The sequence below is a fragment of the Corynebacterium sp. HMSC08A12 genome (genome assembly GCF_001807485.1).
GTDB classification, from domain to species: Bacteria; Actinomycetota; Actinomycetes; order Mycobacteriales; family Mycobacteriaceae; genus Corynebacterium; species Corynebacterium evansiae.
Window position 1 is genome coordinate 1 of sequence record NZ_KV789188.1, and the last position, 56482, is coordinate 56482.

At 62.8% G+C, this 56482-nt stretch carries 50 protein-coding genes and 1 tRNA gene (1 of these 51 cut by a window edge); 25 read left to right on the forward strand and 26 right to left on the reverse strand.

Annotation, left to right across the window (positions count from 1 at the left end; all coding sequences use genetic code 11):
* Positions 1–441: 441 nt before the first annotated feature.
* Genes HMPREF3166_RS07425 through HMPREF3166_RS07435 form a run of 3 tightly spaced genes read right to left on the reverse strand, consistent with a single transcriptional unit; the run spans position 442 to position 3046 of the window.
* The gene (locus HMPREF3166_RS07425) at positions 442–1740 is read right to left on the reverse strand and encodes an ABC transporter permease (RefSeq protein ID WP_246816961.1); all 1299 of its coding nucleotides are present in this window, start codon (positions 1738–1740) and stop codon (positions 442–444) included.
* Positions 1741–1742: 2 nt separating this feature from the next.
* Entirely contained in the window at positions 1743–2675 is a 933-nt protein-coding gene (locus HMPREF3166_RS07430) for an ATP-binding cassette domain-containing protein (RefSeq protein ID WP_070488495.1), read from the reverse strand.
* Positions 2672–3046 (reverse strand): GntR family transcriptional regulator, encoded by a 375-nt coding sequence (locus HMPREF3166_RS07435; protein WP_035004555.1) that lies wholly within the window; start codon positions 3044–3046, stop codon positions 2672–2674. Before HMPREF3166_RS07435 ends, HMPREF3166_RS07430 begins: the two co-directional genes overlap by 4 nt.
* Positions 3047–3233: 187 nt before the next feature.
* On the opposite strand from HMPREF3166_RS07435, the gene HMPREF3166_RS07440 reads away from it, so the two are divergent.
* The 3 genes from HMPREF3166_RS07440 to HMPREF3166_RS07450 all read left to right on the forward strand — a co-directional run bounded on the left by HMPREF3166_RS07440 (position 3234) and on the right by HMPREF3166_RS07450 (position 10475).
* Complete coding sequence (locus HMPREF3166_RS07440) at positions 3234–4604, forward strand: NYN domain-containing protein (RefSeq protein WP_070488497.1); 1371 nt, start codon at positions 3234–3236, stop codon at positions 4602–4604.
* An 82-nt stretch (positions 4605–4686) separates the two neighbouring features.
* Complete coding sequence (locus HMPREF3166_RS07445) at positions 4687–6816, forward strand: galactan 5-O-arabinofuranosyltransferase (RefSeq protein ID WP_049050640.1); 2130 nt, start codon at positions 4687–4689, stop codon at positions 6814–6816.
* A gap of 185 nt (positions 6817–7001) precedes the next feature.
* Entirely contained in the window at positions 7002–10475 is a 3474-nt protein-coding gene (locus HMPREF3166_RS07450) for an arabinosyltransferase domain-containing protein (RefSeq protein ID WP_070488499.1), read from the forward strand.
* Positions 10476–11014: 539 nt separating this feature from the next.
* Here HMPREF3166_RS07450 and HMPREF3166_RS07455 read toward each other — a convergent pair.
* From HMPREF3166_RS07455 to HMPREF3166_RS07465, 3 genes are all read right to left on the reverse strand, one after another.
* The gene (locus HMPREF3166_RS07455) at positions 11015–12460 is read right to left on the reverse strand and encodes a glycoside hydrolase family 25 protein (protein ID WP_070488501.1); all 1446 of its coding nucleotides are present in this window, start codon (positions 12458–12460) and stop codon (positions 11015–11017) included.
* Between the two features lie 123 nt (positions 12461–12583).
* A complete protein-coding gene (locus HMPREF3166_RS07460; RefSeq protein ID WP_035004565.1) occupies positions 12584–13552 on the reverse strand; it encodes a PrsW family intramembrane metalloprotease in 969 nt (322 codons plus the stop codon).
* The gene (locus tag HMPREF3166_RS07465; RefSeq protein WP_070488627.1) at positions 13545–14207 is read right to left on the reverse strand and encodes a hypothetical protein; all 663 of its coding nucleotides are present in this window, start codon (positions 14205–14207) and stop codon (positions 13545–13547) included. The genes HMPREF3166_RS07460 and HMPREF3166_RS07465 overlap by 8 nt, the downstream gene beginning before the upstream one ends.
* 307 nt (positions 14208–14514) lie before the next feature.
* Here HMPREF3166_RS07465 and HMPREF3166_RS07470 point away from each other — a divergent pair, with 307 nt between their 5' ends.
* Complete coding sequence (locus HMPREF3166_RS07470; protein WP_070488629.1) at positions 14515–16632, forward strand: M13 family metallopeptidase; 2118 nt, start codon at positions 14515–14517, stop codon at positions 16630–16632.
* Between the two features lie 22 nt (positions 16633–16654).
* Here the strand turns inward: HMPREF3166_RS07470 and HMPREF3166_RS07475 are convergent, their stop codons facing one another.
* The 5 genes from HMPREF3166_RS07475 to gltB all read right to left on the reverse strand — a co-directional run bounded on the left by HMPREF3166_RS07475 (position 16655) and on the right by gltB (position 24849).
* Positions 16655–17488: a VOC family protein gene (locus HMPREF3166_RS07475; RefSeq protein WP_049050643.1), complete on the reverse strand. Its 834-nt coding sequence runs from the start codon at positions 17486–17488 to the stop codon at positions 16655–16657.
* Positions 17489–17597: 109 nt separating this feature from the next.
* Entirely contained in the window at positions 17598–17990 is a 393-nt protein-coding gene (locus HMPREF3166_RS07480) for an RNA-binding S4 domain-containing protein (RefSeq protein WP_049050644.1), read from the reverse strand.
* A 20-nt stretch (positions 17991–18010) separates the two neighbouring features.
* A complete protein-coding gene (locus tag HMPREF3166_RS07485; protein ID WP_070488503.1) occupies positions 18011–18706 on the reverse strand; it encodes a LysE family translocator in 696 nt (231 codons plus the stop codon).
* Positions 18703–20241, reverse strand: a complete 1539-nt coding sequence (locus tag HMPREF3166_RS07490; protein WP_070488505.1) for a glutamate synthase subunit beta — start codon at positions 20239–20241, stop codon at positions 18703–18705. The genes HMPREF3166_RS07485 and HMPREF3166_RS07490 overlap by 4 nt, the downstream gene beginning before the upstream one ends.
* Positions 20242–24849, reverse strand: coding sequence for a glutamate synthase large subunit (gene gltB / locus HMPREF3166_RS07495; RefSeq protein WP_070488506.1), 4608 nt, complete (start codon positions 24847–24849; stop codon positions 20242–20244).
* A 353-nt stretch (positions 24850–25202) separates the two neighbouring features.
* Between gltB and HMPREF3166_RS07500 the strand changes: the two genes are divergently transcribed.
* Positions 25203–27536 (forward strand): NADPH-dependent 2,4-dienoyl-CoA reductase, encoded by a 2334-nt coding sequence (locus HMPREF3166_RS07500; protein ID WP_246816962.1) that lies wholly within the window; start codon positions 25203–25205, stop codon positions 27534–27536.
* On the opposite strand, the gene HMPREF3166_RS07505 is transcribed toward HMPREF3166_RS07500, so the two are convergent.
* Positions 27533–28195: a DNA-3-methyladenine glycosylase I gene (locus tag HMPREF3166_RS07505; protein WP_049050647.1), complete on the reverse strand. Its 663-nt coding sequence runs from the start codon at positions 28193–28195 to the stop codon at positions 27533–27535. The two genes, HMPREF3166_RS07500 and HMPREF3166_RS07505, sit on opposite strands and share 4 nt — an antisense overlap.
* A 462-nt stretch (positions 28196–28657) precedes the next feature.
* On the opposite strand from HMPREF3166_RS07505, the gene HMPREF3166_RS07510 reads away from it, so the two are divergent.
* Positions 28658–28963 (forward strand): hypothetical protein, encoded by a 306-nt coding sequence (locus HMPREF3166_RS07510; RefSeq protein WP_049050648.1) that lies wholly within the window; start codon positions 28658–28660, stop codon positions 28961–28963.
* A gap of 43 nt (positions 28964–29006) precedes the next feature.
* Here HMPREF3166_RS07510 and HMPREF3166_RS07515 read toward each other — a convergent pair whose 3' ends face one another.
* Positions 29007–29324, reverse strand: coding sequence for a GlsB/YeaQ/YmgE family stress response membrane protein (locus tag HMPREF3166_RS07515; protein ID WP_080971974.1), 318 nt, complete (start codon positions 29322–29324; stop codon positions 29007–29009).
* Between the two features lie 123 nt (positions 29325–29447).
* On the opposite strand from HMPREF3166_RS07515, the gene HMPREF3166_RS07520 reads away from it, so the two are divergent.
* A complete protein-coding gene (locus HMPREF3166_RS07520; protein ID WP_141741150.1) occupies positions 29448–30518 on the forward strand; it encodes a CE1 family esterase in 1071 nt (356 codons plus the stop codon).
* A 25-nt stretch (positions 30519–30543) separates the two neighbouring features.
* Here the strand turns inward: HMPREF3166_RS07520 and HMPREF3166_RS07525 are convergent, their stop codons facing one another.
* Both HMPREF3166_RS07525 and HMPREF3166_RS07530 read right to left on the reverse strand, forming a co-directional pair.
* Positions 30544–30927: a DUF488 domain-containing protein gene (locus HMPREF3166_RS07525; RefSeq protein WP_070488508.1), complete on the reverse strand. Its 384-nt coding sequence runs from the start codon at positions 30925–30927 to the stop codon at positions 30544–30546.
* Between the two features lie 12 nt (positions 30928–30939).
* Positions 30940–31911, reverse strand: a complete 972-nt coding sequence (locus tag HMPREF3166_RS07530; RefSeq protein ID WP_049050650.1) for an NAD(P)H-dependent flavin oxidoreductase — start codon at positions 31909–31911, stop codon at positions 30940–30942.
* Between the two features lie 120 nt (positions 31912–32031).
* On the opposite strand from HMPREF3166_RS07530, the gene HMPREF3166_RS07535 reads away from it, so the two are divergent.
* On the forward strand, positions 32032–32385 hold the full coding sequence (locus HMPREF3166_RS07535) for a hypothetical protein (RefSeq protein ID WP_035003382.1): 354 nt from the start codon (positions 32032–32034) through the stop codon (positions 32383–32385).
* A 22-nt stretch (positions 32386–32407) separates the two neighbouring features.
* Here the strand turns inward: HMPREF3166_RS07535 and HMPREF3166_RS07540 are convergent, their stop codons facing one another.
* Positions 32408–32965 carry a flavodoxin family protein gene (locus HMPREF3166_RS07540; protein ID WP_035003379.1) on the reverse strand — a complete coding sequence of 186 codons (558 nt, stop codon included), beginning with the start codon at positions 32963–32965 and terminating at the stop codon, positions 32408–32410.
* A gap of 89 nt (positions 32966–33054) precedes the next feature.
* Here HMPREF3166_RS07540 and HMPREF3166_RS07545 point away from each other — a divergent pair, with 89 nt between their 5' ends.
* Complete coding sequence (locus HMPREF3166_RS07545; RefSeq protein ID WP_049050652.1) at positions 33055–33612, forward strand: gamma carbonic anhydrase family protein; 558 nt, start codon at positions 33055–33057, stop codon at positions 33610–33612.
* 98 nt (positions 33613–33710) lie between these two features.
* Positions 33711–36074: an acyltransferase family protein gene (locus HMPREF3166_RS07550; RefSeq protein ID WP_246816963.1), complete on the forward strand. Its 2364-nt coding sequence runs from the start codon at positions 33711–33713 to the stop codon at positions 36072–36074.
* Positions 36075–36119: 45 nt separating this feature from the next.
* Here HMPREF3166_RS07550 and HMPREF3166_RS07555 read toward each other — a convergent pair whose 3' ends face one another.
* Positions 36120–36938: an NAD-dependent deacylase gene (locus HMPREF3166_RS07555; protein WP_035003373.1), complete on the reverse strand. Its 819-nt coding sequence runs from the start codon at positions 36936–36938 to the stop codon at positions 36120–36122.
* A 139-nt stretch (positions 36939–37077) separates the two neighbouring features.
* Here HMPREF3166_RS07555 and HMPREF3166_RS07560 point away from each other — a divergent pair, with 139 nt between their 5' ends.
* Complete coding sequence (locus HMPREF3166_RS07560; protein WP_049050656.1) at positions 37078–37395, forward strand: YbjQ family protein; 318 nt, start codon at positions 37078–37080, stop codon at positions 37393–37395.
* Between the two features lie 61 nt (positions 37396–37456).
* Here HMPREF3166_RS07560 and HMPREF3166_RS07565 read toward each other — a convergent pair whose 3' ends face one another.
* The gene (locus HMPREF3166_RS07565) at positions 37457–38248 is read right to left on the reverse strand and encodes an SDR family oxidoreductase (RefSeq protein ID WP_035003369.1); all 792 of its coding nucleotides are present in this window, start codon (positions 38246–38248) and stop codon (positions 37457–37459) included.
* A gap of 145 nt (positions 38249–38393) precedes the next feature.
* Here HMPREF3166_RS07565 and HMPREF3166_RS07570 point away from each other — a divergent pair, with 145 nt between their 5' ends.
* Positions 38394–39410 (forward strand): hypothetical protein, encoded by a 1017-nt coding sequence (locus HMPREF3166_RS07570; protein ID WP_070488510.1) that lies wholly within the window; start codon positions 38394–38396, stop codon positions 39408–39410.
* A gap of 208 nt (positions 39411–39618) precedes the next feature.
* Positions 39619–40659, forward strand: coding sequence for a hypothetical protein (locus tag HMPREF3166_RS07575; protein ID WP_049050659.1), 1041 nt, complete (start codon positions 39619–39621; stop codon positions 40657–40659).
* A 31-nt stretch (positions 40660–40690) separates the two neighbouring features.
* Here the strand turns inward: HMPREF3166_RS07575 and HMPREF3166_RS07580 are convergent, their stop codons facing one another.
* Together HMPREF3166_RS07580 and HMPREF3166_RS07585 are read right to left on the reverse strand one after the other, a co-directional pair.
* Positions 40691–41107, reverse strand: a complete 417-nt coding sequence (locus HMPREF3166_RS07580) for a hypothetical protein (protein ID WP_049050660.1) — start codon at positions 41105–41107, stop codon at positions 40691–40693.
* 12 nt (positions 41108–41119) lie between these two features.
* Positions 41120–42283 (reverse strand): cystathionine gamma-synthase, encoded by a 1164-nt coding sequence (locus HMPREF3166_RS07585; RefSeq protein ID WP_070488511.1) that lies wholly within the window; start codon positions 42281–42283, stop codon positions 41120–41122.
* 158 nt (positions 42284–42441) lie between these two features.
* On the opposite strand from HMPREF3166_RS07585, the gene HMPREF3166_RS07590 reads away from it, so the two are divergent.
* Positions 42442–43083, forward strand: a complete 642-nt coding sequence (locus HMPREF3166_RS07590) for a DNA-3-methyladenine glycosylase (protein WP_070488513.1) — start codon at positions 42442–42444, stop codon at positions 43081–43083.
* Between the two features lie 7 nt (positions 43084–43090).
* On the opposite strand, the gene HMPREF3166_RS07595 is transcribed toward HMPREF3166_RS07590, so the two are convergent.
* The gene (locus tag HMPREF3166_RS07595; protein ID WP_070488514.1) at positions 43091–43891 is read right to left on the reverse strand and encodes an HNH endonuclease family protein; all 801 of its coding nucleotides are present in this window, start codon (positions 43889–43891) and stop codon (positions 43091–43093) included.
* A gap of 159 nt (positions 43892–44050) precedes the next feature.
* On the opposite strand from HMPREF3166_RS07595, the gene HMPREF3166_RS07600 reads away from it, so the two are divergent.
* Positions 44051–44818: a PaaI family thioesterase gene (locus tag HMPREF3166_RS07600; protein ID WP_034986284.1), complete on the forward strand. Its 768-nt coding sequence runs from the start codon at positions 44051–44053 to the stop codon at positions 44816–44818.
* A gap of 1 nt (position 44819) precedes the next feature.
* Here HMPREF3166_RS07600 and HMPREF3166_RS07605 read toward each other — a convergent pair whose 3' ends face one another.
* Positions 44820–45170: a transglycosylase family protein gene (locus tag HMPREF3166_RS07605; RefSeq protein ID WP_070488516.1), complete on the reverse strand. Its 351-nt coding sequence runs from the start codon at positions 45168–45170 to the stop codon at positions 44820–44822.
* A gap of 359 nt (positions 45171–45529) precedes the next feature.
* On the opposite strand from HMPREF3166_RS07605, the gene HMPREF3166_RS07610 reads away from it, so the two are divergent.
* The gene (locus tag HMPREF3166_RS07610; protein ID WP_035003409.1) at positions 45530–45769 is read left to right on the forward strand and encodes a hypothetical protein; all 240 of its coding nucleotides are present in this window, start codon (positions 45530–45532) and stop codon (positions 45767–45769) included.
* The gene (locus HMPREF3166_RS07615) at positions 45756–46190 is read left to right on the forward strand and encodes a TA system VapC family ribonuclease toxin (RefSeq protein WP_070488517.1); all 435 of its coding nucleotides are present in this window, start codon (positions 45756–45758) and stop codon (positions 46188–46190) included. Before HMPREF3166_RS07610 ends, HMPREF3166_RS07615 begins: the two co-directional genes overlap by 14 nt.
* 53 nt (positions 46191–46243) lie before the next feature.
* On the opposite strand, the gene HMPREF3166_RS07620 is transcribed toward HMPREF3166_RS07615, so the two are convergent.
* The 3 genes from HMPREF3166_RS07620 to HMPREF3166_RS07630 form a co-directional block, all read right to left on the reverse strand.
* Positions 46244–46825, reverse strand: a complete 582-nt coding sequence (locus HMPREF3166_RS07620) for a hypothetical protein (RefSeq protein WP_034986287.1) — start codon at positions 46823–46825, stop codon at positions 46244–46246.
* Between the two features lie 78 nt (positions 46826–46903).
* Positions 46904–47194, reverse strand: coding sequence for a hypothetical protein (locus HMPREF3166_RS07625; protein ID WP_070488519.1), 291 nt, complete (start codon positions 47192–47194; stop codon positions 46904–46906).
* 159 nt (positions 47195–47353) lie between these two features.
* Positions 47354–47857, reverse strand: a complete 504-nt coding sequence (locus HMPREF3166_RS07630; protein ID WP_070488521.1) for an FBP domain-containing protein — start codon at positions 47855–47857, stop codon at positions 47354–47356.
* 84 nt (positions 47858–47941) lie between these two features.
* Between HMPREF3166_RS07630 and HMPREF3166_RS07635 the strand changes: the two genes are divergently transcribed.
* Together HMPREF3166_RS07635 and HMPREF3166_RS07640 are read left to right on the forward strand one after the other, a co-directional pair.
* On the forward strand, positions 47942–48706 hold the full coding sequence (locus HMPREF3166_RS07635; RefSeq protein WP_070488523.1) for an NAD(P)/FAD-dependent oxidoreductase: 765 nt from the start codon (positions 47942–47944) through the stop codon (positions 48704–48706).
* The gene (locus tag HMPREF3166_RS07640) at positions 48699–49301 is read left to right on the forward strand and encodes a DJ-1/PfpI family protein (protein ID WP_034986290.1); all 603 of its coding nucleotides are present in this window, start codon (positions 48699–48701) and stop codon (positions 49299–49301) included. Before HMPREF3166_RS07635 ends, HMPREF3166_RS07640 begins: the two co-directional genes overlap by 8 nt.
* A gap of 102 nt (positions 49302–49403) precedes the next feature.
* Here HMPREF3166_RS07640 and HMPREF3166_RS07645 read toward each other — a convergent pair.
* Positions 49404–49486: transfer RNA gene (locus HMPREF3166_RS07645), tRNA-Leu, on the reverse strand.
* A gap of 357 nt (positions 49487–49843) precedes the next feature.
* Here HMPREF3166_RS07645 and HMPREF3166_RS07650 point away from each other — a divergent pair.
* The 6 genes from HMPREF3166_RS07650 to HMPREF3166_RS07675 all read left to right on the forward strand — a co-directional run.
* Entirely contained in the window at positions 49844–51130 is a 1287-nt protein-coding gene (locus tag HMPREF3166_RS07650) for a DUF3662 and FHA domain-containing protein (protein ID WP_070488525.1), read from the forward strand.
* A 165-nt stretch (positions 51131–51295) separates the two neighbouring features.
* Positions 51296–51793 carry an FHA domain-containing protein FhaB/FipA gene (locus HMPREF3166_RS07655; protein WP_034986315.1) on the forward strand — a complete coding sequence of 166 codons (498 nt, stop codon included), beginning with the start codon at positions 51296–51298 and terminating at the stop codon, positions 51791–51793.
* Entirely contained in the window at positions 51790–53376 is a 1587-nt protein-coding gene (locus HMPREF3166_RS07660; RefSeq protein ID WP_070488527.1) for a protein phosphatase 2C domain-containing protein, read from the forward strand. Before HMPREF3166_RS07655 ends, HMPREF3166_RS07660 begins: the two co-directional genes overlap by 4 nt.
* 3 nt (positions 53377–53379) lie before the next feature.
* Positions 53380–54687: an FtsW/RodA/SpoVE family cell cycle protein gene (locus tag HMPREF3166_RS07665; RefSeq protein ID WP_070488528.1), complete on the forward strand. Its 1308-nt coding sequence runs from the start codon at positions 53380–53382 to the stop codon at positions 54685–54687.
* A complete protein-coding gene (locus tag HMPREF3166_RS07670; protein WP_035003338.1) occupies positions 54684–56132 on the forward strand; it encodes a peptidoglycan D,D-transpeptidase FtsI family protein in 1449 nt (482 codons plus the stop codon). The genes HMPREF3166_RS07665 and HMPREF3166_RS07670 overlap by 4 nt, the downstream gene beginning before the upstream one ends.
* 3 nt (positions 56133–56135) lie before the next feature.
* Positions 56136–56482, forward strand: partial view of a serine/threonine-protein kinase gene (locus tag HMPREF3166_RS07675; RefSeq protein ID WP_070488530.1) — the beginning only. It continues 1315 nt past the right edge of the window; the window shows 347 of its 1662 coding nt (coding positions 1–347); its start codon is at positions 56136–56138; its stop codon lies off the right edge, out of view.

Consider the following 56482-nt stretch of genomic DNA (forward strand, 5'->3'; position numbering starts at 1 on the left):
GCGTAACCACCACCAACCCACAATCCATGCGAGCTGATGGAGCACTGAAACAAGTCACAAAAGTAAATAAGACATACAATGCATCAGAATCAACACAAAGGTTGGTCAACAAAGTATCTAAACTTGGTTCATCACGCTATTGAGTTCTCAAACAACCTACGCACACAACAAACACACCACACAATCGGTGGCAGCCACGTTGCGACGGATCACGAGTGTAAAGCAACCGTGAAAATAAAGCAAATTCCCGGTAAACAACCCGCTGCACTCGCACACACGAACTGTTTTTACAGCTTTAAAGTGATTGGCCAAACGCTTATGACTTCCAGCGTTCCGAGAGTCTGTAACTCGCGGCGCCGTGTCGCGCTGACTTGGATTAATGTACACACACCCCACGACAAACACAAACCCGCAGGCCACAGGCCGTTTCTAAGAGGTGTTCTAGGCCTCCGAATCCAGGCCCAGATTTTCCTGAATTGACTCATGGGCCGTATCGAAGCGCCCGATGCCCCATCGCAGCGCTGCGAATACGATCACTGTCACCACACCTACGGCTCCAAAGATGGTAGCGACGGGGCCCGGCAGGCCGGTACCAGCCTCATCAATCTCTTGAACCGAGACGATAATCACCGCCATCGCGGCCGACATCGGCATGATGGCTAGAACGCTCGCCACCCACCTCATCCACCCGCTGAAGCGGTTGCTCACCCAGAAGCTCACGATTGCCATCAGGCCAAAGACCATTGCCACTGTCAGAGCAATAAGCAGGGTCATCAGTAGACCCTTTCCGCTTACGTGCAGTTCTAGATCGCCGATCCCCGGGAACAGCGCACTAAATAGCGTGAACTCCGCCGTCCCGATCAGAACTAATAAAGCCACACCCGGCAGCCACAAAACTAGCCGACCCATAGCCTTGGCGTACCAGCGGCGTCGGTCACCCGAAAGCACGAGCCAAGTGCGCAAGCTCGAGTTCAGCGTCTCACCCAGGTAGCAGGCAGCTACCGGCAGAATCATCGCTGCTGGGTACAGCCACATCGCGCCACTAGGCGTTAGCCCCGATGCGAACCAGCCGATCACACCGATGACTATCGCGATGAATCCAGCCAGGTGCATCCAAGCCATGAACCCATCGATCCGCCAGGAGGCAATGTAGTTGAGCGCCGTGGGGTTTTCGCCCTTCTTTTCTTGTTGACGCCACCTCGTCTCCGCGTTAAACAATTCAGCCCACTTGGCTTTATCCGCTTGGGTGGTCTCGTCTTCCTCGGTATCGCTCGTGGAACCCTTGACGACCTCACTATTATCCCCGACACGTGTCAGAGCCCCGATGATGCTGGCCACATGCACGAGGAAGACGAATCCTAGGACAACCCAGAATGCCGGGATGTGCCAATTGAAAATTAGCGAAAGAACGTAGCCTAAAAGCATCGCTCCGCAGACGGCTGCCGATGCAACTGGCATTACTATCAGGAGGTTTCGGCGGATATCCGCCACACTCATTCCCAGAGCGCGAAGCTGAGCCTTGTCCCACACTGCGGTGATCGGCTGCAGACCCAGCGAAAAGCCAAATAGTAGGTATACCCCCAGCTTGAACCCGTTGATTTCCTCTCCGCCCATTAAGAAGAACAGGAGCAAAAGAATGAACACGGCGCCAAAGCCAAGGTTCCCGGATTTAGCCAGCAGCTGGCGCATGGCCAGTTTCCAGTGCGTTCCCCAGGGCAGGGGTCGGTGGGTGGTCTCCAAGGCTAGAACTCCCTTCCGGTCAGCGCTAGCACCGCCTGCTCTAGGTCCGCGCTGCTCACACGCACTCCACTGCCCTCAATGCGTGCGGCGAGGTCCTGCACGCTATCGGTTTCCAGCCCGTGAGTATCTAGGACTACCCGGCGTAGGCCGGAGGACGTGGCGTCATTAAGAACAGAACCAGTGGCCCCAACCTCGCCGAGCGTGGCTTCGACTGCCGCGGCGGAACCAGAGAGGATCGCGATGCGTTCGGTGATGGCGTCGAGGGTGCCGACTCCCGTAATGCGGCCCTTGTCGAGGAGGACGACGGAATCGAGGATGCGAGCAGCGTCGTCGACGTGGTGGGTGGAGAGGATGAATGTGCGCGGGTTGCGCTCGACATCCTGCAGCAAGAGTTTGTAGAACAACTCGCGATTCTGGACGTCAAGGCCCAGGTAGGGCTCATCGAGGAGAGTGACGGGGCACTGCGCAGCCAGTCCAATAACGATCGAGACCAGGGATTTTTGTCCGCGCGAGAGCTTAGACAGGGGTTTGCGCGTATCGACCTCGAAATCCTCGCAGAGCTGGTCCGCATAGCGCTGGTCCCAGGTCTCCCAGCGGGCGGCGACCACACTGAGTAACTGCTTGACCTTAATATCCGAAGGCCACGGCACATCGGGGCCAGACAGAATCAAGCTGTTCAGTACTTCCGTGTTGTCGTAGACCGGCTGGCCGCCAATGAGAACCTCGCCCTTGGCCCGCAGCTGGCCGGCAATCGTGCGCAGCAGAGTGGTCTTACCAGCGCCGTTGCGGCCGATAAGGCCATAGACGCGACCCCCTGGCAGGTGCGCCGTCACGCCATCAAGGGCGTGAGTGAAGCCGAGCCTGCGCCTGACATCACGCAGCTCGATATCGGGGGCGACGCCAGAGGCTGCGTCGGGATACGTAGTGGCAATCATTCGTAGAGTCCTCGACTTTCTGCGACTTTGTCCATGAGGGTTTTCAGCTGTGTGCGATTCATGCCCAACTTGGCGGCCTCGTCGACGAGAGGAACCAAATAACTGGCAGCGAAAGCCTCCTTACGCAAGGTCAGGATTCGCTCGCGGGCGCCGTGTTCAACGAACATCCCCACGCCGCGCCTCTTGGCCAACACGCCCTGATCGACAAGTAGCGCCAACCCTTTTCTGGCGGTTGCGGGGTTGATGCTGTGAAATTCTGCGAGTTCGTTAGTCGATGGCGCGCGTTCGCCCTCAGGAAGTGACCCATCCACGATCGCGTCCGCGATGAGGTCTGCGACCTGCTGAAAAAGCGGAGTCGACGATTCATTCATGAGGCACCTCCTTCGGTCTGCGACTTAACAAGCTCCCAGTGCGTTCTGCGCTTCAGCGCATTCTCAACACACTTAGTTAGTTGGTTGGTTACTTGCGTAACTAACCATACAACAAAGTTTTCAGGCATGCTAGAGGGAAAGAACACGCAAGAACTAGTTACGAACGAAACGAAAAGAGCAATGAACAATGTTGGAACGCACACAGGTCTATGTCGACACGTCTTACCTGCTAGCAAGCTTTTATAACTCCTGGGACACCGGGGCGCGCGCCCAGTTAGAGATCGACCTTCCGGAGGTCGTAGCAGTCCTCGGCCAGATGATCCAGGACCAGCTGAAGCAGCCCGTTCACCGGCAGTTTTGGTACGACGGCATCCCCGATTCCGGCCCCCACCGCTACCAGCGCTCCCTGCGCAGCGAGCCAGGCGTGCAGCTGCGCGCCGGTCAGCTGATCGAATGGGGCGACCGCCGCACCCAAAAGGCAGTGGATACGCGCCTGGTCGCGGACATCGTTATCGCCGCGATGAAGCGCCAGGTATCCGACATCGTGCTCGTTTCTGGTGACGCCGACATGCTACCCGGTGTTGAAGAAGCCGTCGCCGCAGGCATCCGTGTGCATCTATACGGCTTCGGCTGGGATTCCATGTCCTCCGCCCTGCGCTTCGCCTGCGATACAACCACGATCCTGGACCCGCGCGAGGACTTCCGCGACACCATGCGCCTGCAAGTGCTGGAAGGCCCCCTGCCAGCCGGCGAGCAGCCCGAACAGCCCGAGGACAAGCCCCTGGGCGATGCGGAAGAGCCGGCGGATTCGAGTCCGTGCGTGCTCACCGCCGCCGATGCTCCCGGGGATGGGCCTGCCGATGAAAACTCAGCCAAGGAGGGCGCCGTCGGCAATGCGGACGCGACCGGACCCGCGGACTCGGCCAAACCACAGACTCCGGGTACTCCCCAGATTCCAGAACCAGTGCGCAGTGGCCCAGCCGCTACCTCCCGGGGCGCCACCCATCCGAGCGTGAACCAGGAGGCCACCCCACCCCCGGCAACCCAACCCGCCACGGAAACTGCAGCTGAGGCGGTGGATGCGGCCGAAGCTGCACAAAATGCAGACAGCGTACGACCCGCAGCGACGGAGCCCAGTACGTCGGCTGAGGCGGCGGCCGAGCCGGGCACGGCGGCGTCACAAAATAAGACGGCAGAAGCACAAGAAACAGAAACACCCAAGCCGAAGCCGCGTCCGAACCCCGGCATGATGGCGCGCCACCGCAAGCTGCGCAGCCGCTACGTGCCGCTGCCGAACGAGGTGTGGGCGACCGCGGGCGAGCAGAGCCCGTCTGACATTGGCCAGCAATACGCGGTGTGGTGGTACGACAACGTGGCGAACGAGGAACAGCGCGACAACGCCCACCTGCTGTCGGGCGGCGGGCTGCCCCCGGAGATCGACCGGCCACTGCTGCAGTTTGCTTGCGAGACTCTGCACGAGTACACGCTCTCCGAAACACAGCGCGTGGGCCTGCGCGACGGATTCCACTCCGGAATTAGGGCAATCATGCTGCGCTGACTGAGCGGGGCGTGACGGACGCGACCCGCGCACACGGCTTCGGACAGCTGGGGTTGTCCGGGGCGTGTGCAAGAATGAAGCAATGAGCTCAAGTTCCGCCACGCAGGCTGATCGGACGGTCCCCTTCACCAAGGACGCGCTGTCCATCCGCCAAACCCTCGTGCGCCTCGTTGTGACCGGTGCGCTTGCATTCGCCGGAACCACCCTGGGGTGGTACCTGATGGCGCACACGAACTTCCCCGCTTTTAACAATAGCTTCGTGCTGCGCGGACTAACTACCGCGGCCATCACCATCCTGGTCGTGCTCACCGGATTGGCCTGCTACTGGTGGGTCTACCCGGCGAAGTGGATGCTCAGTGGGCAGGCTACTGGTTCGCAGGGCAAGGGCGCGCGGAGCAAAGGTACGCAGGGCAAGGGCGCGCGGAGCAAAGATGCGCGAGGTAAGGGCTTAGGTGCACGGGGATCGCAACGGCCAGCTCTGCGCGGGTGGGTCTCCGTCCTACTGCAGCTGATCATGCACCTTGCACCGGCCGTGCTGGTGCTGGCAGCGCTGGGTATCCCGCTGGCAGCAACCCAGCTTTACCTCGGCGGAATCAGCGTAGACCAGGCGTTTCGCACGCAGTTCCTCACCCGCATGACCAACCAGCTGGGCTGGGAGGACATGGCATACATCGACCAGCCTTCCTTCTACCCTGGCCTGTGGTTCTTCAGCGGCGGATTGTTCGCCCGCACCTTTGGCCTGGCCGGCTGGGTGGCAATGCAGCCCTGGGCGCTCATCACGATGGCGATGGCCGCCAGCATGCTGGTGCCGGTGTGGCAGCGCATCTGCGGTTCACTACCTATCGCCAGCGCACTGGCACTAGTGACCGTGACGGTTACCCTGACGGTCGGCGGCGATGAACCCTACGCGGCGATTGTGGCAATGGGCATGGCACCGGCGTTTGTCCTCGCCCGGCGCGCGCTGCACGGAGGGCGCGCCGCGCTCGTCGGATCCATCATCTATCTGGGGCTTTCGGCCAACCTTTATACGCTGTACACAGCCGCATCCGCCCTGACGGTAGTGGTACTCGCAGTAGTCGGCGCAGTTATGGTACGCGGCATCAAACCGCTGATCCGCCTGGTGGCAATCGGCGCCGGCTCCATCGCCATCGCCCTGCTGGGCTGGGCACCATACCTATGGAGCCTGGTCACCCAGACTCATGGATCCACCAGCACCGCGCAGCACTACCTGCCGGAAGTTGCCACACAGGTGCCCACCCCATTCTTCGAGTCTGCGGCCATTGGCATCCTCTCCATCATCGCGCTGATCTGGATGGTTTTCCGCCGTAAAGACGGCGACGTTCGCGCCCTGACGCTCGGCCTGCTCGTCTGCTACGCATGGGTGATCCTGTCGCTGCTGATGACGGTCTTCGGCACCACGCTGCTGGGCTTCCGCATGGCCGTACCAATCAGCATTATCCTCGCCGTTTCGGGCGTGCTGGCCATCGCAGATTGGCGACTGGTGTATGTTCCGCAGCTCACGGCTGCGGCGGGCCGCATGCCTAGGAACGGCGTACTGATTAGCCGCGTAATGGCTATCGTGATGGCCGTATGTGGCATTCACTATGCGACGCAGATCCCCTTCGAGCACGAGAACCACATCGACACCGCCTACACCGATACCGACGGCGATGGGAAACGTGCGGACAAGCTTCCGGGCGATTCCGCCGTGTACTACTCGCAGGTAGACGAGGTGCTCTCCGAGGAGCTCGGCGGCCGATCCGGCAAGGTGCTGCTCACGGACGAGAAGAGCTTCATGGCCTACTATCCGTACCACGCCTACCAGGCCTTTACCTCACACTATGCCAACCCGTTGGGCGACTTCGCTCGCCGTAACGAGGAGATCGAGGGCTGGAGCAAGATCACGGATCCCAAGGACCTGCTGGCTGCGATGGACAACGCAGAGAAAGCAAATGGGTGGAAGGCACCCGATGCGCTACTCATGCGCGGGCAGTTGGATTCCCCCGATAGCAGCGGTGACGGCGTCGACGACACCGACGGCGCTGACAGCACCACCGCCGACGGCACATTTACCTACCTGGTGGCAGATGACATCTACCCCAGCCAGCCGAATGTACGGTTCCGCGCGATCCACTTCGATGCCTCTGCGTTCTCCGAAGGCTGGGATCTGCACCAGGTCGGGCCGTTTGTCATCGCGGTGCGCCAGCGCTGAGTCACCCAGCGCTGAGCAATCCAACGCTAGGTAGCGGAGCTGCGCACACCAGCAGGTCCCTGGCGTCGCGCACACTGTAGGTGGCGCCACAAAAAGCTCCCTGAGTAACAGGAATTAACAAGAATCCCGGCGAATAGGCTAATTGAGTTCTGTGTTAGCCCGGCCGTGGCCTACAATTACCTGTTGTGTCTAAAGTTCAGCAGCCAACAGGGAAACTAAAGTTAGCGTCCATCGTCTCCGGCCTCATCGGCATGGTGATGTTCGTATCTTTGCCTTTCCTGCCTGTAAACCAGGTACAGTCCTCGTTCAACTGGCCTCAGGACGATGAACTCACTTCCGTCCAGGCGCCCCTGATCTCCTACGTCCCCCAAGACGTAGACATCACGGTTCCGATCCAGGAAGTGCGCAACCTGGATGAAGGTGCGACAAATGTCCTGTCCACCCTCCCGCCAGAATCCACTGAGGCCACCCTCCGCGGCTTGTTCGTCCGCTCCACCGACGACAACCTCGACGTGGTCGTGCGCAACGTCGTTCCGCTGTCCATCAACAAGGACGCCCTGCAGAAGCTGCCGGACGACGCGCAGCTGCGCATCACCTCCAACTACGAATCCACCCGCGCCTGGGTCCCGGACGCAGACAAGCACCTGCACTACGCGCTGGATTCCACCATCGATGCCGACGTTCGCCCCGCCCTCACCGGCATCTACACGGACATCAAGAACACGGAGAAGAACGCCAACAACACGATCGACGCGGGCTTCCAGGCACACGTCACCGTCGATTCGCGCTTTACCTCTTCCCCGTCGGCTATCAAGTACCTGGCCATCTTCGTAGGCATCATCGCCACCGCGATCGCCCTGTACTGCCTGTACCGCATCGATATCCTCGACAAGCGGACCACGTCCCGCCGCTTGTTCCACCGCAACTGGTGGAAGCCCCGACCGCTCGACGGCGTGGTCGGCTTCATCCTGCTGGCCTGGTACTTCGTCGGCGCCAACACCTCCGATGACGGTTACCTGCTGACCATGGCCAAGGTCTCCCACGAGTCCGGCTACATGGCCAACTACTACCGGTGGTTCGGCGTACCGGAATCCCCCTTCGGCTCGCCGTTCTACGACCTGCTGGCGCTGATGACGCAGATCTCTTCCGCATCCATCTGGATGCGCCTGCCCTCCTTGATCGCGGGCATCGTCACGTGGCTGGTCCTTTCCCGTGAGGTCATGCCGCGCCTCGGCGCCAAGATCAACCAGCGCCAAGTCGCCCACTGGACCATGGCGGCGACATTCCTGCTGTTCTGGATGACCTTCAACAACGGCACGCGCCCGGAGCCGATCATCGCCGTGCTCTCCCTGCTGGCTTGGGTCTCCTTCGAACGCGCCATCGCCACCCACCGCCTGCTACCCGCCGCGGTCGGCACGATCATCGCCACCCTGGCGCTGGGAGCGGGCCCGACTGGCCTGATGGCCGTCTCGGCCCTGCTGGCCTCCCTGGGCGCGCTGATTCGCATTCTCACCCGCCGCCTGCCTCTGTTGGGCGCACCGAAGGGTGCCCCGAAGAAGACGGTCATTGCGGCCATCCTGGCGCAGATCGCGCCGTTCCTGGCCGCCGGCACCGCGATCCTCACGGCTGTGTTCGCAGACCAGACGCTGCGCACCGTCACCGAGGCCATCAAGCTGCGCGGAGAAATCGGCCCGTCTATGCAGTGGTTCGAGGAGTTCCGTCGCTACGAAGCCCTCATGGAGCAGACCGTCGACGGCAGCTTCCCGCGCCGCTTCACCATGGTCATGCTGTTCTTCTGCATTGGCATCGTCGTGGCTGCCATGCTGCGCAACGGGCGCATCACCGGTGCCGCTAAGGCTCCGTCCACCCGCCTGTTGCTGATCATTCTGGGCACGCTGTTCTTCATGACGTTCACGCCCACCAAGTGGACCCACCACTTCGGCGTGTTCGCGGGTATCGGTGCTGCGCTGACGGCTCTAGCAGCCGTTGCCGCCTCGCGCTTCGCGCTGCAGACCAGGCGCAACCAACTGCTGTTCCTGGGCTCTACCCTGATGCTGTTCGCCTTCACCCTCGCCGGCCCGAACGGTTGGTGGTACCTGTCCTCCTACGGCGTGCCGTGGTGGGATAAGCCGGTGCAGCTCTCTGGTATCACCGCTAGCACCGTGATGCTTGCTGTATCTGTCGTGGTTCTTTTCTGGGGTGTGATCGTTGGCTTTCTTGCGGACGCCAAACGCGCCCGTGCCACCACCGAATCGGAAGTGGCAGATCTTGAACGGGCCGAGACTAAGAAGCTCCACCAGTTCCGCGGCCTGACGGCCGCGCCAATCGCCGTGCTGACGGCCTTCACGGTCGTGTTCACCCTGGCCTCCCTGACGAAGGGCATGGTCAGCCAGTGGCCCGCCTACTCCGTGGGCAAGGGCAACATGATGGCTCTCACGGGCCAGACCTGTAACCAGGCTGCGGATGTTCTGGTGGAAACCAACACCAACGACTCCTTCCTCCAGCCTGCCGACGGTAGCTCCCTGAAGGAATCCCTGACCAGCGGCGGGGGTCGCGGCTTCGAGCCGAACAACATCCCCGCCAAGATCGACTCCAAGTCCACCGGCGACTCCCAGGCCACGGTGGGCTCTTCCGACCAGTTCCGTAGCGAGGATTCCGGCTCCGACGACACGAACGCTTCCTCTGACCAGGGAGACACGCAGAATGCGGCGTCACAAGATAGGGCAACGAACAAGTCCGAGGAAGAGACGAGCAGCAGTGACCGCAACGACGGCAGCGACGCATCCGGCACCACCGGCGGCCTGAAGGCCACCAAGGGCGTGAACGGATCTTATGCCGTGCTGCCGTTCGGAATTGACGCGAACAAGGTGCCAGTGGTCGGCTCGTACACCGAGGGCCTGCAGACGCCCGCAAACACTACGACCAGCTGGTACAGCCTGCCGGAGGATCGCGAGGGCCTGCCGCTGCTGGTATTCAGCGTGGCCGGGCAGGTCGGACACTTCGACATGGACGGCATCTTCAAGTACGGCCAGGAGATCAAGGTCCAGTTCGGCAAGTCCGGAGGTTCCAAGAAGGCTGAGGACTTTGAGGTGCTCGGCGAGCAGATTCCGCTGGATCCGGGCTACGCGCCCGAGTGGCGTAACCTGCGCATCCCGATGGACCAGGTGCCGGAGGATGCGGACTCGGTGCGCATTGTGGCGAACGATCCAAACCTGACACCTACGCAGTGGATTGCCATTACGCCGCCGCGCGTGCCGGAGATGGAGTCGCTGAACGACTACGTGGGCTCCGAAGCACCGACACTGCTGGACTGGACCATCGCTTTCCAGTTCCCGTGCCAGAAGCCGTATGACCACTGGGCAGGTGTGGCAGAGGCAGCAGAGTTCCGCATTTCGCCGGACCACGACGTGCGCAGCAACCACACGCCGGTGATGGACTACTCCGGCGGTGGCTCCTACGGGCTGGTGCAGATGACCTCGCAGGCCGAGGAAGTACCGACCTACCTGCAGGACGACTGGCAGCGGGACTGGGGTGTGCTGGACAAGCTGACCCCGTTCCCGAATGCGAACGGCGATAAGCCGAAGCCGGTGAAGCTGGATACGGAGACGGATAAGCGCTCTGGCCTCTGGTACAACGGGCCGATGAAGTTCTCGGACTAGGTTCCGCAGGGCCGGCCACTGAGCAGGGCTGGGCGGGGTGGTGATCTACCATCCCGCCCTTTTTCATGCCTTGGTCCCCCTTCATGCCCTGGCACTTATGCATGCCCCCTAGGAGCCCTGCGGCCTCCACGGTCTGAGGACTCCCCAGCCGCATGCCGCGGTGCCCCGTTGCCGCAGTGCCCCGATCCTCCGATGTCGCGGTGCCCCGATCCTCCGATGCCGCAGTGCCGCGATGCATCGGCGGATGCCTCGCGCTAGGGGGACGATGTCCCAAATCTTCCACTTTCAACGAGTAGCGCCTTTGCAGCAAAAATTTGCACCGCTCTGACCTGCGGAAATAGATGGTTATAAAAACAGAGTGGAAAATTTGGGACATTCCCCGGTTTGCAGCTCGCCGAGACAGGGGTGCGCGACCGCGGAAAGGCGCAAGAGCGTGGGGTGCGAGCAAGAGCGGGATAGGGATGCAAAAAGCGCCGCCCGGTCAGGGCGACGCTTCTCTCTTTTAGCCACTAGCTCCCTAGCGCGGAAGCACCGTGCGCTTAGTTCGCAGCGGGAGCCGGGGCTGCCGGCGGAACCGGAGCGGCCGGGGCCTGGCCTGCAGCGGGAGCCTGGCCAGCGGCCGGCGCGGCGGCAGCATCCGCCGGCGCGGAGCCGTCCGGGTTCGCGGACTTGGCGGCGTCGGCCAGCTCAGCGAAGGCATTCGCGTCGGGCTTAACCTCGCCGTTCTCCAGCTTGGCGTTCCAGTTGGAAATACCGCCGAACTGCTGCAGCAGGCTCAGAACCTGGCCGATGTTCACCGTGCCGCCCTGGTCGCCAGCGCCCGGTGCGTAGCCCTGGATCAGCTTCAGGATGGCCTCGACCGGCAGCTTGTTACCGCCAGCGTTGAACTCCTTCAGTGCGCCGGACAGTGCGGTGTAGGCAGTCAGAATCTCCTGGGCAGTCTTCACGGAACCGGTTGCCTGGGCACCTTGATCCGGGCCGCCAGCGGATCCTGCGACCTGTGCCGGATCCATGCCCTGCAGCTGCTGCTTACCCTGAGTCAGCAGAACGTCCGGGGACACGCGGCCACCGATAACGCCCAGCAGCTGCATCATGAAGTCGGATGCCAGCGGGACATTCACCCCGGTGGCGTGCTCAATCTTGTTGGCGATCTCGGCCTCGCCTTCAACAGCAGGACGCATCGGATCCATCGCCTCGGAAGCCTGGCCTGCAGCGGTATCCGCAGGCATGCCGGATGCCAGGGCGTTCAGGGCAGCGTCGTCACCGTAGTACTTGTTCAGGTCCACCTGGGTCTGCACACCATTAACGCGGCCGGAGCCGGAGTACTGCCAGAAGGTGACGTGGTCCCAACCTCCCGGGATCTTATCCGGCAAAGTGTCGCGGTAGTAGGCCAGCCACAGCGGGTACTCGGAGAACTCAGTGGTATTGGCCATGCGCTGGATCCAGAAGCTGTAGTAGGTGTAGATGATCGGATCGCGGCCGGTCTGAACCTTGATCTCGTCGATCCACTCGCGGACCCAGTTCTGCAGCTGAGTCGGGTTCAGACCCTCGTGCTCCTCCAGGTCCAGAACCGGAGGCAGCGAGGGCTGCACGCCGGTAGCCAGAACGCTGGCGTAGTGGCGAGCCTCGGCACGTGGGTTGCCGCTGCCCGGGCGGGCGTAGTGGTAGCTACCCGGAACCAGGCCAGCCTGCTGGGCCTTTGCGGAGTCCGTGGTGAACGCCGGGTTGGTGTAGGACGTGCCCTCGGTCGCCTTCACGAAGACGAAGGACTGGCCGGACTGCTTCACGGCAGTCCAGTCGATTGCTGCGCCACCGGGGTGCTGGTGGGAGGCAACGTCGATGCCATTCAGCGCCCACGAGGGGACGGGAACAACATCGGTGGCGACGAGCGCTGCCACCGTCAAAGCGGAGCCAGCGAGTGCCGTTGCGGTGAGGCGTTTCGGTACGGACGTGCGCGTGGAGCGGCGCCATGGCAGTGAAATCATGAATCACACCATACCCAAGAACCACACGTTTCACATCATTCACATCAACCCCATGGGGCACATCTTTCACCCTATGAAACCATTGGCCAGGAAATCCCTGCTCAAGCCCTTGTGTGATTTTCGTCACACTCGCTGGTATATCGTCACAGCTGGGCAAACACCGCGCTTTTTCCACCGCAGAAACTCCACACTCGTCCACACAATCGCCCATACTGCGAGCGCCGCCAGCGCCACCCAGACAAAGCCCATCCACAGCAGCTGGAACACCGGCGACACATCTAGCCAGCGAATATTCCACGCAAAATGCGTCAAGAAGCCAAGACCGCCCCACAGCACGACCGCCCCCAGGCGCCAGGCGACACCGCGCGGCTTCCTCGCTTTCGCTCCCACGAACATCGCCAGGCCGATCCCATAGCCGACCAGCGCGCTGAACATCATGTGCTTGGCAGGTCCGGCAATCACGCGCACGAGGTACGTCGACAAGGCTCCTTGCATGTCAGACACCGGATCCATCACCGCCAGCATCATCGCGTACATCATGTTCTCGAAGACCTCGAAACCCAGCCCCACCAGCAATCCGGCGATAATGCCGTGCCACGGGCGGTTCCACCAAGCGCGCCCCATCCACAGCAGAAGCCAGATGCCCAGACCCTTAGCGATCTCCTCCGGGTAGGCGCCTCCAAAGCTGGCCGTCAGCCCGTGCCAGCCCAGCTTGTCTACGGTGCTCACCACCGGTGGCTGAATCACCACCGCCGCCAGCACCACGGAGGCCGCCCCACCCCACAGCACTGCCAGCGCAACCAGCCGTTTGGGTGTGCCCCTATATATCGGCAGCGCCCACACCAACAGCAGCGCTCCCGCCAGGTGCAGCGCGCCGATCAGCAGCACCAGCCCCAGCGTCGGACTCACCGTTGAGGGGTTATTGCCGATCAGCAGAAACCCGGACATCACGAGGCTCGGAACCACCAGCAGCCAGTACGCCGCCAGCCAGCCGTCGCGGAATAGTCGCAGTTTCGGCCGCTGCTGGGGCGGATGCTTCAAGTGAAACTCGAGTGGCACCTCGAACACGCGGTAGTTGCGCACCTTAAACATCGGATTCACCTGCGCTTTCTGCGTTGTCGTCCAAGCTGACGCCGCGCACGAACTCGTCGATCTCTTCTAACTGCTTTCTGATTGACGCCGACTTCACCGGCATCTGCACCACCACTATCGGGGCCGTGCCGTCGGGTTCGAGGCTGTGCTCCAGTTCGCTATTGGGCTCCCCGCCGGCGCCATCGTTCGCACCGGCGCCAGCATCCGCGCCCTCTTCTGGAACCGCATCCGGATCCCTCACGAACGCAACCGCCACGAATCGCTTGTCCCCCAGCTTGTAGGTATCCGTCACGCGCAGTTGCTTGACATGCATCTTCTTCAACTGCTCTCGGTTTTCCTCCGAGATCTTGCCCAGCACGTCGATCGACTGCAGGTTCACACCGTCCTGGAAAACTATCGCACGCACGGCGCGGTTCACGGCCTGCGAGATGGGTTCCTCGCCGCCTTTCACGTCCACGCCCGATAGGCCGGTCACTCCGTAGCTTTCTCCATCGCAATCCAATTCCATCACTCCGGGGCGCCCCAGGCCGGGCGAATCGTGGCATTCCTCTAGGGAGGCAAACCGCAGCGGCCACTCGGAATAGGTGAGAACCGAGTCCGCCATCCCTTCCGCGACGGTCAGGGATTGGGGCTCGTCTTCCAGGGTGGCGTCCACAATAAAGACACCCCCAACCAGCAACAACAGTGTCCCTAAAAGATAGGCAGAGTAGGCACCGCGCCGCTGCGGGCTGGTCGGCGCGGGGCGATATGTGGTCGGTGGGGCGGGCTTGGCAGGCTTTGCGGGTGGCGCGGGGCGGGCTGGCACCGGAGGAACCGGAGCCATCGGTCGCTGTGGCTGGCGGGCTGGTCGCCCCTGTGACGGACGCTGCGGCGGGCCCTGTGGCGCGGGATGATGGAACATACGCCATAGCCTAACCATTGTGCGGGACACCCTGTCCGCGGCGGTGTCTAAGGTGGTGTGCATGGTAGAAAACAACGCTGCAAAAACTAACGCTGTAGAAATCCCGGACGACATCTCCGAGGCCGCGCCTCAGAACCAGGCCGGCGAGCCCACCCAGCCATCACCGGCGCAGGACCTGTACCGCCACGTGAACGGCACTTGGCTGGCGACCCACAAGATCCCCAGCGACCGCCCCGTCGACGGCACCTTCCACCAGCTGCGCAACCTCGCTGAGCAGGAGGTTCGCGAGATCGTAGAGGCCGCCGCCTCCGACGAGCCGAACGGCCGCGTGGGCGCGCTGTACTCCTCTTTTATGGACGTGCAGGGCATCGCCGCCGCGGGTCTGGCCGGCCTGCGGGAGCCGTTGGGTCTTATTAGTGACGCCACCTCGGTCAGCGACCTGGCCAAGGTGCTCGGCAGGCTCGATATGGAGGGCACCGGTGGTGTTGCGGGGTATTGGATCGAAAAGGATTCCAGCCAGGACATTCAGCGCGCCTACCTGGTGCAGACCGGGCTGGGTCTGCCGGATGAGGCGTACTACCGGGAGGAGCAGCACGCGCCGACCCGCGAGGCCTATCGCGAGTTCGTAGAGGACATGCTGGGGCTGGTCAGCGAGCTGGAGCTGCCCGGAAAGTATGCGGATGCGGGCGCGGCTGCGGCGGCGGATGCGATCTGCGCGTTCGAGACCGAGCTGGCGCGCGGGCACTGGGACAACGTGGCCAGCCGCGATGCGGAGAAGACATATAACCCGACAAAGGTCGAGGATCTGCCGACGGGCTTCCCCTTCCGCGAGTGGCTGGCGGCCACGGGCGTGGATACGCAGAGCGCGGGCGGGGGCACGATCGTGGTGTGCCAGCCCAGCTACCTGGAGCACGTCGCGGCCATGGCCACCGGCGGAGGCGAGAACTCGCAGGTCAGCGGTCTGGATGAGTGGAAGCTGTGGGCCTACTGGCGGGTGATCTTGAGCAGCGCGGCATACCTGCCGACGGAGGTGAACCTGCGGAACTGGGAGTTCTACGGGCGGACCCTGTCCGGCGCTACGGAGCAGCGGGCGCGGTGGAAGCGCGGCGTCGCGCTGGTCGAAGGTGCCGTGGGCGAGGAAGTCGGCAAGAAGTTCGTCGCCGAGCACTTCCCGCCGGAGCACAAGCAGAAGATGCTGGAGCTGGTGGACTACCTGATCGCCGCCTACCGCGAGCGCATCAGCGAACTGGCCTGGATGACCCCCGCGACGCGCGAAAAGGCACTGGCGAAGCTGGAGAAGTTCGAGGCGAAGATCGGCTACCCGGATAAGTGGCGCGACTTCGACGGCCTGGAATTCGGCCCCACAGGCGCGGATCTGCTGGCGAACGTGCGGGCAGCCAGCCGCTTCAACCACAACTACGAGGTCTCCAAGCTGGGTAAGCCCAGCGACAACGAGACCTGGTTCACCACCCCGCAGACGGTGAATGCGTTCTACAACCCAGTGAAGAACGACATCACCTTCCCGGCGGCGATCCTGCGCCCGCCGTTCTTCGACCCGGCGGCGGACATGGCCGGCAACTTCGGCGCCATCGGCGCTGTGATTGGCCACGAGATCGGCCACGGCTTCGACGACCAGGGGTCGAAGTACGACGGCGACGGAAACCTGAACTCCTGGTGGACCGAGGAGGATCGCGAGGCATTCACCACGCTGACCGACAAGCTGGTGGCCCAGTACGACGGCCTGGTGCCGACGGGCCTGCGCCAGCGCGGCATCACCGAGCACACCGTTAACGGCAGCTTCACCCTGGGTGAAAACATCGGTGACCTGGGCGGATTGGGAATCGCCATCGTGGCCCTGCGCCGCTACCTGGCGGACCAGGGGAAGACCTTCGAGACGGCGGAGAAGCTACCGGTCGAGGGGCTGGTGGATGCCGAGGGCAACCCGGACACCACCGAGTACACCGCCCTGCAGCGCGTGTTCCTGCGCTGGGCGCGGATCTGGCAGACCGCGATCCGCCCGCAGATGGCGGCTCAGTACGCCTCCATCGACCCGCACTCGCCGGCGGAGTTCCGCTGCAACGTGGTCTCCAGCAACATCGCGGAGTTCTACGAGGCCTTCGACGTCTCCGAGGGCGACGGAATGTGGCTCGCCGAGGACGAGCGCGTCTGCATCTGGTAGCAGCGCCCGCCAGCCCGGCGCGCTAGAACGCCTGGAAGTTCTCCGGGGCCAGCAGGTCCGGCTCGTGCGCGTCCTCGTCGGGGACGAACTCCTCAATCTCGCAGAGGTTCACCAACGCACCCGTCGGATCCTCGATGGTGGCCATGCGTCCAAACTCGGATTCCCAAACCGGGCGGATCACCTTTCCGCCCAGCTCCGGTGTGCTGGCTATGGCGGCGTCCACGTCCGCCACGCCCAGGTAAACGGTCCACATCCCCGGCACCTCCAGCTTGGAGGTATCCCACAGACCAACCACTGCCGCGCCGTCGAACTCGCCGGTGGCATAGCGGAACTCCCCCTCCCCTGCGCCATCCTCTGCACCGTCCCCTGCGGCCTTAATATCCCAGCCCGCCAGCTCGTGGTAAAACTCCAGCGTCGTATCCCAGTTCTGCGCCACCATGAGCTCGAACCACACCGGGGTGCCGGGCTCGCCCGCGGCGATCAACGCATGCTCGTCCGCGGGATTGCGCAGGCCGACCGTGGCCCCCGACGGGTCGACGATGACGGCCATGTCGCCACGGTCGCCCAGGTCCTGCGGCTCCAGCACGGACTTCGCCCCCGCCTGCACGGCCTTGTCATGCGCCTGCTGCACATCCGGGGTGTACAGCAGCACTCCCCACACGGACTGGTTGCCCTCCGGGATCTGCGCGATACCCGCCACCGGCATGCCTTGCTTCTTCGCCACGGCGTAGCCATCGGAGACCTGCTCGAACTCCCAGCCCAGCAACTCGCTGTAGAACTTCTCCGCCCCTGCCGCATCGGTGCTGGCTAGGTCCAGCCATACGGGCATTCCGGGCTGAGCGATCATTGCGGGCATGGTTCCTCCACTGCTCTTTCTTGTGTTCTTGCTTGTGCTCTTGTTGGGGGCTAACTGTTGTTTCTTTTTGACGCCACCCGGCCTCCACCGGCCAGGCATTCAGCTAGCGCTAGATCGCGTTATCCTCGCGGACGTCTTCCAGGCTGACGTTGCGCCACTTCTCCGGGTCGAAATCATCGTCTGCGGTGGACTCGTCGAAGTATTCCCCGAGGTCATCGTCGGATTCCGTTCCATTCGCAGCAGCGCCAGCACCCGCCGCGCCGCTCGCGCCAGCCACCACGGCTCCTGCCAGCACTTCGCCAGTGTCCGCATCCACCAGGGTCACCTCGTCGCCCGGGCGCAACGTCTTACCGCGGCGGGTATCCACCTCGCCGTTGACCTGCACAACCCCGGCGGCGATGGCCTCCTTGGCCTCCCCACCGGTCTCCACCAGGTTCGCCAGTTTGATGAACTGCCCCAGCTTGATTTCGGAATCGCGAATGCTGACCTCTGGAAACTCCATGCGCCTCAGTCTAGCGGGCTTTAGCTACCCATCAGCATCTGCACGCCCTCGAAGGCCAGGAAGGCGCCCAGCACGACGAAGATCACGCCGGCCACCATTTCGATGAAGGGGTTGATCCGCTGGATCTTCTCCGCTCCCGCGGCCACCGCCAGGGCGAATCCGCAGAACCACGCCACACCCACGACAGTCATCAGAACCAGTACCAGCAGCCGGTCCAGCAAGGACACGTCCACCGGGATGAACTGCGCGAACACCGAACCGAAGAACAGCAGCGCCTTGGGGTTGGAGAGGTTCGTCGCAAGCCCCAGGCGCCAGGAAGCGAGGTCCCCCAGCGGTGCACGCGCAGCAGCCTGTGCTCCATCTGCGGCCGTTGGGGCGCGGGTGGCGTCATTAATAGAAACAGTGGGCAAGACTGCCCGGGCGCGCCAATCCGCGTATCCGGAACGGAACGCGCCCTGGCCCATGTAGATCAGAAAACAGCCGCCGAACAGGTACAACACTGTCAGGATCCACGGGAAGGCCGCGATCAGCGCGGCCAGGCCCAGCATTGTGACCACCGGCCACAGCACATTGCCCGTGCAGATTCCCAGCGCCGCGAACACCGCCGAGCGGCGCGAACGGGCACCCAAACGAATGAGCTGCACGGTGTCCGGGCCTGGCATCGTAATGGCCAGCACCCAGGCACCGAGCAGCCCTAGGTAAGCGGCTAGGCTCAAGCCTGCATCGCCACGTCAGTCGGGTTGATCGGGCGCGGCAGGGCGGTCTCGCCCATCAGCTCGCGGTCCAGCTCCGCGGCGGCGGAACGGCCCTCGGAGATGCCCCACACGATCAGGGACTGGCCACGGCCCGCGTCGCCGGCGACGAACACCGGAATGTCCGCGAACTCAGCGTTGGTGGGCTGGGCGCGGAAGGTGTCGTCGCGCTCGAGGCGGCCGCGCTCGCCGATCTGCAGGCCCAGGTCCCGCACCACCGGGGTCTCCTCGACGGAGACGAAGCCCATCGCCAGCAGCACCAGGTCGGCATCCATCTCGAAGTCGGACTCCGGGATGTTCTCCAGGCCGTTCTCGCCGAAGCGGCACTCGGCGCCCTTCAGGCCGGTGACCTTCTCGCCGTCGCCGGTGATCTCCACCGTGTTGATGGAGTAGCGGCGGATGCCCAGCTCGTCGCCCGGCTGGCGCTCGGCCAGGCCCAGGGCGGCGATCTCGTCGGCGGACTCGTTGCCGGTCACGCGGTACTCACCCTCCTCGTGGGCGGACGCCACGCGCCAGATGCGCGGGTAGGTCGGCCACGGGGTGGAGGCACCGCGGGTCTTCGGCGGCTTCGGGGTGATGTCGAACTGGGACACAGAGATGGCGCCCTGGCGCAGCGCGGTGCCGAAGCAGTCGGTACCGGTATCGCCACCGCCGATGATCACCACGCGCTTGCCCTTGGCGTTGATGGTGGATTCCTCGCGGTCGCCTTCGCAGACCTTGTTGGCCTCCGGCAGGTACTCCATCGCCTGGTAGACACCCTTCAGGTCGCGACCCACGACGGGCAGATCGCGGCCGACGGTGGAGCCGATGGCGACGATCACGCCGTCGAACTCCTTCAGCTGCTCGCCGGTCGGCGAGGTGTTGACGACGAACTTCGTGCCCTCGGCCTCCATCTGCTCCAGACGGCGGTCGATCCACTTCTTTTCCATCTTGTACTCGGGCACGCCGTAGCGCATCAGGCCACCGATGCGGTCGGCGCGCTCGAAGACAGTGACGTCGTGGCCCGCGCGGGTCAGCTGCTGTGCGGCGGCCAGCCCGGCCGGGCCGGAGCCCACGACGGCCACGCGCTGGCCGGTCTTGAAGCTCGGCTTGATCGGCTTGACCCAGCCTTCCTTCCAGGCGTGCTCAACGATGGTGTACTCGACGGTCTTGATGTTCACCGGGTCGTCGCCGATACCCAGCACACATGCGCCTTCGCAGGGTGCGGGGCACAGACGGCCGGTGAACTCCGGGAAGTTGTTGGTGGCGTGCAGGCGGTCGTAGGCCTCGCGCCAGTTGCCCTTGCGCACCAGGTCGTTCCACTCGGGGATGATGTTGCCCAGCGGGCAGCCATCGTGGCAGAACGGGATGCCGCAGTCCATGCAACGGCTGGCCTGGGTCTGCACCTTGTCGTCGGAGAAGTCCTCGTAGACCTCGTTCCAATCCAGCAGGCGCAGCGGGACGGGTCGGTGTGCCGCCGACTCGCGGCGGTGCTTCAGAAATCCGCGTGGATCAGCCATTTACTTCACTTCCTCCATGATTGCGGCGGCGATGCCGTCGTTGTCCAAGCCTTCGGCTTCGGCCCGTGCGATCGTCTTGAGCACACGCGCGTAGTCGCGGGGCATGACCTTGATCAGATCCGCGGCGTTTACCTCCACGGTAGATCCGGTCAGGTCGCGGTGGGTCTGGATCGTCTGCTCGACCCAGCGCAGTTCTTCCTCGTCGGTGATCTTTTCGATGTCGACGAGCTCGGTGTTGATTCGGTCAGTGACGCCACTACCGTCATCCACCAGGTAGGCAATGCCGCCGGACATACCGGCTGCGAAGTTGTTGCCGATCTTGCCCAGGACGATGACGCGGCCACCCGTCATGTACTCACAGCCGTGGTTGCCCACGCCCTCGACGACGGCGGTCAGGCCGGAGTTACGCACGCAGAAGCGCTCGCCCACGGTGCCGCGGATGAACATTTCGCCGTGTACACCGCCGAAGCCCAGCACGTTGCCGGCGATGACGTCGCTGGTCGTATCCTCCGCCCCGTGGTTATCGGTCGGGCGGATGACAATGCGGCCGCCAGACAGACCCTTGCCCACGTAGTCGTTGGCGTCACCGTTAAGGGTGAGCGTCATGCCGTGGGTGGCGAAAGCACCGAAGGAGTTACCTGCCGAGCCCGTGAACTGCAGGTTCACAGTGTCCTGCGGCAGGCCGTCGCGGCCGGCAACGCGGGAGATCAGCGAGCCGGTCATCGTGCCGACGGTGCGGTTGACGTTGGTGATCGGGTAGCTGAGGTCGATCGAGACGTCCTCGCCCGCAGCGGCGCGGCGAATCGTGTCTTGCGCATCAGAACGGATCTGGTTGTCCAGCGCCTTGTCCAGCGAGTGGTCCTGCTCCTTGGTGCGGTGCAGGTCCTGGTGCATGAAGGGGCTGTCCGGCTGGGCGAAGATGGGCGCCAGGTCCAGCTTGCCCGCGGTCTTGTGATCGACTTCCATCTCGCCGCCGGTCAGGCACTCGGAGTGGCCCACGGCCTCTTCCAGGGTGCGGAAGCCCAGCTCGGCGAGGTACTCGCGGACCTCTTCGGCGATGAACTTGAAGAAGTTCACCACGTGCTCTGCCTGGCCCGTGTAGCGCTTGCGCAGCTCCGGGTTCTGGGTTGCCACGCCCACCGGGCAGGTATCCAGGTGGCAGACGCGCATCATGATGCAGCCGGAGACCACCAGCGGGGCGGTGGCGAAGCCGAATTCCTCGGCGCCCAGGAGGGCTGCCACCATCACGTCGCGGCCGGTCTTCAGCTGGCCGTCACACTGCACGGTAATGCGGTCGCGCAGGCCGTTCATGAGCAGGGTCTGCTGGGTCTCGGCCAAGCCGAGCTCCCACGGGCCACCCGCGTGCTTCAGCGAGGTCAGCGGGGAGGCGCCGGTGCCGCCGTCGTGGCCGGAGATCAGCACCACATCCGCGTGCGCCTTGGACACACCGGCGGCGACCGTGCCCACGCCCTGCTCGGCGACGAGCTTGACGTGGATGCGGGCATCCGGGTTGGCGTTCTTCAGGTCGTGGATCAGCTGCGCCAGGTCCTCAATGGAGTAGATGTCGTGGTGCGGGGGCGGGGAGATCAGGCCCACGCCCGGGGTGGTCACACGCACCTCGGCGATCCAGGGGTACACCTTGCTCGGCGGCAGCTGGCCACCCTCGCCCGGCTTCGCACCCTGGGCCATCTTGATTTGGATGTCCGTGCAGTTGTTCAGGTAGTGGCTGGTCACGCCGAAGCGGCCGGAGGCCACCTGCTTGATGGCGGAACGCTTCCAATCGCCGTTCGGCTCCGGCTCGAAACGGGCCGGATCCTCGCCACCCTCACCGGAGTTGGACATGCCCTTCAGACGGTTCATGGCGATCGCCAGGGTCTCGTGCGCCTCGGCGGAGATCGAGCCGTAGGACATCGCGCCGGTGGCGAAGCGCTTCACGATCTCGCTCACCGGCTCGACCTCCTCGATCGGGATCGACGGGCGGTTGGACTTGAACTTAAACAGGCCACGCAGCGTAGCCAGACGCTCGGACTGCTTGTCGACCTTCTCGGTGTACTCCTTGAAGATGCGGTACTGGCCGGTGCGGGTCGCGTGCTGCAGCTTGAATACGGTCTCGGGGTTGAACAGGTGGTATTCGCCCTCACGGCGCCACTTGTACTCGCCGCCGATCTCGAGCTCGCGGTGCGCCTGCTCCTCGGGGCGGGGCAGGAACGCCGCGCGGTGGCGCTTGGCCACGTCGTCAGCGATCTCGTCCAGGCCAATGCCGGAGATGGGGCTGAAGGCGCCGACGAAGTACTCGTCGAGCAGGCTCTGGTGCAGGCCCACCACGTCGGCCAGCTGGGAGCCGCGGTAGCTCGCCACCGTCGCGATGCCCATCTTGGACATGACCTTCTGGATGCCGGCGGTCGCGGCCTTGATGTAGTTTTCCTCGGCTTCTTCTGCGGTGACGCCCACTCGCCCGTCGTTGGCCATCTCATTAACCGTCTCGAGAGCCATGTATGGGTTGATGGCATCCGCGCCGAAGTTGATGAGCATGGCCAGGTGGTGCACCTCGCGGGCTCCGCCGGACTCGATCACCAGCGATGCACGGGTGCGCGTCTTCTCCTGCACCATGTGGTGGTGCACGGCGCTGGTGAGCAGCAGCGACGGGATCGGCGCGTAGCGCTCGTCGGACTCGCGGTCAGAGAGGATCAGGATGGTCGCGCCATCCTCGATCGCCTCGGTGACCTGGCGACGGATGCGGTTGATGGCCTCGCGCAGCCCCTTACCGCCGTGGGCGACGGAGTACAGCCCCGGGATGCGCACGGCCTTGAAGGCGCTCAAGTCCACGTCGGAGCCGGCGGCCTCAGCGTTCTCCGCTGCACTCGCCAGGTTGGCCAGTGTCTGATTACCCAGAATCGGGCTGTCCAGGTGGATACGGTGGGCGGCGTCCGGACCGGGGTTAAGAACATCCGCCTGCGCACCCAGCTGGGTGAACATGCTGGTGACCATCTTCTCGCGGTAGCTATCCAGCGGCGGGTTGGTCACCTGCGCGAAACGCTGCGCGAAGAAGTCGTACAGCAAGCGCGGGCGGTCGGACAGGGCGGCGATCGGGGTATCCGTACCCATCGAGCCGATGCCCTCGGCACCCTTGTCGGCCATGGGGCGCAGCAGGGTCTCGAGGTCTTCCTCGGTGTAGCCGAAGACCCGCTGGCGCAGGACGATGCGCTCGTGGTTCATGGCGATCGGCTCGGCGGCCGGCAGGTCGGACTCGCGGACCAGGTGCTCCTCTACCCACTGCTCGTAGGGCTGGTCGGCCAGAGCCTGCTTGATTTCCTCGTCCTCCACAACGCAGCCGCGGGAGGTGTCGACCAGGAACATCTTGCCCGGCTCCACGCGGGTGCGCTTGACGATCTCACTGTCCGGGATGTCCAGCACGCCGGCCTCGGAAGCCATGACGACGAGGCCGTCCTTGGTGATCCAGATGCGGCCCGGGCGCAGACCGTTGCGGTCCAGGGTCGCGCCGATGAGGGTGCCGTCGGTGAAGGTGATGGCGGCCGGGCCGTCCCAGGCCTCCATGAAGCTGGAGTGGTACTCGTAGAACGCACGGACCTGCGGGTCGATGTGCGGGTTGCGTTCCCACGCCTGCGGAACCATCATCAGCACGGCGTGCGGCAGGCTGCGGCCGGCCAAGTGCAGCAGCTCCAGGGCCTCGTCGAAGCGGCCGGTATCCGAACCCTCCGGATCACAGATCGGCAGCACGCGGTCCAGATCGCCCAGCACCTCGGAGCGCAGCTGGGACTCGCGGGCGCGCATCCAGTTCTCGTTTCCGCGGACGGTGTTGATCTCACCGTTGTGTGCAACCAAGCGGTAGGGGTGAGCCAACGGCCAGGAAGGGAAGGTGTTGGTGGAGAAACGCGAGTGCACGATGGCCAGCGCGGACTCCATGCGCTCGTCCTGCAGATCCAGGTAGAACTCCCGCAGCTGCGGAGTGGTCAGCATGCCCTTGTAGACGACCGTGCGGGAGGACAGGGAGGGGAAGTACACGGTGTCTCCACCGGAGCCCTCGCCTGCACCCTTGGTGCCGAGTTCACGCTCTGCACGCTTGCGGACGAAGAAGGCGCGACGGTCGAGCTCGAGACCCTCGAGGGGGGAACCGTTGGCGTCAACACCAGAGATAAAGAGCTGGTGGAACAGCGGCTCGGCGTCGCGCGCGATGGCGCCCAGGCTCGAGTCGTCGACGGGCACGTCGCGCCAGCCGATGAGGTTCAGGCCCTCTTCCTTCACGATGGCCTCGACGGCACGTACCGCGTCGAGCGCGGCCATGCGGGAGTTCGGCAGGAAGGCGATGCCGGTGGCGTACTGGCCGGCCGGCGGCAGGGTGATGTCCTGCTTGGCCATCTCCTCCCGGTAGAAGCGGTCGGGGACCTGGATGAGGATGCCGGCGCCGTCGCCGGTGTTCTTTTCCGCTCCAGCTGCGCCGCGGTGATCCAGGTTCACCAGGGCCTGGATGCCCTTGTCCACAATGTCGCGTGTCGCGCGGCCGTGCATGTCAGCCACGAAGGCGACACCACACGCATCATGCTCAAACTGGGGGTCGTAAAGACCCTGGCGTGCAGGGTAGTTTTTCATGATTTACGGCCTAACTTTCGTCACAAGTACTGCATTTGCATATGCGAATAAAGTTGCAATCGGACCGCCGGTCTGGTGGTGACGTGAGTCTCCGCCAAGAAACAGCTGTAGTTCCGGTCACACCATTTCGTCTTGGGTTATCTAGAGTGCACCCGTCGGTACGAGCAGACAAAATTAGGCTTGCCTTGCTCTTTCTAGCCTCACATTTGTGTGTGATCGAAGTCACGCTGAACTGCGACGATCGTCATACATTACTCACATTTTGATACATACTTTAACGCGCAGCAGTGTGAATGCTCTCGGTTTCTTCAAAAGCCCCACAGGTTTTTGCGCAGTTAGAGATAATTGCGCCCATGACCAACCAGCCTTCCAGCAACTCCTCTGACGCTTCCGTCCGCACCCTACTGCCGCTGACTACGGCACCGGGTGCCACCGCTCTCACCGCCACCCCGGTGGAAGATCCCGCCACCGCCTACAAGACCCTCCTCTCCCCTATCCAGGTAGGAAAGACCACCTTCCGCAACCGCGTGATCATGGGCTCCATGCACACCGGCCTGGAGGATTCCATCGAGGACGTGCCGAAGCTCGCCGCCTTCTACGCCGCCCGCGCCGAAGGTGGCGTGGCCGCGATGGTCACCGGCGGCTACCCGCCAGTCCTGGAGGGCAACCTGACCCCCTACGGCACTCCGTTTAACACCCCGGAGATCGCCGAGGCTCACCGCGAGATCACCGACGCAGTACACGCCGGCGGCGCGAAAATCCTGCTGCAGCTGCTGCACGCCGGCCGCTATGGCTACCACCCGATGGCGGAGTCCGCCTCCGCCTCGCAGTCGCCGATCAGCCCCTTCCCCGCCCGCGAGATCGCGACCGAGGACGTTGAAAAGCTTATTGACGCCTACGCCGCCTCCGCCGCACTCGCTGCCGACGCAGGCTACGACGGCGTGCAGGTGATGGGCTCCGAGGGTTACCTGATTAACCAGTTCCTCGCGGAGCGCACGAACCAGCGCACTGACAAGTGGGGAGGCTCGGTGGAGAACCGCCAGCGCTTCCCCGTGGAGATCATTAAGGCCATCCGCGCAAAGGTGCCGGAGGACTTCGTCATCGACTACCGCATCTCCGTGCTGGAGCTGGTCGAGGGCGGCCAGAGCCAGGAGGAGATCCTGCAGCTGGCCAAGAAGATCGAGGAGGCCGGGGCTGACCTGCTGAGCTCCGGTGTGGGCTGGCATGAGGCGCAGATCCCGACCATCGTGACCTCCGTGCCCCGTGGCGCCTTTGCCTGGGCAACCCAGAAGGTGCGCGAGCACGTAAACATCCCTGTGGTGGCCTCCAACCGCATCAACACCCCGGAGGTTGCCGAGGCCATCCTCGACGGCAGCTGGGACGGTGGCGACGGCGAGCCCGCCGGCACCCCGCAGGCCGACCTGGTCTCCATGGCTCGCCCGCTGCTGGCCGACCCAGAGTTCGTCAACCGCGCTGCACGCGGCCTGAACACCGAGATCAACCACTGCATCGCCTGCAACCAGGCCTGCCTGGACCACACCTTCGAGAACAAGCGGGCGACCTGCCTGGTTAACCCTCGCGCCGCCTACGAGACCGAGCTGGAGCTGCTACCCGCACAGGGCACCAAGAAGGTCGGCGTGATCGGCGGTGGCGTGGCCGGGCTCTTCGCTGCTGAGGCGCTGGCGCTGCGCGGCCACGATGTCACCGTCTTCGAAGCGGCTGACACCCTGGGTGGCCAGTTCAACCTGGCGATGCGCGTGCCGGGCAAGGAAGAGTTCGTACAGGCGCTATACGCGGTGGTCAACCGCCTGGAGGGCCTGAAGGTGAACATCTCCACCGGCAAGGCCGTTACCCCGGAGGAGCTTAAGACCGACGGCTTCGAGGAAGTTGTTGTGGCCACGGGCGTGCGCCCGCGCATCCCGGAGTTCCCGGGCGTGAACGAAGGCCTAGAGGGCAAGATCGACGGCGTGACCGTCGCCACCTACGCCGAGCTAATCTCCGGAAAGAAGGCGCCGGGCGAGTACGTCGCCGTCATCGGCGCTGGCGGCATTGGCTACGACGTGGCGGAGTTCCTGCTGGAGGATCGCCAGGGCGCGCCGCAGTCCCTGACCTCCTGGAACAGCCAGTGGGGCGTGGTCGAGGACTCGGATGTGCACGGCAACCTCTCCTCCCCGCAGCCGGAGCGCCCGCAGCGCCGCGTGGTGATGCTGCAGCGTAAGCCGACCCGCATGGGCCGCACGCTGGGCAAGACGACCGGCTGGGTACACCGCGCGGCGGTGGCCATGGGCGGCACGGAGCAGATCGTGAGCGTGACCTACGAGAAGATCGATTCCGACGGCCTGCACATCACCGTCCCGGTGGAGGATCCGCAGGTCACCCTGAAGAAGATCAAGCAGATCAAGTCCGGCACCTTCGAGGGCCGCACGCTGGATCGCGCCGAAAAGCAGGAGCTGCTGGAGCAGATCGAGCGTGAGACCAAGGAGAACCGCGAAGAGCGCGTGATCAACGTGGACACGGTCGTGCTGTGCACGGGCCAGGAGTCCGTGCGCCCGGAGGGTGCCGAGAAGAGCGACGCCGAGCAGGACGACACCTCTAACGTCCACATCATCGGCGGCGCGGATGTCGCCGCGGAGCTGGACGCCAAGCGCGCGATCCGCCAGGCCGTGGAGCTGGCCGCACGACTCTAAGTCGCAGGCTCCACCACCCGGTCGTCGACCATGCCGATAGCCTGCATCAGCGCGTAGCAGGTGGTGGGGCCGACGAATTGAAATCCCCGGCGTTTTAGCTCCTTCGCCAGCGCCTTGGATTCCGGCGAGGTCGAGGGCACCCCATCCAGCGATGTCGGACGGGAGTGCTCCGCCGGGGTAAACGACCACACGAGTACGGGCAGACCCGGCGCCAGCCGGTTGGCCGCCCCGCCCAGAACGTCGCGGGCGGGCGAATCCTCCGGCAATTCTTGATATTCCTCCGCTCGCCGCAGCTCCAGCGTCGCCTTGGCGTTTTCGTAGAGCGCTTCGTGCTTGCGGGCATTACGAATCAAGCGTTCATCCTGCAGAGCAGCGCGCCTTTGGGGCTCGCTCATTTCGGTGATGCGCTGGGCGTCAAAAAGAAAGAACACAGAGCGAAAATCCCTCCGCTTGCGCAGGATAGTGGCCCACGACAACCCGGATTGGAAGCCTTCGAGGGCGATGCGCTCCAGCAGGCCGTGTTCGGTGATGACGGGGCGACCCCACTCGTTGTCGTAGTAGTCCAGCTCAATCTCGCTGCGGTAGGCCCACGGCGGACGGGCGACTCCCGATTCATCGACGAGCTGCCCGGTGCTGGTGGTGAGAAGTTGGCCTTCCATCGGGTTCCTTTCAACTACGGCCAAGAACATGTGCCAAACATGTGGCCTGGAATTCAGTGTGCAGTGTTTGATGTGCGGAATTTGGTGCGCGCTCGCGAGCGCTGGTAGACATTCAACAGCGTAACCAAAAGGTGGGACGGGTTGGCGTGTAAGACGGCCACCAACCCATCCAATTAGCAGGGTTATCCACAGACAGCTCGGACTGTGAATAACCCTACTTAGGGGTGGAACACTTGAGGCTCACCTGGCATTACACCCCTGGAATTGGGACAGTCCCGAAACGAAAGAAGCGACAATACTAAGCTTAAAGAAACCCAACAGTTTCGACTGTTCGTTCCTCTTACCCTTTAAGCTTTCGTAGGGCTATACACAGCCCTGCAGAAGTTATGCAAAATTTCGCCGCCACTGAACATGCAGCTGAAACAGCACGAACCGCTAAGATCTACGAACCGGAGAAGACCGATGGAAAGCCAGCAACGCGATACGGGCACGTTCCGGGCGGTATCCGTCCAACGTGGCGGCTTCGTCGATGAGACGGGCACACCGGCCGTAGACCCACAGAAAAAAGGCCCCCAACCGACGGTTGAGGCGCCTCTGCAGAAAGAGTCCAAAAGTGGCCCTTTCCGCTCCTATTTCCTTATTGGCACGCTGATTCTTATCATCTGCGCGCTCATTATCCTGCTTCTCGTAATGTGGCTGGGCTTGGGCCTAGAAAACGAAAGCGCACGCTTGGGCGAAGGTGCGCTTTCTATGTTGCTGGTGGGCTAAACCCCGGCTCCAGCTCGTAACGGCAGTTACTTCTTGCGGTTACCTACTTCTTGCGGTTGCCGGTGACCAGGCCGACGATGAACAGCAGGATGCAGGCACCCAGCAGGCAGGTCAGGAAGCTCCAGAACATGCCGCCGCTACCGACTCCCAGCAGGCCGAGAACCCAGCCACCCAGGAAGCCGCCGATGATGCCGACGACGATGTTGAGGAAGAAGCCCATCTGCTCGTCGGTGCCCATGATCTTGGAACCGATCCAGCCGGCCAGGCCACCGATAATGATCCAACCGAACATGCCCAGCGGGGGCACTGCAGAGCCTTCAGCGAGTAGGAAAGTGTTTGCCGCAAGAGTTTCAGTAATCATGGTGCCCAGTCTACCGACCGTGAGCAGGAACTTCTACGGCCCGAACTTCAGCTAGCAACTCCAGCTAGCCAGAATTTCCCAATCCAATTGGCAGCTTCTTCACATATATGTATAGTCACATTCGTGAATCGATCTCTTAGTTCCTTCTTGTCTTCCTTTCAGCGCATTGCCGTAGCGCTGTCGCTGGTGCTGGCCACCGCGTTCGGTACCACGGGCGTGGCTACCTACAACGCACCGGAGGCAAACGCTGCCCCGCAGGGCTCCGTCCCGCCGCTACCCCAGCTGCCGCCCATGCCGCAGCTGCCCCCGATGCCGGAGCTACCGCCACTGCCCGCTGGCTCTGCTGACCTGCAGCGCATGCTCCAGCCCCCGGCTCCGAGTAAGCCGGCTGGCCCGCAGCGCGTCAACACCGCCAAGCCGGCCCCGCGTGTTGGCAACGGCCACCAGACCAGCGTGTACACCCGTTCCGCTGGCTACAACCGTCGCTACATCCTGGAGATGCCGACGCACTACAACCCGGCGCGTCCCACTCCGGTGATCTTCGGCTTCGACGGCTGGCGCGATACCCCGGAGAACTTCCGCCGCTACTCCCGCCTGTACGAGACCGGTGCTCGCCAGCAGGCCATCAAGATCTTCCCGGAGTCCATCAAGCACGGCTGGGAGGGTGCCCCTTACGCAGTGGTAAAGGGCGGCACTGATCTGAAGTTCATCCTGCAGATCATCGATGAGATCGACCGCACCTACAACATCGACCGTGGCCGCATCTACGCCACCGGTCACTCCAACGGCGGCGGCATGACTGCCGTCGTGGCTTGCCACCTGCCGCACGTCTTCGCTGGTGCCGCTGCCGTCGGCGGTGCTTACTACGATCCGGTGAACATGGGCTGCAAGAACCGCGCAATCCCGTTCCTGATCATGCATGGCCGTGGCGACACGATGATGAAGATCAACGGTGGCTACCGCCACAACGGCGCCCACTACCTGGCTGTTCGCGACCTGGTGGGTAGCTACGCGAAGCGTAACGGCTGCGGCTACCCGCCGCGCGTCACCCGCATCCGGGGTGGCGAGCGCCACGTGTACCCCTGCGCTCGCAAGGAGCTGCAGCTGATTCTGAACCCGCAGAACCACACCTGGAACCGCGTTCCGGATGCTTCCCAGGAGGTCTGGAACTTCCTGTCGCGCCAGCGCCTCTAGCGCGATTGGCTAGATAGCCGGCGCCTTAGCTTTCCAGCTGGGGTGCCAGCCAATCTCGGAGCACAACCGCATGGTTGTGCTCTTTTTCTTTCGCGGCATACAGCAGCAGGAGCTCCGGAGCGCCTTCCTCAGTCGCCCGCTCCTGGTAGTCGCGCAATTCGGTCAGGGCATCGTCCAGTTCCCCTGCGGCTTTCCGTTCCTCCAGCTCCGCCACGTACTTCTCGCGGAACTCGGCAAAGCTCAAACCATTGTGGAACTCTCGGCGCAGGTCGCTGCTGGGCGTTAGTTCTTTCGGCCAGCCGGCCAAATCTAGGCTTTCTTTCTTGACGCCCCTAGGCCACAACCGGTCCACTAAATACAGACCTTGGCGCTGTCGGTCGCGCCAGTCGTACACGCGGTCGATGTCCATGCGGTTTCCTCCTTAGGAGAAACGCCCGAGGCAGTGCAGCGCTTCGTCGTACATACCCTGCACGACCTCACCGGCGGGCACCTCTGCCCGTAGCAGCTCCACGCCCTGCCCCGCGTGCAGCTTCAACTCGTCGGCAAAGTCCCCGCCCTCGGCGCGGGCCGCGATCAGTTCCTCGTCGGTGACCTCCCCCGCTTCGGACAGCGGGCGGTAAACGTCCACGAATGCATTGCGCACGGTGCGGGTGGGCCACTGCTCCGTATCCCACTTTTGCTTTTCGGCGCGGTCGTAGATGTCGGTCAGCACGGTCCGGCTGGCCGTGGCCTTGATCGCGGCCTGTCGCAGCTCGGGCGCCCCGGCGGCTTCCGGGGAGGCCAGCAGTGCGGTGCCAACCCATGCTGCGTCGGCGCCTGCCACCAACACGGAGGCCACGCCCCTGCCGGTGGCGATGCCACCCGCGGCGGCGATCGGCACGCCCGGCGCGTTGACCTGCATGTATTCCATCACGATCTGCAGCAGCGGCAGCGTTCCGATGTGTCCGGTGTGCCCGCCGGCGTCCGTTCCCTGCACACACACGGCGTCCACACCCGCGACCAATGCCTGACGCAACTGCGCCATGGTGTTGATGGGAGCCACGACAGAGATCCCGGCCTCGTGAGCGCGGTCTACGTAGGGCTTGGGGTCGCCGAAGCCCAGGCTCACTACCTTCGGCTTGGCCTCTAGCACTGCATCGAACTGGGCCGGGTTGTCTTCCAGCGCCCACACCATCAGGCCGATTCCGTAGGGTCCAGCCTCTGCGGTGATGCGTGCGTTCTCCAGGATCCATTCGGGCTTGGTTCCCGCGCCGGCGCCGAACATTCCCAATCCACCGGCGCGGCTGACTGCGGCTGCCAGGTGGCCGTCGGAGCGCCCCGCCATCGGTGCGCCGATGATGGGCTTATCGATTCCCCATAGTCTGGTTAACCGGGTATCGATGCGTTCAACCATGGAACACATGCCTCCTCATGGTCTCGGATGGGCAGAAAGCTTTGGTCTGGTTGCCACCCTAGTCCTACTTCTAATTCATTTGCGAAACTACTCCCCTTTCACCAGCGTAGAGTTGGAGTCATGTCGAAGAAGAATCAGCTGAACAAGCTCAAGCCCACCGCCTCCCTGAAGCCCGCTAAGGAAGTCAACACCGCATCCGTCGTCATCGCTGGCCTGGTCGGCGGCTGGCTGACTGCCCGCGAGACCGGTATTCGCCCTCTCGGTGGCGTGATTCTGGCCGCTGCAGGTGGCTACGCTGCCCGCTCTTGGAACGCTAAGGCTGGCGCGGGTGTTGCCACGGGCCTGACCGCCGGATACCTTGCCGCGTTTGGCCTTTCCCACCCGCTAGCCAAGAAGATCGGCGCCTGGCCTGCCGTTCTGACCGTCACCACCGCCGCCGCAGGCGCTGCGTGCGTCCTGTCCGACCTGCGCTAACAAGCTCTTTCCTTAGGGCTCTTTAGATTATTGACGCCACAGCCTGGCCCACCACAGCCTGAGCCATAGCCTCTAGCTCCGCCAGGTGGGGCTCAATATCTCCCGTGAACTCGACGGGTTCAGCCACCGTTTCCCATTCCAGCCCCGTGAGGATGGAGCGCATGGCTTTCTCCGCACCCGTCGTATCGTAGCCACCCCGGATCCACCAGCTGGTCGGGGTGGCTTTCTTCTCTTCGAGGACGGGCACGTAGACCGTGTCGAAGTAGTGCTTCAGGGCTCCGGAGATGTATCCGAAGTTGGCGGTGGTGCCCAGGATCACGGCGTCCGCTCCGCGGAGCTCCTCCACATCCGGCTCCAGGGCCTGGCGTTCCAGCACCTGCACGGCGGGCTGGCCTGCACCCTCGCCTGGCTCCCTGCCTGGCTCTCCACCTGTGGCCGGACTCAGCTCGGCGTTCACTTCCTCCGCGGCGGCGCGTGCTGCCGCGAGTACAGTGTCGGCGAGTTTCTGCGCCTTCTCGGTCGGGCTGTGGTGGACGACGAGGATCGTTACTGGTTTTTCACTGGTGACGTTCTCGCTCATGGTGTCAACGCTACCGATCCTGCAGGGTTAGGTGGGGTATTCCAGGCAATGGGAAGCGTGGGCGTCCAAAAATAGTTAGGGTGGTAAACATGAATGCAGCACCGATTATCCTTCCGTATCAGGGCAAGACGCCGAGGATCCACCGCAGCGCGATGATCTCCCCGGGCGTGACGATCATTGGGGATGTGGAAATCGGGGCGGATTCCTCCGTGTTCTACGGGTGCGTGCTGCGCGGTGACGTGGGCGCAATCCGCATCGGCGAGCGGACGAATGTGCAAGACAACTCCGTGATGCACGTGGAGCGCGGCCAGGAATGCGTGCTGGAGGACGATGTGACCATCGGCCACCAGGCGCTGGTTCACTCCTCTCATGTGGGGGCGGGAACACTGATTGGCATGCAATCGGCACTGCTATCGGATTCCACTATTGGAGGCGGCAGCCTCGTCGCCGCAGGCGCGGTGGTGCTGGAAGGGCAGCAGATTCCGGCGGGATTCCTGGCCGCTGGCCTTCCCGCGAAGGTGCGCCGCGAGCTGACGGAGGAAGAGCGCCAGGGCTTCATCGCCCACGCGGCGCGCTATGTAGAAACTGCCCGTAACCAGGCCAGTACTGCAGAAGCGCTGTCTTTGGAGGATGTGTACTTCGAGTAACCCCCGCCGCGCCTGGCGTGATCGCCGTCGCAGCTTTGAGCATTCTCGGGTGAGTCGTTTCGATATTTTTCCCCCTGGTCAATAGACTTATCCGAGTTATGGCACAGGGAAATTCTTCGGCGGACGATAGCGCAGCCAAGAAGGCAGAGCAGTCGAACGCCACAAAGGTAAAACAACCAGCTAAGTCCGGCGCACGTTCCAGCACGATGCGCTACGACATCGAAGGCCTGCGCGGTCTGGCCATCGGCCTGGTCGTGATCTTCCACGTCTTCGTCGGCAAAGTCAGCTCCGGCGTGGACGTGTTCTTGCTGCTCGGCGGCATCTTCTTCTTCGGCAGCCAGCTGCGCAACGCGCAGAACCCGAAGGGGCTTACCTTCATTCAGTCGCTGATCCGCATCATCCGGCGACTATTCCCGCTGCTGGCAGTGGTGGTCGCCAGTGTATTGGCGGCTTCGCTACTTCTAATGAATCGCCTGGTGCACGTACAGATGGCAAAGGATGCAGTGGCTTCCCTGGGCTACTACATCAACTGGCAGCTGGCGTACTCCGGCCGCGAATACACCTCTGTGCGCACCACCGTCAGCCCCTTCCAACACCTGTGGTCCATGTCGGCGCAGCTGCAGATTTACGTAGCATCCCTGGTGGTCGTTACTCTGCTTGCCCTAATCTTCCGGAAGTACGCACGCCCGGCTCTGCTGGTTGTGCTGACCGCCGCAACGGTGCTTTCTTTCGCCTACGCCACGTACTTCCACTTTGAAGACCAGACCATCAACTACTACTCCACGCTGAGCCGCTTCTGGGAGATCGGTCTGGGTGGCCTGCTGGGCATGCTGTTGCTGCGCCGCGACGCGAACGGCAACCCGGTGCTGCGCCCGCTGGGCCGCTGGACCCGCACCGTGATGGGCATTGTCGGCCTGGGCATGATCATCAGCACCGGCCTCTTCCTGGACGGCGCGGACCAGTTCCCCGGCCCGTGGACGCTGATCCCGCTGGGCGGCGCCCTGCTGGTGGTTCTTTCCGGCCACTCCGGCGAGCCCGTAGGCGTGACTCGCCTGCTGCTGACGCGCCCGTTCCAATTCCTGGGTCGCATCAGCTACGCCCTGTACGTCTGGCACTGGCCGATTCTGGTGCTGTGCGTCTACTACTTCAACGTTCCCAAGGTCAGCCCCGCCCTGGGTGCAGCCGTGATCGCAGCCAGCGTGGTGCTGGCCTGGCTCTCCAACAAGCTGATTGAGCGCCCCCTGCGCCAGGGCAAGAAGCCCGAGCGTAACTGGGTGCTGCTCAGCCCGAAGTACTGGGCAAAGTCCCTTTCCGCCTGGCCGAAGGCTGTCTATGCCGTGCTGATTCTGGTGCTCGCTGGGTCTGTGGTGGCGTCACCAAAGTATCTACAACACCGCGAGGATGTGAACAGCGAACAGCTGTGGGACCTGGCCGCAGATAGATCGATCTACCCCGGCGCGGCGAGCTTCCTGGTGAACGCCCCCGTGCCGGAGAACATGCCGATCGTGCCGCCGCTGGAGGACTTCCACGCCCTGCTGCCGCAGACGCAGCCCGATGGTTGCCAGATCGGTTTCGATAGCGATGCGTTGATCCTGACGAAGAATTTCAACCGTTCCGACGAGGAATGCGCGTATGGCGACGTCAACTCCGATAAGACCATCTATGTGATCGGCGGCTCGCACTCCGAGCACTACATTCCGGCGCTGGACATCGTGGGCCGCAACCGGCACGTGAAGATGATCCCGCTGCTGAAGATGGGCTGCCCGGTGAACGCCAAGATCACGCGCGTCAATGGCGAAGAGTACCCCTCCTGCCTCAGTTGGTCGGAGAAGGTCGTGGACTACATCAAGGAGAATCCGCCGACAGAGGGCATCTTCATGACCGGTACGCGCCCGACCTCGATCGGTGGCGCTGGCCCGGAGCAGGTGCCGCAGGAGTACAAGGACCTGGTGCAGAGCTTCACGGACCAGGGCATCCACAGCTGGCTGATGCGCGATAACCCGTGGCAGACCACCGACAAGGGTGCACCCCGCGACATGCGCGCCTGCGTTGCCGAGATGATGGAAGGCAAGCAGGGCGAGGTTGCAGAGGACGAGGACTTCCCCGGCCTGGCCAACCCCGGCCGCCCGAACTTCGACGAGGTGCTGGCCATCAATGCCGAGTGTGGCCAGAGCGTCTGGGATTCCCTGCTGCCTGTGGATCCTTCCATCGAGGCGTACAAGGGCATGGACGTGACCCTCATGGATCTGACGGCCGCGATCTGCCGCGAGGATTGGTGCCCTTCCATCATCGGCAACATGGCGGTCTACCGCGATGCGCACCACTTCAACAACATCTTCGCGGAGACGCTGGCTCCGGAGATCGAGGCGCAGATGTTCGACCCGAACCACAAGATCCCGCCGATGAACGCCGGCCTGATGCCAAAGCACAACCAGCAGGCGCCGCCTAACCCGCAGGACTAGCGGGCGCTGTAGTAGGTCTCTAGCGGGGCTGACTCAGGGCCGGCACTAGGAGCGCCCCTCCGCCGCCTCCACCAGCAGCGGCGCCCCGTTCGCCGCAGTGGTGCGCAGCGACCATGTGCACATATCCGTTAGGTCCGTGCGCGCGGGCGAGATCTCCACGATGGGCGTGCCGCGTTGGGCTGCGATCGCGGGCAGGCCTGCGGCGGGCCACACCACGCCCGAAGTGCCAATGATCACCACCAGATCCGCCGCCCGCATTGCCTCTTCGGCGGCTTCCCATTCCCGGTGCGGCAACGGCTCACCGAACCACACCACGCCCGGCCGCACCGGGTTCCCGCACAGTGAGCACGTCGGCGGCGTGGCACGTTTCACCTGTTTCTCGGGCAGCTCCGGCATGCGCGCGGGCTTGCCGCAAATGCTGCAGCGGTAGCTAAACAGGCTGCCATGCAGGTGCGCCACGTTCTTGCTGCCACCACGCTCGTGCAGGTCATCGATGTTCTGGGTTGTTACATGTACGGTGACGCCCCCTCGTTCCGCCCACTCACCTATCGCCCGGTGCCCCGCATTTGCCTCTGCGCGGCGGCATAGCACCGCCCGCCACAAGTACCAGGCCAGCATGGGCTCGGGATCCTTCGCCCAGGAGTCCAAGGTGGCCATCGCCTGGGGATCAACATGCGACCAGATGCCTGTCTGCGCGTCGCGAAAGGTATCCAAACCGGAATCGGCGGACATGCCCGCCCCGGTGAATACCTCCACGTACTTGGCGCCGCGCACTGCGGCGACAAGATCCTCCGGCAGGTCCCCCAACTTCAGCGGCTGGAGATCGTTGGAGGTGGACTGCGGGCTGGCGATCACGGTGACCATGCCCCCACCCTAGCCGGAAGGCCAACTGAAGTTTTCACGCGCGCGCAGCCCACGCAGTCCTCTATAGTCAGTTGCATAAGCGCGCCCGCGGCAGACGTGGGCGTCATTAAGAAAGACTCGCAGAAAGGCCAACAACGCCATGATCGTCACTACCACCAACACCGTCGAGGGCCACACCATTGGGCAGTACCTGCGCATCGTCTCGGGCGAGACGGTGGCCGGTATCAACATGTTCAAGGACATCGGCGCGGGCTTCCGCAACATCACCGGTGGCCGCTCCTCCGCATATGAGGGCGAGATCCTGCAGGCTCGCGAGACCGCGCTGAAGGAAATGGTGGATCGCGCGCTGGAGATGGGCGCCCACGGCATCGTCGGCGTGGACGTGGACTACGAGTCCCTGGGTCAGGGCGGCATGGTGATGGTCAGCGCGACCGGCACCGCCGTCACCTTCCAGTAGGAGCTGGTCGCCGGGGTTAACCCGGCGCGACAGACCCGCCGAGCCATCCCGAGCGCCAGGTTTAAACCTGGTCAAGCGGGCGGATCATGATGGACTCTACGTCCATGTGGCGGGGGCGATCCGCGATCCAGCGGATAGCCTCGCCGATGTCCTCTGCCTGCAGGTTTAGCTTGTCCGCGTAAACCTCCTCGGCCCGCTCGGCATCGCCCTTGAAGCGGTTCAGGCTGAAGTCAGTGGCCACCCGGCCCGGGTCGACCTGGCAGACGCGCACGCCCGCCTCGGCGAACTCCATGCGCATCACGTCAGTCAGCGCGGTCTGCCCGAACTTCGCCGCGTTATAACCCGCACCCCCGCGGTAAGCGCCGCGACCGGCGACGGAAACCACGTTAATAACCTGCGGTGCGTCCGCTACCTGCAGCTGATCGAACAGCGCGCGCGTGACCTCCAGGGTGCCCATCACGTTCGCCTCGAACATCCAGCGCCAATCCTCCGGATCGGCTTCCAGCACAGGGTCGAGCCCCCGCGCGCCACCTGCGTTGTTGACCAGCAGGTCTAGCTTGGAGCCCGTCAGCTCGGCGAGCGCTGCGGTGAAGTTATCTATTGACGCCCTATCCGTCACATCCAGCACAAGGGGCGTAGCCTTGCCGCCCTCCTGGGCGATCGTTTGCGCTACCTGCTCTAGCTTTTCTGCACGGCGCGCGGCCAGAACCACATACCAGCCATCCGCGGCCAGCAGCTTAGCGGTGGCTTCGCCGATGCCCGCACTCGCGCCGGTGACGACGGCGACGCGGGAGTTAGTTGGTGGAATGGACGTGGCCTGTGCATTCGTGGACTCTGCATTAGTAGAACTCATGAATTCCAATGTAGCGACCAAGCGCAGGCAGCGGGGTCTATTTAGTTTTGGTTTGAGGCAATCCCTGCAGAACACTGCAATAGAGAAAGCTATGCATTAACCTTTTTCTTTAGCAAAGGTTATGGCGTTACCTTAAGGAATTCTTATGACTAATAATTACGGAGGCGGTTACCCCGGATCCGATAACGGTTCTCAGAACAACCCGGGACAGAATCCGAATCAGCCTCAGAATCCCTTTGGCCAGCAGGGCTACGGCAACCAGCAGTTCCCGGGCGGCCAGAACCAAGGCCAGCCGGGCTACGGTCAGCAGGGTCAGTCTGGTTACGGTCAACAGAACCAGCCAGGCTACGGCGCGCAAGGCTTTGGCCAGCAGCGCCAGCAGGGTTATGGCCAGCAAGGTTTCGGTCAGCAGGGTTATGGCCAGCCGGGGCAAAACCCGTTTAATGCGCAGCCCTATGGCGCGTACGGCCAGCCAGGTAACGCCGGAGGCAACGGTGGCGGCGGCAACGGTGGCAAAATCATCGGCATTATCGTCGCCGCAGTTGTCGTAATCGGCCTGATCGTTGGCGGCTACTTCCTCCTGGGTAAAGATGACGAAGAGAGCACGGATGCCTCCAGCTCCTCGTCGAGCTCCGAAGAGTCTGGCTCGTCGGAAGAGACCAGCGAGGACTCCTCCGAATCCAGCTCGGAATCCTCCACCTCCGAGACCTCGTCCTCCTCCAAGGAGCCCGCGAAGGCCGGCGACATCGGCGGCCCAGATGATTCGATGGACAAGACCTACGCCGACGCGATGCCCAAGAAGATGCAGGAACTGGTTTACGACTGCAAGAACGGCACCTACGAGCTCGCCCGCGATAACAACCGCAAGGTCAAGGGCATGCAGTGCACCGGCGTATGGGACTCCGCCTGGGAGTTCAAGAAGGTGGACTTCGTTAATGATGCGAAGTTCGTACCCACCGAGATCGACTACGTGAAGGAACAGGGCGCTGAGATTTGGTCCGATGACCCGGACAACTTCGCGGGCTACCTCATGGATGACTCCAAGCCGTTCGTATTCATCATGAACAAGTCGAAGGGCATCGCCATGGAAACCAAGATGTACTTCGCAGACGAGTCCACCCTGCAAGAGGTCCTCACCCAGCTGGGCTACGAGAAGCCTTAGCCTCATCACAAGGGGATTTATCCCCCCCCCGTTATTCACCCCTAGCTCAGAAGAAGAATAACGAAACGGAACATCCCGCGGGGGTCGTACCATTTGACCTACCGAGCGCCGCGGGAAGGCGCCCCTCACACAGAGAGGGCGCCATTGTTTCCCAGGCCCCTAAAACCCAGAAAATGACGTTTCCAGAGAGTAAAGGACCTGTCCCCTCATGACGAACAACAATCCATTCGATAACCAGCCCAACCAGGGCGGCAACAACGGGGAGAACAACCCCTTCAACAACGGCTCCAACCCAGGTGACGAGACCACTCAGTGGAGCGCAAACCAGAACCAGCCCCAGGGCGGTCAGCAATACGGCGCACAGCAGCCACAGCCCGGGGGTTATGGCCAGCCCGGCCCGCAAGGCGGTTACGGCCAGCCTGGTGCGAATGGTCAGCCCGGACAGAATCCTTTTAACCAGGGCGGCTACGGCCAACCCGGACAACCCGGACAGCCTGGCCAGAACCCCTTCGCTGGCGGTGCTGCCAGCGCCTATGGTCAAGACCTCAACTCCGGCGGTGGTGGCGGGGGCACCGGCAAGGTTATCGGCATCATCGTCGCCCTCGCTGTCGTCATTGCCCTGGCGGTAGGCGGCTACTTCCTGCTGGCCAAGGATGATGACGGATCCGATTCCGACGAAACCTCGACCTCCCAGACCGAGGGCAACTCCGAAGAGAGCACCGAGGAGACCAGCGAGGAAAGCTCCGAGGAGTCCACTACTTCCGAGACCTCAAGCGCACCGAGCTCCACCGCCGCGCAGAGGGGTGACGTCGGCGGACCGGATGATTCCCTCCCCGCCACTTACAAGGACGCAATGCCGGAGAAGGTCAACGACCTGGTGAACAAGTGCAAGGACGGAACCTTCACTCTGCGCTACTACGACTCCTCCAAGGAGAAGCGCGACATGACCGGCGCAAATTGTAAGGGCGTCCGGGGTTCGGGTTGGGCCTACTGGGACGTGGACTTCATCAACGACAAGGAGTACGTCGAGGTCAAGGAGAAGGAATTCAAGGACGGCGGCGCGACGATCGTGAACGACAAGCCGAACGAATACGCTGGCTACGTTAAGGACAGGGGCAACACGATCGTGTTCATCTTCAACAAGGACAAGGACATCGTTCTAGAGTCCAAGCTCATCGCCCCGAAGCGCGGCGAGGTTAAGCAGGTATTCGACGAGCTTGGCTACTCCGGTGTTGGCGAGGACGCCTAACCCGCGCCAGGCTAGCTAGCGCCTAGCCTCCCTACAGCGGCTGGATCCAGCCCTGCTGAACGGCGTGCTGGTAGCCACCAACCAGTGCCGCGCCCAGGGCAACCGCACCTACGACACCGCCGACCCAGGCCAGAATGCCTGCGATCGGCGGTACATCTTTACCTAGGGAACCTGCGGGATCCGTGCTGCCCAGCGGGAAGGTCTTCAGCAGCCATTCGGCACCCGGGTTCGCGGATTCAATGCTGCCCGCCAGGGAGCCTTCGTTGTTGGCCTTCGGGTTGTTCGGGTTGGAATCTGGGTCGGTGGGCTGGGTGATCGGGGCGGTGCTGGAGCCCTTGCCTTCGGACGGGGCGATAGCCTGCGCCGGGGCGGCTGCGACGGCGCTGATGGTCAGGGCGCTTGCGGTGGCCAGTGCAGTCAGGGACTTGGAAGAAGAAAAGGACTTCATAAGTCCAGTAGTTTAAAGCTGCTCCAGCGCCTGCGCGACATCTGCGAGCAGATCCTCCAGATCCTCAATGCCGATGGAGATGCGCACCAGGTCGCGCGGAACCTCCAGCTGGGAGCCCGCAACCGACTGGTGGGTCATCGTCGCCGGGTGCTCCAGCAGCGATTCCACACCGCCCAGCGACTCCGCCAGGCAGATCAGCTTGGTGGACTGACAGAACTTCAGCGCCGCTTCCTCGGAGTGGAAGCGTACGGAGATCATGCCGCCGAATCCCTTGCCGGTGGACTGGCGCTTGGCCACCTCGTGGCCGGGGTGCTGCGGCAGGCCGGGGTACAGGACGGTGGCGACTTCCTCCCGCTCATCCAGGTATTCCGCGATGGCCTGTGCATTCGAGCAGTGGCGGTCCATGCGCACACCCAGGGTCTTCAAGCCACGGGCATTCAGGTAGGCATCGAAAGGCGAGGCAATCGGGCCCGCACCGCCGAGCAGGAAGTCCAGATCCTCGTCCAGCTGTGCATCGTTGCTGACGATCGCGCCGCCGACCACATCGGAGTGCCCACCGATGTACTTCGTGGTGGAGTGCAGCACCACGTCCGCGCCGTGATCCAGGGGGCGCTGCAGGTAGGGGCTGCAGAAGGTGTTATCCACGATCAGCTGCGGGCGCGTGGGGGCGTCACTACCAAACTCATCGGCGAGCACCTCGGCGATGGCAGCGATGTCGGTCACGGCGAGCAGTGGGTTCGTCGGGGTCTCCAGCCACACCAGCTTCGTCTTCGGGGTCAGCGCCGCACGGACGGCCTCGGGGTCGGTGGTGTCCACCACGGTGAAGTCCACGTTCCAGTCCTTGAAAACGGTGGCGATCAGGCGATACGTTCCGCCGTAAGCGTCGTGCCCCATGATCAGGTGGTCGCCGGGGCGCAGCAGCACGCGCAGCAGGTGGTCGGTGGCGGCCATGCCAGAAGCGTAGACGCGGCCGTGCTCACCACCCTCAAGGGCGGCGATTGTGCGGGCCAGCGAGTCGACGGTCGGGTTCGCCACCCGACCGTACTCGTAGCCTCCGCGCAGCTCGTTCGGCGCATTCTGGGCGAACGTGGTGGAGGCGTAGATCGGCACGTTGATGGAGCCCATGAACTCGTCGGGCTCGTAGCCTGCGTGGATGGCATCTGTGTTGTGGGCCATGGAAACTCCTCTTCGAACTAGTGCTTGGTCGCGCTCGTCGGCGCCGGGTGAACCGATCCGGCGCGCATCGTTTCAACGATTATAGACCAAGCAGTCTAGTTTTCGGCAACAATGGACCAACCTTGGCGGGTTTAGGGCAATAGCACCACAATGGCTACATGGATCGAAGCGCACAGAGAATCGATTTCGCCCAACCCGCCGACGTCGTCGCCCCGCTTTTGTTGGGCGCGGTCTTGCGCCACGGCGGAGTGGCTATTGAGTTGACCGAGGTCGAGGCCTATCTGGGGATTGCAGACGAAGCGTCCCATGCCTTCAACGGCCCGACCCCTCGTTGCGAGGTTATGTTTGGCCCTCCCCAACACCTCTACGTGTATGCCAGTTATGGCATCCACCGTGCCGGCAACCTGGTGTGCAGCCCCGATGGCGAGGCTGGAGGAGTACTGCTGCGCGCAGGAAAAATCATCGAGGGGCTCGAAATTGCCCGTGCCCGGCGCGGATCAAAGCCCGCGGATGAAGCGCTTGCGCGTGGGCCGGGAAACCTGGGCGCAGCACTTGGTTTGAACCTGGACCTTAATGGCTCGGCGGTTGATCAAGTGATTTCTTGCGCAGGCGATACCTCATCCACTGCTGCCCCGTTTACCCTGACCCCACGCACAGCTATCCCAGAGATCACCCGTGGCAAACGCATAGGGATCACCAAGAACGCGGATGCCTTACTCCGCTTCTGGGTGCCCGGCGACCGCAGCGTTTCCAGCCCCCGCGGCCGGCAGCTGGGAAGCCCACTGCGCACACCCTCGTAGTCGGCTGCTAGCAGCGACCAAGCTCGCGCTGGATCGCCTCCTTTTCCGCCTGTGTAACCCACAGTTGATACTCCGCCTTCACTCGCACCTGAATGGAGACATAGGTGCAGCGGAAACCCTTATTCGCCGGTAGCCACGTCGCGGCATCGCCCGCACCTTTCTGCATATTCGCCGGCCCATCAACGGCCAGCAGGTTCATCGGATCGTTGGCGAACTGCTCGCGCCGCTCCGGGGAAAGCTGCTGCGCGCCCTTCTGCCAGGCATCGGCCAAGGCCACTACGTGGTCGATCTGCACCGCCTGGCTGGTCTTCTGCCCACGGACGAAGTGGATGTGCTGGCCGGTATAGGGATCCTGCAGGTCACCACTGAGCACCTTGCAACCCTTCGGCGCCTCCACGTTGGTGAGGTCGCGCGCGAGGATGTCGTTGCGCTGGTCGCAACCGTTGCGGTCGATGTCCTTCCACCGCTGGCCGAACTCATCGCGACTGTAGCCCGTCTTCGGCGCGCGCCCCTTGACCGCCAGCGTCTCCAGCAGGTCCAGCATGTTCTGCTGGTGCAGCGACCGTTCCGGCGCTGCGGGTTGCTCTGGTTCTTGTTCCGGTTCTGGCTGCTCTGGGGGCTCGGATTGTTCTGACTGCTCCGGCACCGTTTCTGTGGTCGGTTCTACCGGTGCTTCCGAGCTTTGTGACGCCGAACTTCCGCCCTCTAGGAACTCCGTACCCTCGGCGCACCCACCAAGTAGCAAACTCACGCCCACTAGCAGCGCCGCTGCACGGGCGGATACACGCCCACTTACCCTCTTGCTCATAACCCAACACGCTAGCAATCGCCCTGGACAGTCCTGGCGAGCATCCACCTTAAGTTTCGAACAAGCGTGCGGGGCGGCGCGGACGTAGGGGCGTCAATAAAAAGAAAATACTTTTATAGCTGCTTACCGCTGGCGGCCTCGCGGTAGCATAAACGCATCATGAAACCTCTAAAAAAGATTTACCGTGCACAAATGAAGGCAGTACCGGCCTTCGCAGACAAGATGATCGAGAAGCCGAACCGCATGCGGCGCATGATGAACCTCTGGCCGCCGCTGCTGTGCTCCGGCATTAAGATGACCCGCGTTTCCGAAGACTGGGCACACGCGCGCATCGTGCTGAACCTGCGTTGGTGGAACGCCAACATGCACGGTGCCGCCTTCGGCGGAACGCTGTTTTCCATGACGGATGTGCTGTTCGGCACCCTGATCGCCCGCCGTCTTGGCACTGAATACGAAGCCTGGACCCGTACCGGCACCTTCCAATTCCTCAAGCCCGGTCGCAGTGGGGCATACATGGACGTGGATCTCACGCCCGAGCTGATCAATTGGATCACCGAAACCGTCGAAGAGGACGGCTACTGCAACGTGCCGTACACCTCCATCATTTACAACAAAGACGGCTCCATCGTGGGCATCGGCCAGCAGGATCTGCACGTCCGCCCGCGCGGTGGAGGCAAGCGCGCCGACCGGCCGAAGCAGGCCCTGCAGCCGCGCGGCCTAGTGCTGGAATCGCTGGCAAACGCCGTGGTCTGGCACTGCTTCAAGGATCAGCCGGAGATCCTGACCGTGCTGATGTCCGAACAGCGCCGCATCCCCGATCCCGAGGATCAGATGCGCCACGTGGTGAAGGTAGCGCTAGAAAAATCCACCAAGTCCCGGGAGGACCTGGTGGCTCTCGATATTCCGGAAAAGTACCTGGACGCTTAAGTTAGCCCAGCACCTTGCCGCAGTTCGGCCAAGCGCCTGCACCCTGCGTGGCCAGGACCTTCTCGGCAATCTCGATCTGCTGCGCCTTCGTGGCCTGGTTAGCGGTCGGGGCGTACTTCGTACCGCCGAAGCCAGACCAGGTCTGGGCGCTAAACTGCAGCCCGCCGTAGTAGCCGTTGCCCGTGTTGATGCTCCAGTTGCCACCGGACTCACACTGTGCAACCTGATCCCAGGCGCTTACCGGTGCGGCCTGTGTGGCCGGGGCTGCCACAGCTGCGGCGGCTGCCGGGGCAGCAACCAGGCCTGCGGCCATGCCGATGCGGGCGAAAGCGGTCTTTACGGACTTATTCATGTAGACGAAAACTCCTTCTGCGAAGCCGGCCGGGTGGCTGGCTTCATATCGATTGTTTGATGTCTACGCGGCCGCGCTTTGCGACTGCACGCTGGCAGTTACGCGAAGTATCGCGCCCCGGGTGCTTGCCGGGCAGCTGCCACTAAGCACGCAAACTTACGCACTCTCCCCCGGGGTGCGTCAACCGAAAAGGCGCCAGATCCCGAAAAAATCTCGGATTGATAACAAAATTTAAGGGGCTTCTTAGACCCCTTGCTGGCTGGATTCCACCACTTAGAACCTGAGAAAGCGCCTCTTACCAGGCGAATGCATCACTGCACCTCTTGATTGATGCTTTGATGCGGAATACTATTGTGTACATGCGCACCACAATTAATCTTCCTTCGAAAGTCCTAGAGGCGGCTAAACAGCAAGCGAAGCTCAACGACCTCACCTTGAGTTCTTACGTAGAAGAGGTAATTCGAACGGCTCTAAAGCAAGCTGAAAACTCTCCACAACAAACAGACAGCACTTTTCTCCCAGTGTTTGACTGCGGCCCCATGCTCGTAGACATCGACGATAAAGATGCACTCTGGGAGACGCTCGATGATCGTTCCTGATGTCAATGTTCTGATTAACGCATTCAGCTCCTCCGCACCCCGCCACAAGGAAGCTAAGGAATGGCTACAGAAGGCGCTTTCTCAGCGTGAATCGGTCGGAATTCTCGACGTGATAGCGACCGGGTTTATCCGAATCATGACGAATCCTCGGATTTTTGCAGTGCCTCTCACCCCGGAGCAGGCTACAGGAGCCATCAACGCAGTCCTCGCTTCCCCCAACACAGTGCTTTTACACCCCGCAGGCGCTTCTTGGGACATCTTCGACGAGATGGTGCGACTGCATAAACTCTGCGGTAACGATATTCCCGACGCATGGATTGCCGCCGCGGTCATTGCAGACGAGGCAACCTTAATAAGCGATGATCAAGGTTTCGCCCGCTTCTCCAACCTGCGGTGGAACAGCATTGGCGAAGAAAAGTAGCAACTCTCGATTCGGATTGCAGTCGACGAGGACAATCCACTGGAGCGAAGCATTTATCGGCGCGGGCCGTAGACCGCAGCCGATTCGATGCGGGTAGGCACCACGTACGCGATTGCAGCGGTGCAAACAATGCCCGTGAGCGTGACCAACGTCCCCCAGTCGCCACTTAGCAGTCCGCCCGCGAGCACCCATGCGATCGCGGCGACTGATGCCAGCGCGATCACGGCCATGCCAAAGAGGTGCTCGTTGCCCGTACCGGAAACCGGTATGTACAGGAGCCCGGCGAGTACGCCGATGACGCCCGCAATCACTCCAGTCAGTACAGCAGGCCCCACGCCTGCGGACGCTTCACCTGGAATGAAGCTCACCAGGAGGTCCACGATGAACACCGCAGCGAAAGTGACAGCCGCGGCCAGAACAGCGAGGACGATGAGGTTCATCGCAACCTTCTTGCCGTCGTAGCGGCCGGCCAGCAGGCCTTCGCGCGGATCTTGCGGGGGCTGGTTGTAGCCAGAGTTATACCCCTGCGGGTACTGCTGCTGGTTGTTGTAGCCAGAGTTGTAGCCGCCATAACCGCCATTGCCCTGCGTGTTGAACATGCGAGTCTGGTCGTCGTTTCCTTGCGGGTAAGTCACCCAACGCTCCTTTCACTGGCGTTTCAGGTGGCCTATGTTACCGGAGTGACTATTGAGTAGTCACCCCTCTCCGCAGCTTTAGTGATCGTCCCAGTGGTCACCGTGCTTGGCGTGGCGGTGGCCGTCGTGGATGTAGTCCACGTGATCGCCGTGCGGAACGGCAACGTGGCCGCAGTTCGGACCGTGCTCGTGGTCGTGATCCTCGTGGACCTGGTGCTCCGTGACCTCACACTCGTCCCAGTGCCCCTCGTGCTCGCGGTGCAGGTGGCCATCGTGGACGTAATCGACGTGGTCGCCGTGCGGGATGGCGACGTGGCCGCAGTTCGGGCCGTGCTTGTGATCATGGTCGGCGTGGGTAGTGCAGCTCATGATGAACTCCTTTATTACAGGCAACCATGGAGCCACCACCCATGGGTTAGGCGGGCCAGTAGGTTGCTTCGACGCTTTCTATACTGCCCTCTCACCTGCTACGTTGTCAATACGTTTTCATTAAATATTGGTTAGAAGCAGTGCGCGGTGGTCACCGGATTACTTCTTCAGGCGTTTTTCCACACTGGTGATAAGGCTACGAACGTTGGTGAGTACGCGCTCTTCCTTTTCCTCGACCGTCAGCGTCTCCGTCATCTGCGTGGTTCCGTCCGGAGTTTTCGTTCCGCGCACATAATCCACACACGCCAGGTCACTGCACATGTACGTACCGATGCTGCCGTAGTTATCCTGCGCGGACTTCGTGGTGACGATCGACATCAGAGAGGCGCCACTCGAAGGGTGCAGCGTGCGGCAAATCTGGCACATGCGCGCCCCGCCGCCGGTCGGGGCCTTACGGATCTCCATAGTGAGACCCTGCAAACCCTGCGCGGTCTCCGCGACGAGGTATGCCCGCTGGGGCGCCTTGGGGTCCGCCCAGCTGACAAACACCTGGCTCCCCCAGTCGGCGCCCAGAACGTGTGCCGGAATGTGAATGCGCGCAGCGGCACCCTTAGAGCAGTTGATAAAGCTCTTCCGAATCGCCTTTTCAGAGTAGGCCTGCACGATACTCCACCTTTCCGTCGCGCGAACTGCACCAAACATGCAGGTACGGTGGCCAAGTGTAACAATCCTCGAAGGGAGCAGATCATGGCGCGCAATGCGACGGAACCACTCGACGTACTCATCATCGGCGGGGGATTTGCGGGCACTGCGGCGGGTGTTACCCTCGCCCGAGCTCAGCGGACCGTCCGAATCATCGACAACGGAAAACCGCGTAACCGCTTCAGCGCCCACTCTCACGGCATCATGGGGCGCGACGGAGCGAACCCAATGGAGCTACTCGACCAAGGGCGCGACGAATTCATAGCTTTCGGCGGTGAAGTAACCCAAAATGAGGTCACCTCTCTCGAGCAAACAGGCAACGCATGGACGGCCACTACGGCCGACGGACGGCAGTTTCCGGCTCGACAAGTACTCATGGCGACGGGCATTACCGACGAACTGCCGGACGTCCCGGGCCTAGCTGAGCTTTGGGGATCACGAGTTTTTCACTGCCCCTACTGCCACGGGTATGAGGCCCGAGGGCGAGATCTTGCCGTCGTCGGTGGAAAGAATCCCGGGTTCACGACGCGCATGGTGCATTTGTTGCGCAAGTGGACCGATCGCGTCACGTTCTTCACTAACGGCCTTTCCCTTAGCGAAGCTGATCGCGCACTGTTCGAGAAGCGCGGTGTTGTTCTTATGGACGCCCCCGTCTCCCGCGTGCAGCCCGACCCAGAATCGAAAACGGGAGTGCTAGTGAGCGCCACCGATCCCATCGAAGCTGGCGACTCCGCCTCCACCGCCATCGCGATCGATCAGGCCTTATTGGACGAAGAGCTACAGCAGATTCAAGGGCAGGCTCATGGATAACGAACAACCACAACAGGTAGCGTTTATTCTTTTCGATGGATTTGAGCTGCTGGATGTCTTTGGTCCTGCCGAGATTTTCTCCAAAGTTCCTGGCCTACAGGTGGAGTTCGCCTCCGTGGATGGGCAAGCCGTTGCCAGCTCCCAAGGTGTGAAAATTCTCCCCGACACAACCTTCGATTCCCTCGTGTGCGACACCTTTATCATCCCCGGCGGCCAGGGAACGCGAGCACTCGTCAAAGATGCGGATTTCCTGGCCCGCATCTACAAAATGGCGAGCTGCACCTCGCTTGTCTGTTCCATATGCACGGGTTCAGCGGTTTTGGCCGCAGCTGGTTTGCTGGAGGGATACGCCGCCACCAGCAATAAACTTGCGTTTGATTGGGCCAATTCTTTCGGCAAGGACATCGACTGGAAAGGCTCTGCCCGGTGGGTGCAGGACAGAGACCGTTGGACGTCTTCCGGTGTGGCAGCGGGTATAGATATGGCCGTCGCTTTCGTCACCCACTTCTTCGGCGCTCCACTTGCGGAGAAGATCGCCCATGACCTAGAGATTCAATTTAATAGCGACCCGGAGCACGACCCATTCGCGGTCTGAAATCTAGCACGCATTACTACTGCCTTGTAACCGCCCCCGGCAATGCAAAACACCCCGCACGGCCAGGATCCGAAGATCCAACCCTGCGGAGTGTTCGTTCTGTGGGCGAAGGGGGACTTGAACCCCCACGTCCCGAAGGACACTGGCACCTGAAGCCAGCGCGTCTGCCATTCCGCCACTCGCCCGAGTGACTATGTAGGACACATGGTATTCACCACAGTGTTTACACTGTCTTGCCTGCTGAAACCACACATTCCTAACTGGAATCTGTGCTCGCTGGCAACGAAATGAAACTCTAGCACGATGCACGCGCGCTTCCAAAAAACGCATCTGACCTGCGTGAAAATGCACGTTACCCGTTACTACCCCTATAATGGCCAACTACACACTCGCAGCATCGGGGTATGGCTGCACAGCACAACCTGCCACCCGGTGCCCGCGACTTTCGTCATACAGCGCCCCGCCAGGCACAACTAGCGCCAGGCACTTAAGGCATGCGACTGCAGTGGAAAACACAGGACGACACAGGAGGACTACGGACAATGAGTCTGTTTGGACGTTTCAAGAAGCTCGACAGCTCGCTTCAGCGCGGGCTGGATAACGGCTTCGCACGTGTCTTCGGCGGCGAGGTTGTTCCAACCGAGATCGACGAGGTTCTTAAGCAGTACGCCGAAGAGTCCGTCATGACGGATGCCCAGGGCCAGCGTTTGGCTCCCAGCTACTTCCAGGTACTCGTCAGCACCCGCGACTACGCAAGCCTCACCGAGTCCCGCCCGCGCCTGGCCGAGGAAATGGGCGATCGCCTGAGCCGCTTCATTCGTAACCAGGGCTGGCGCACAAACGAGCCGGTCAAGGTGAACCTTTCTGCCCACGACGGCTTGCACTCCGGGCAGATGCGTGCCGATGCGCGCTTCGACGTTCCCCGCACCGAGGATCGCTCCAGCGCAAACGTCGCCATCGGCGAGGATGCCCCGGCGCAAGCTAGTCGCCCGGAATGGCCTTCATCGCAGCCCGGCGAGCGTTCATTGGTCTCTCATGATTATGACGCCCCTAGCTCCAACGACGACCCGTCCAGCGATGCTCAACACCCCAACTCCGGGCGATCTCTAGGGGATCTGGTTTCGTCGGCAGATGCGCAGCATCACCACCACGGGTCGGCCGACTCTGCTGGTGCTGCCGCTGGCGCTGCAGGTGCGGCCGCTGCTGGCGCTGCAGGTGCCCGCGCAGCAGGTGTGCACCGCGCCTCCCCGGATTTCGCGCGCAACCAGTGGTCGGATCAGGCGGAGCAAGCGGAAGATACTGAGGCCCCAGAGTCCCCGGAGTCCCCGGTATCCCAGGAACCCCAGGAATCTTGGGAGCCCCGCGACCACCAATCCCAGGACGAAGAGAAGGAAAGCGCGGTGCACAACCAGCAGAACTGGCAGGGCCAGCAGGAAGGCAATGATTTCGAACGTCCGGTGAGCTACCCGGGCACCGAAGTCATTGTGCAGTCTACTCCCTCCCCCGTACGCGGAGGCGTGGGCGCGGACAGCGGCGAGAGCGAACTGCGGGTCACCCTCACGCTGCACGATGGCTCCGACCGCACCTACGAACTACGCAAGGGCAGCAACATCATCGGGCGCGGCAACGGAGTGGATCTGCGCATCCCCGATACCGGTGTTTCCCGCCAGCACGCAGACATCACCTGGGATGGCTACGATGCGGTGCTGACGGACCTGCAGTCCACCAACGGCACTTCCGTTAACGGCACCCCGATCGAAAACTGGCTGCTGGCCAGCGGCGACGTAATCTCTCTCGGCCACTCTGAGATCGGCGTGGAGTTCCACTAACCCTATTTTTCCCTTCCGCCCTACTCCTTCAGGGTCATCTAAACTAGGCTATTCACATACACATGTGCCCCGCGGGGCTATGTGCGCCTGTGTTTATTGAGTGGTTCATGGAGTACTCACCGAGTACTCACCGAACCTTCCGACCTTATTGAGGAGTTGAATACCGTGCAGACCACGCTGCTTTTGCTGGTCAAGATTGGCCTGCTGCTTTTGCTGTGGTTCTTCATCTGGATGACTGTTCGCTCCCTCAAGAAGGATGCGGATCGCACCTCTGGCTTGACTCCCGCCGGGATGGCTCCCATCGCAGCGGGATACGGCGGTCCCATGAACGAGCCCTCTTCTTCCGGCCATGCTTTCCGCAGGCACAAGGCGCCTAATTCCCTGGAGCTCACCAGTGGCCCGCTGACTGGCACCACGCTGAACCTCAAGGGGTACCAGGACGTCTCCATCGGGCGCTCGCAGTCGTGCACGCTGGTGCTGGAGGATGACTTTGCCTCCGGCACCCACGCGCGTCTGATCCGCCGCGGCTCGGATTGGTACGTCGAAGACCTCGACTCCCGCAATGGCACCTGGATCGGTAACGAGCGCCTGGACCAGCCCGTTAAGCTTTCCGCCGGTATGGAAATCCGCATCGGCCAAACCCACGTGAGGATGGACGCATGACCGAGGGCAAGAACGGAAACATCGGGCGCACGCTGAACTACGCGGCGTGCTCTGACCGTGGCCTGGTCCGCGGCAACAACGAAGACTCCGCCTACGCCGGCCCGCGTCTGCTGGCTCTGGCCGACGGCATGGGTGGCCACGCTGCCGGCGAGGTTGCCTCCCAGTTCCTCATTAATGCCCTCAGCCCCCTGGATTCCCCACTGATCGACGAGCCCAACAACCGCGATCAGTTGGAAAACTTGCTGGCCACGGCTACGGACGAGGGCAACCAGGACATCGCCGCGCACGTCGACGAGCACCCAAACTTGGATGGCATGGGCTGCACCCTGACCTCCATGCTCTTCCGCGAGGACGAGGTCGCCATCTGCCACATCGGCGATTCCCGCGGCTACGTCCTGCGCGACGGTGAGCTGCGCCAGGTCACCAAGGACGACACCTTCGTGCAGTCCCTCGTCGATGAGGGCAAGCTCGATCCCGAGGACGTCAGCAGCCACCCGCAGCGTTCCCTCATCCTTAAGGCCCTCACCGGCCGTCCCGTCGAACCCACCCTGTGGCGTGAAAAAACGCAGGTCGGCGACCGCTTCATGCTCTGCTCCGACGGGCTTTCGGATCCGGTTAGCATCGACACGATCCGCGAGGTTCTCTCCCACGGCACCCCGGAGAAGGCTGCCCGCAAGCTCGTTGAGATGGCACTGCGTGGCGGTGGCCCGGACAACGTCACCGTTGTTGTTGCCGATGTTGTTGGTTTTGACGCCGACTCCAATGCCCCGACGGATCCGGAGCTCACCCTGCCACCCCGCCCGGTGATGGCGGGAGCTATTGCAGGTGAGGCAGTGGATATGCCACGCCCGAATTCTTCGGCAGCCCGCGCAGCAGCTATTCAGGGGCTGTCGACGACGACGGCGGCGTCACCAAAAAAGGACGAGGAAGACGACGAGCCCGAACCTGCGACGGCCAATGGTGGCCACGATCGCACAGGTAACGGCAACAACGTTCACGGCGATGGCCACAGCGTAGGCGATGCAGAACCCAGCGCGGCCAAGAAGCCGAAGAAATCCCGGCGCGGGCTGTGGGTGACGCTGGCGATCATCCTGGCCGTTGTTCTGGCCGGTGGCGCGGTGACCTATGTGATGTACCAGCGAGTGAAGGACACGTACTACGTCACCGCGGATAACTCGCAGATCAAGGTGATGAACGGCACTGATTCTTCCGTAATGGGATTCAAGCTGAACTCTGTGCACCAGGACGTCTGTCTGGACGACGAAGGCAAGGCGACCTTCGTGGATCCGGGTGCGGGCGGCGATTGCCACCTGTTTATGACCTCGGATCTGACTCCGGCGGCGCAGGGCGCACTGTCGGATCTGCCGGAGGATTCCTACGACAAGGTCACCGGCCAGGTCAACCGTCTGGCGGAGCAGACTCTGCCGGTTTGTGTGACGCGAGTGCCGGCAGACGGAGACAAAGACAAGGATGGCAAAGACGACAAGGATAAGAAAAAGAGCAGCACGGAAAAGAGCGAAAAGAAGAGCGACGCGCCCGAAGACCTCACGACCCCCGGAGTCTCCTGCCGCGAGGTGAAGTAAACCATGAAGCTTTTTAGCCGACGCACCGAGGCTGGCTTGCTGCTGCTGGCCGCCATCATTTTGCTGCTGGCCATCGTGGCGCTGGAGATCTCGCAGGGCAAGGAAATCAGCTCCGAGGTGTTCTACCTGGTCGGCGGCTTCTTTCTGACTTTTCTAGTGGCGCACCTGGTGGTGTGCTGGACGGCCCCGGAGGCCGACCAGATCATGCTGCCCATCGCGGCGCTGCTCAACGGCCTGGGGCTGGTGATGATCTACCGGCTGGACCTCGGGTCGGGCCTCACACTGGCGAAGTCACAGATCATGTGGACCGCCCTGGGTGTGATCCTGTTCTGCCTGGTGATTGGCTTTTTGCGGGATCACCGCTCGCTGCAGAACTACTCGTATCTGCTGGGCTTGGCGGGCCTTATCCTGACGGCCCTGCCGATCGTCTGGCCTACCTCCCTGAACGCGGACGCAAAGGTGTGGATCAGCATCGGCCCGTTCTCGATCCAGCCCGGCGAGTTCGCAAAGATCATGCTGCTGCTGTTCTTCGCCGCGCTGCTGGTAAATAAGCGCCGCCTGTTCAACGTGGCCGGCAAGTCCTTCTTGGGTTTGCAGTTCCCCCGTCTGCGCGACCTCGGCCCGCTGTTTCTGGTGTGGGGCATCGCGCTGATGATCATGGCCGCGCAGAACGACTTCGGCCCGGCCCTGCTGCTGTTCGGCACCGTGCTGGGCATGCTGTACATCGCCACCGGCCGCGCCTCCTGGCTGGTGCTGGGTCTCGGCCTGGCTTTCATCGGCGCATTCGGCGTGTACCAGATCTCGGACAAGATCCAGGATCGCGTGTCCAACTTCGTGGATCCTTTGTCGAACTACGACGGCAACGGCTTCCAGCTCTCCCAGGCCCTGTTTGGCATGTCCTTCGGTGGCGTGACTGGCCGCGGCCTGGGCGAGGGTTACCCAAACAACATCCCCGTCGCGCACTCCGACTTCATCCTGGCCGCTATCGGCGAGGAGCTGGGGCTGATCGGCTTGGCAGGCGTGCTGCTGGCCTACGCGATCTTCGTGTCGCGCGGCTTCAACACTGCCATGCGAGCCCGCGATTCCTACGGCAAGCTCGTTGCCGCGGGTCTGTCGCTGACGATCGCCATCCAGGTTTTCGTGGTCACCGGCGGTATCTCCCGCCTGCTGCCCATGACCGGCCTCACCACGCCGTTCCTGTCGCACGGTGGTTCGTCACTGTTGGCGAACTACATCCTGTTGGCGATTATTCTTCGTATTTCTCATGACGCCCGCACGCCCCTGGCCATTAAGGAAAGAGAGGAAGCATGAACCGCTCCATCCGCGCGGTAGCCATCTTTAGCTTCATCTTGGTGGTCGCCCTCATTGCAAACCTGACCTACATCCAAGGCTTCCAGCAGAAGTCGCTGGCGCAGAATCCGCTGAATTCGCGTCAATTCCTAGAGGCCAAGTCGAAGGAACGCGGCAGGATCATCGCCGGCGACCAGGTGCTGGCCAGGTCCGTGAAGGATTCCGACGACTTCTACGACCGTGAGTACCCGTACATGTCCGCGAAGTACGGCTCCGTGATCGGCTACCTGTCTGACCAGTACGGTGCCTCGGGTATCGAGTCTTCCCAGAACTCCATCCTCACCGGCGAGGACGATTCCCTGTTCGCCACCCGCACGTGGGACATGCTGACGGGCAAGGAGGCCGGCGGGGCGAACGTGGAGCTCACGCTCAACCCGCAAGTGCAGGAAGTCGCCTACGACCAGCTGGCCAACAAGGGCTACTCCGGTTCCGTGGTGGCTCTGCGCCCGTCCACGGGCGAAGTGCTGGCGATGGCCAGCACGCCCTCGGCTGACCCGGCGCAGATCGTCGGCCCGCCGGCCGAGCAGGCCAAGACGAACTTTGAGAACTACGCCAACGACGATTCCGCCCCGTTGTTGAACCGCTCCACGCAGCAGATCCAGCCGCCGGGCTCGACGTTCAAGGTCATCACTACCGCGGCCGCCCTGGAGGAGGGCGACACTCCGGAGACCTCCGTGACCGCCGCGCCGCAGATCACCCTGCCGGATACGGCCACGACCCTGGAGAACTACGGCGGCGCGGCCTGTGGCGGCGGTGGCACCACCACCCTGCGCGAGGCCTTCAAACGCTCCTGTAACACCGCCTTCGTGGACATCTCCACTCGCCACGGCGCGGATAAGTTCAAGAAGATTTCCGAGAACTTCGGCATCGGGGAACAGGACGACTACCTGGGCCTGCCGGTGGAGCCCTCCCGCCTGGGTGACATCCCGGACGGTGCGGCTCTGGGCCAGTCCTCCATCGGCCAGCGCGACGTGGCGCTGACCCCGCTGCAGAATGCGGTGATCGCCGCGACCATCGCCAACGGTGGTGTGCGCATGAAGCCTTACCTAGTTAGCAAGATCACCGGCCGCGATCTTTCCACCCTGCGGACCACCAAGCCGCAGAAGGCTCAGCGCGCGGTGCCGGAGGAGACGGCCGATACCTTGAAGGATCTGATGGTGGAGGCCGAGAAGTGGGCCGGCGGCGATGCCTCCATCGCTTCGAAGACGGGTACCGCCGAGCACGGCGAGGATTCCCGCAACTCCAACCCGCACGCCTGGTACATCGCGTTTTCCACCTCCGCCGATGTGGCGGTAGCCGTTCTGGTGGAAAATGGTGGCGACCGCGGGCGGGCGGCTACCGGTGGTTCGGTGGCCGGTCCCATCGGCCGGGCCGTCATCCACGCAGCTGAGAAGGAGCAGCAGTAGGCCATGAGCGATTCCCGTCAACCCGACCGCACAGAAATTGAGCGTACGCAGCGGCTTCTGGGCGAGCGCTTCGAGCTGCAGTGGATCATCGGTCGCGGCGGCATGTCCACCGTATGGCTGGCCCACGATGTCGAAAAGCTGCGCGACGTGGCCGTCAAGATCCTCAAGCCGGAGTACACGGAAAACGAGGAGTTCCGCGCGCGCTTCCGCAACGAGGCCTCCGCAGCCCAGGACCTCGACAGCCCCAACGTCGTCAGGACCTATGAATCCGGCGAGGTCGAGGACCCGGACAACGGCACGGTGTTCTGCTACATCATCATGGAGTACATCCGTGGCGAGTCTCTGGCCGA

Excerpts from the sequence above, each read along its gene's own strand:
- HMPREF3166_RS07670 (WP_035003338.1), top strand. The coding sequence starts at position 54,684 with ATGAACCGCTCCATCCGCGCGGTAGCCATCTTTAGCTTCATCTTGGTG.
- HMPREF3166_RS07445 (WP_049050640.1), top strand. The coding sequence starts at position 4,687 with ATGAGCTCAAGTTCCGCCACGCAGGCTGATCGGACGGTCCCCTTCACC.
- HMPREF3166_RS07565 (WP_035003369.1), bottom strand. The coding sequence starts at position 38,248 with ATGAGTTCTACTAATGCAGAGTCCACGAATGCACAGGCCACGTCCATT.
- HMPREF3166_RS07625 (WP_070488519.1), bottom strand. The coding sequence starts at position 47,194 with ATGAGCTGCACTACCCACGCCGACCATGATCACAAGCACGGCCCGAAC.
- HMPREF3166_RS07505 (WP_049050647.1), bottom strand. The coding sequence starts at position 28,195 with ATGGAAGGCCAACTTCTCACCACCAGCACCGGGCAGCTCGTCGATGAA.
- gltB (WP_070488506.1), bottom strand. The coding sequence starts at position 24,849 with ATGAAAAACTACCCTGCACGCCAGGGTCTTTACGACCCCCAGTTTGAG.
- HMPREF3166_RS07515 (WP_080971974.1), bottom strand. The coding sequence starts at position 29,324 with ATGATTACTGAAACTCTTGCGGCAAACACTTTCCTACTCGCTGAAGGC.
- HMPREF3166_RS07475 (WP_049050643.1), bottom strand. The coding sequence starts at position 17,488 with ATGCCCGCAATGATCGCTCAGCCCGGAATGCCCGTATGGCTGGACCTA.
- HMPREF3166_RS07650 (WP_070488525.1), top strand. The coding sequence starts at position 49,844 with ATGAGTCTGTTTGGACGTTTCAAGAAGCTCGACAGCTCGCTTCAGCGC.
- HMPREF3166_RS07490 (WP_070488505.1), bottom strand. The coding sequence starts at position 20,241 with ATGGCTGATCCACGCGGATTTCTGAAGCACCGCCGCGAGTCGGCGGCA.
- HMPREF3166_RS07575 (WP_049050659.1), top strand. The coding sequence starts at position 39,619 with ATGACGAACAACAATCCATTCGATAACCAGCCCAACCAGGGCGGCAAC.
- HMPREF3166_RS07550 (WP_246816963.1), top strand. The coding sequence starts at position 33,711 with ATGGCACAGGGAAATTCTTCGGCGGACGATAGCGCAGCCAAGAAGGCA.
- HMPREF3166_RS07480 (WP_049050644.1), bottom strand. The coding sequence starts at position 17,990 with ATGGAGTTTCCAGAGGTCAGCATTCGCGATTCCGAAATCAAGCTGGGG.
- HMPREF3166_RS07510 (WP_049050648.1), top strand. The coding sequence starts at position 28,658 with ATGGAAAGCCAGCAACGCGATACGGGCACGTTCCGGGCGGTATCCGTC.
- HMPREF3166_RS07570 (WP_070488510.1), top strand. The coding sequence starts at position 38,394 with ATGACTAATAATTACGGAGGCGGTTACCCCGGATCCGATAACGGTTCT.
- HMPREF3166_RS07580 (WP_049050660.1), bottom strand. The coding sequence starts at position 41,107 with ATGAAGTCCTTTTCTTCTTCCAAGTCCCTGACTGCACTGGCCACCGCA.
- HMPREF3166_RS07660 (WP_070488527.1), top strand. The coding sequence starts at position 51,790 with ATGACCGAGGGCAAGAACGGAAACATCGGGCGCACGCTGAACTACGCG.
- HMPREF3166_RS07540 (WP_035003379.1), bottom strand. The coding sequence starts at position 32,965 with ATGAGCGAGAACGTCACCAGTGAAAAACCAGTAACGATCCTCGTCGTC.
- HMPREF3166_RS07610 (WP_035003409.1), top strand. The coding sequence starts at position 45,530 with ATGCGCACCACAATTAATCTTCCTTCGAAAGTCCTAGAGGCGGCTAAA.
- HMPREF3166_RS07560 (WP_049050656.1), top strand. The coding sequence starts at position 37,078 with ATGATCGTCACTACCACCAACACCGTCGAGGGCCACACCATTGGGCAG.
- HMPREF3166_RS07440 (WP_070488497.1), top strand. The coding sequence starts at position 3,234 with ATGTTGGAACGCACACAGGTCTATGTCGACACGTCTTACCTGCTAGCA.
- HMPREF3166_RS07470 (WP_070488629.1), top strand. The coding sequence starts at position 14,515 with ATGGTAGAAAACAACGCTGCAAAAACTAACGCTGTAGAAATCCCGGAC.
- HMPREF3166_RS07600 (WP_034986284.1), top strand. The coding sequence starts at position 44,051 with ATGAAACCTCTAAAAAAGATTTACCGTGCACAAATGAAGGCAGTACCG.
- HMPREF3166_RS07430 (WP_070488495.1), bottom strand. The coding sequence starts at position 2,675 with ATGATTGCCACTACGTATCCCGACGCAGCCTCTGGCGTCGCCCCCGAT.
- HMPREF3166_RS07535 (WP_035003382.1), top strand. The coding sequence starts at position 32,032 with ATGTCGAAGAAGAATCAGCTGAACAAGCTCAAGCCCACCGCCTCCCTG.
- HMPREF3166_RS07635 (WP_070488523.1), top strand. The coding sequence starts at position 47,942 with ATGGCGCGCAATGCGACGGAACCACTCGACGTACTCATCATCGGCGGG.
- HMPREF3166_RS07640 (WP_034986290.1), top strand. The coding sequence starts at position 48,699 with ATGGATAACGAACAACCACAACAGGTAGCGTTTATTCTTTTCGATGGA.
- HMPREF3166_RS07435 (WP_035004555.1), bottom strand. The coding sequence starts at position 3,046 with ATGAATGAATCGTCGACTCCGCTTTTTCAGCAGGTCGCAGACCTCATC.
- HMPREF3166_RS07500 (WP_246816962.1), top strand. The coding sequence starts at position 25,203 with ATGACCAACCAGCCTTCCAGCAACTCCTCTGACGCTTCCGTCCGCACC.
- HMPREF3166_RS07615 (WP_070488517.1), top strand. The coding sequence starts at position 45,756 with ATGATCGTTCCTGATGTCAATGTTCTGATTAACGCATTCAGCTCCTCC.
- HMPREF3166_RS07605 (WP_070488516.1), bottom strand. The coding sequence starts at position 45,170 with ATGAATAAGTCCGTAAAGACCGCTTTCGCCCGCATCGGCATGGCCGCA.
- HMPREF3166_RS07545 (WP_049050652.1), top strand. The coding sequence starts at position 33,055 with ATGAATGCAGCACCGATTATCCTTCCGTATCAGGGCAAGACGCCGAGG.
- HMPREF3166_RS07585 (WP_070488511.1), bottom strand. The coding sequence starts at position 42,283 with ATGGCCCACAACACAGATGCCATCCACGCAGGCTACGAGCCCGACGAG.
- HMPREF3166_RS07525 (WP_070488508.1), bottom strand. The coding sequence starts at position 30,927 with ATGGACATCGACCGCGTGTACGACTGGCGCGACCGACAGCGCCAAGGT.
- HMPREF3166_RS07455 (WP_070488501.1), bottom strand. The coding sequence starts at position 12,460 with ATGATTTCACTGCCATGGCGCCGCTCCACGCGCACGTCCGTACCGAAA.
- HMPREF3166_RS07590 (WP_070488513.1), top strand. The coding sequence starts at position 42,442 with ATGGATCGAAGCGCACAGAGAATCGATTTCGCCCAACCCGCCGACGTC.
- HMPREF3166_RS07665 (WP_070488528.1), top strand. The coding sequence starts at position 53,380 with ATGAAGCTTTTTAGCCGACGCACCGAGGCTGGCTTGCTGCTGCTGGCC.
- HMPREF3166_RS07595 (WP_070488514.1), bottom strand. The coding sequence starts at position 43,891 with ATGAGCAAGAGGGTAAGTGGGCGTGTATCCGCCCGTGCAGCGGCGCTG.
- HMPREF3166_RS07530 (WP_049050650.1), bottom strand. The coding sequence starts at position 31,911 with ATGGTTGAACGCATCGATACCCGGTTAACCAGACTATGGGGAATCGAT.
- HMPREF3166_RS07555 (WP_035003373.1), bottom strand. The coding sequence starts at position 36,938 with ATGGTCACCGTGATCGCCAGCCCGCAGTCCACCTCCAACGATCTCCAG.
- HMPREF3166_RS07460 (WP_035004565.1), bottom strand. The coding sequence starts at position 13,552 with ATGTTTAAGGTGCGCAACTACCGCGTGTTCGAGGTGCCACTCGAGTTT.